Origin of the sequence: Kocuria tytonis, from assembly GCF_003226895.2 — a bacterium.
In the GTDB taxonomy this organism is placed as follows: domain Bacteria; phylum Actinomycetota; class Actinomycetes; order Actinomycetales; family Micrococcaceae; genus Kocuria; species Kocuria tytonis.
Genome location: NZ_PNJG02000001.1, coordinates 1,207,166 through 1,263,648 on the forward strand (window position 1 = coordinate 1,207,166; position 56,483 = coordinate 1,263,648).

The window sequence follows — 56,483 nt, forward strand, 5'->3', positions numbered from 1 at the left end:
CACACGTCCCTGCGTGAAGCTCGCGCGGGTCTCCTCCCGGGCGAGCGGGCCGGCCACGAGCTCGGCGGTCTCCCGGTCCAGAGGCGCGGCCGCGCGGATCACGGCGCCCGTTCCCGCGGCCGCCCTGCCCGCGGCGCGGCTGAGCTCCGCCACCGCCAGCCACTCGTGGTGCCGCAGCGGGCTCCCCGCCTCCAGCCCGGCCCGGGTGCCGGACGCGAGCAGCCACTGGTCGCCGCGCTCGTCCGTGCGCCGGGCGATCCACTCCGGGCGCGCCAGGCCCACGACGGCGCCCTCCCGGACGTCCGCGGGCACGGCCCCGCCCTGCCCGGAGGTGCCGTGCGGGCGAGATGCCCCGTGCTCGACGCCCGGAGACGCGGCCTCCGGAGCGATCCGACTCCGGCGCGCGGGGGCCGGCGACTCCGGATCCCCGTCCCCCGGGTGCGCCACCATCCGCTCCAGCCGCTGCACCTCGCGACGCCACCGGGTGGACTCGCCACCGCGGGAGGAACGCAGTCCGCGCACCAGCGCGGGGACGTCCGCGGCGGGCACGCGGGCGCCGTCGGAGACCGCTGCGATGACCTCCGCCGCCGTTCTGGCACCCACGAGATCTGCACCGTCCAGCAGGGCGCGGCCCCAGCGCGGTTCCACGGGGAGGGAGACCAGCAGGCGCCCGAGATCCGTGGCACGGCCGTCCTGGGCCACCGCCCCGAGGCGCGTCAGCTCGGCCTCCGCGTCCGCGCGGGCACGGGGCGGCAGCGGGTCCGGCAGGGCCATGCCCTCACCGCCCGGGGAGCCCCACACGGCGAGCGCGAGGCACGCGGCGGTGAGGTCCGCGGTGCGCACCTCGGGAACGGTGTGGGCGGGCATGGCGCCCCAGGCGGCGTCGTCGTAGCAGCGCACCACCGTTCCCGGCCCCTGGCGTGCGGCGCGGCCCGCGCGCTGCTGCGCCGAGGCCTTGGACGCGGAGACCGTGACCAGCCCGGAGATGCCTCGTCCGGCGTCGCGCCGGGGCTGGCGGGCCAGGCCGGAGTCCACCACGAGCCGCACGCCGTTGACGGTCAGCGAGGACTCCGCGAGGGACGTGGTGACCACGATGCGGGGGCGCTCTCCGGGCGCACGGCCCGCCACGGCGCGGTCCTGCTCGCGCGGGGCGAGCTGGCCGTGCAGCTCGAGGACCTCGGCGTCGGTGAGGTCGCGCAGCTCGGCCGCCACGCGGGAGACCTCCCGGGCGCCGGGGAGGAAGACGAGCGCGTCCACGGACGGGTCCGCCGCGACGGCGCGAGAGTGGGCGGCCGCCGCGGTGCGGGCCACGTGGCCGAGGAACGCGGGTGCGACTCCCCGTTCGTCGAGGCGCTGCGGGCCCGGCGCCCACTCGACGGTGAGCGGGTGCAGGGCGGAGGGGCAGTCCACCACGGGCGCAGGCTCCTCCCCGCCCAGCAGGGCCGCGAACCGCTCCGCCTCCACGGTGGCGGACATGGCCACGAGCACGAGGTCATCCCGCAGCTGCCGCAGCTCCGCGAGCATGCCCACCAGCAGGTCCGACTCGATGCCGCGCTCGTGCACCTCGTCCAGCACCACGGCGACCGTTCCCGGCAGCTCGGGGACCTGCAGCAGCCGGCGCACCAGGATCCCGGGGGTCACGAACTCCACGCGGGTTTCCCGCGAGGTCTCCCGCTCCCCGCGCACGGTCCAGCCGACGACGCCGCCCGGTTCCGTTCCCGTGAGCGCCGCCAGCCTGCGCGCGGCCGCCCGTGCCGCGACCCGGCGGGGCTGGACGACGACGACGCGGCCCTTTCTTTCCCGGCGCCCACCGAGGAGGTTCGCGACGACGGGCGGAACCACCGTGGTCTTGCCCGTGCCGGGCGGGGCCTGCACCACGGCCACCCCGCCAGTGAGCGCCTGCTCCAGCTGCGGGCGGGACTGCGAGAACGGCAGGTCCCGGCCGATGCGGTTCAGGTCGAAGGATGGGGAAGCCATGACCTCACCCTAGGTGTGCCCAGCCCACATGGGCTGGTCCTGCCGTGCGTTGACCGGTTGAATCCGCCGAAGGCGAGTTCAACCGGTCAACGCACCAACACCATCTCCGCGCTGCTTCGACTCATCGAGAGGGGGCCACCGCGCCGGTGGCGGTGCGGTGACGATGAAGCGCGAATCGTCGCGAAATCTGACAGCATCGAGACCATGCAGAAAGAACGCGCGGGAAGTTATCAACCGTGGCTTTGCGTGCTGGCAGGACGCTCAGGCATGGGTAAGACGATGCTCGCCAAGCAGCTGGCGCAGGCAACGGGTGCTTGCTACCTACGCGTCGATGCCGTCGAAACAGCCCTCTGCAGAGTCCAGGAACACGTTGGCACAGCTGGCTACGTGGTCGTCCACGAGGTTGCCGCTTCCAACCTGCTGCTCGGATTGAACGTCATCGTGGACGCTGTCAACGCCGTTCCCGAGGCTCGCGCCGCCTGGCATAAAACCGCGCACCGGTGCGGCGCCCAATTGACGTTGCTCGAGACCGTTCTGCCAGATGGGGATGAGCATCGCCGCCGTGTCGAGTCCCGCGAGGCCGACATTCCCGGGCACCAGGTTCCGACGTGGAACGAGGTCCAGGCCGATGGCTGGGTGCCGTGGAGCGAGGATCGCGACGGCGCACACATTGTGGTCGACACCACTGACGGCGAAAGTGCCATGCGAGACGCTCGGGGAGCATTGCCAGCACCCTGACGCGTGCTCGCGCCGCGTTCCAGGGATTGTGACGGTGGGTGTAGATCAGACGGTCGTTTTTTCTCGACCGCCGGTAGAGCCGGACAGGAACCGCACCACTTCATGAGTGCAATAGGTCAGCGCGTCACAGGAACACTGGAGTCCCATGACCACTCCTCCAGTCGGGGATGCTCATCCAGGGGCGCTCGGCCACAGCAGTAAAGAAAGACAGCGGTGGGGTCACCGTCGGGCGAGCAGGGGAAAAGCCGACTCAGTAGCGGTGCGCACAGGGTTGCGGGCGGCCTCCACTCCAGACCCAGGCCACGGGCGATGTCATAGGTGTGGACCAGGACCTCGACCGCGCCCATCGCAGCAAACCCGGGGCCGTTTGAGACACCGTAAGGGTGCCAGCCCCTCACATCGAGGTGGGCGTTCTCAACGGCCTGCTCAAGCATTCGGCAACACATGGCGATTGCTTCAAGAACCTGGCAGTTGGTCGCGTTCTGATCCACCACGACGTCGATGGGGGAGATAGTTGTCCTGGGGTTGAGCGATCACCTGAGACGCGTAGGAAAACAGGTCGTCTGCCACGTGCACCGCCGTGTCTCGGCAAGACCACTCCAGGTCGCCGGCGGGGGCCGCCCAAGACATACCTGCGGCGGCACCCAGCAATGACCGCATCTGCACAACCGAGTCGTTGAGCACCTGAGACATCGAGTCCACGGCTGAATCCTAGTGCCGCCACATCAGACCAGCAGGTAGAGCGCCCCCAGCACCGTCACCACGATCACAGCGGTGTCGAACACCCGCTGCCGGATCCGGGAGATCGCCCACCGACCGGCGAAGGCGCCGAGCACCACGCCGGGGACCAGAAGGGCGTCCAGCACCAGGGTCTGCGTGGTGATGAGCCCCAGCCCCACCGAGACCGGGACCTTGAGCAGGTTCATCACCGCGAAGAACCACGCCGCCGTGCCCAGGAACGCGTGCTTGGGGAAGCGGGCGGCCAGGAAGTACATGGACATCACCGGGCCCCCGGCATTCGCGACCATGGTGGTGAACCCGCCCAGCGAGCCGTACCCCGCTGCCACGGCGCGAGAGGCAGGGGCGGGCGGAGCGGCGTCGTCGTCCCGGGGCGCGGCGTCTCGGTGCCGCTGCCAGAGCGTGAGGGCCATGAGCAGGAGCAGCATGACGCCGATGACGCGCCGGACCAGCGAGTCCCCCGCGAAGGCCAGGAAGACTCCACCGAGGGCGAGCCCCACGAGAACCGCTGGCAGCATGCGGATCAAGGTGGGCCAGTGCGCGTGCTTGCGGTAGGTCCACAGCGCGAACATGTCCCCCACGATCAGCAGGAGGAGCAGAGCGCCGGTGGAGGGTCTGGCCGGGAGCACGGCGGCGAAGATGGCAACCGCCAGGGTGTTGATGCCGGGCAGCGCCGTCTTGGAGAAGCCCACGAGCACCGCGCTCACCGCCAGGGCCGCCCATGCGAGGGTGCTCAGGTCGGGGAGCAGGGTCATCAGAGGTCCTTTCCGCGTGCGGGGCGGCGGATCTCCCCGTCGCCTCGGACAATCTAGTGGATCAGATGCATCGGGGATTCCAGGGCGGGCGGGCGCGTGTGCGGCCCACTGCCGGCCCCGTCCTACAGTGGTACCCATGACCAACGCACAGCTCCCCGACCGGGTGTCCGAGATCTTCGACCCTCAGCAGTGGCGTCCCGTGGCGGGCTTCACGGACCTGCAGGACATCACCTACCACCGCGGGGTGCGGCGGGACGCGGACGGCACCGTGGTCAAGGATCTGCCGTGGGTGCGCATCGCGTTCGACCGCCCCGAGGTGCGCAACGCCTTCCGCCCGGGCACCGTGGACGAGCTCTACCGCACCCTGGACCACGCCCGGATGTCCTCGGACGTGGGTGCCGTCATCCTCACGGGCAACGGACCCTCCGCCAAGGACGGCGGCTGGGCGTTCTGCTCGGGCGGGGACCAGCGCATCCGCGGCCGGGACGGCTACCACTACGCCGAGGGTGAGACCGCGGACTCCATCGACCCCGCCCGCGCCGGGCGGCTGCACATCCTGGAGGTGCAGCGCCTGATCCGCACCATGCCCAAGGTGGTCATCGCCGCGGTCTCGGGCTGGGCCGCCGGTGGCGGTCACTCCCTGCACGTGGTGTGCGACCTCACGATCGCCTCCGCCGAGCACGGGAAGTTCAAGCAGACGGACGCCACCGTGGGCTCGTTCGACGCCGGCTACGGCTCCGCGCTGCTCGCCCGCCAGGTGGGTCAGAAGTTCGCTCGCGAGATCTTCTTCCTCGCGGACGAGTACTCCGCCGAGGACATGCACCGCATGGGCGCGGTGAACCGGGTGGTCCCCCACGAGGAGCTGGAAACCACCGCCCTCGAGTGGGCCCGGAAGATCACCTCGCAGTCCCCGCAGGCCGTGCGCATGCTCAAGTACGCGTTCAACCTCCCGGACGACGGCATGGTGGGCCAGCAGGTCTTCGCCGGCGAGGCCACCCGCATGGGCTACATGACGGACGAAGCCGTGGAGGGCCGCGACGCCTTCCTGCAGAAGCGCGATCCGGACTGGTCCGCGTTCCCCTACTACTTCTGAGCCGCCGCGTGAGCCCCCACTTTCCCGCCCCGTCCGGCGACGCCGCCGTTCCGGGCTCGCAGCGCCCCGGCAGGGCCGCGGGTGACGCCACCGGGAACGCCGCCGCCGAGCCCTCTGCCACCGGAGGGACCGCGACCCCGCCGCCCGGGCCGGATCTTCCCGGGAGCGCCCTGCCGGCGCCCGATGCGGCAGGGCTGCCGAGCGACGTCGTGCTCCTGGACGGCCCCGTGGCCGGCGACCCGCTGGCCCTGCTCCCCCGGCTCGAGGCGGTGCTGGAGCGCCCGGGACCCGCGGTGGTCGTGGCCACGTCCGGGTCCACCGGGCGGCCCAAGCGGACGGTGCTCACCACCGAGGCGCTCACGGCCTCCGGGCGGGCCACCGAGCGCGCCGCGTCCGGACCCGGGCAGTGGCTGCTGTGCCTGCCTGCGCACTACGTGGCGGGCGTCCAGGTCCTGGCGCGGTCGGTGCTCGCGGGGACGCGGCCGGTGGTGATGACCGACCAGCACTTCTCCCCCGCCGACTTCACGCATGCCGCCGGGCGCATGGAGCACCCCGTGCGCTACGTCTCGGTGGTGCCCACCCAGCTGCAGCGCATCCTGGATCCCCGGGACGGTGCCCCGGATCCGCGCGCGGTGGCCGCCCTCGCCCGCTTCGACGCCGTCCTGGTGGGCGGTTCCCCCCTCTCCCCCGATCTCGCGGCCCGCGCCGAACAGGCCGGCGTGCGCGTGGTACGCACGTACGGCATGTCGGAGACGTGCGGCGGCTGCGTCTACGACGGCGTGCCCCTGGACACCGTCACGGCCCGCATCATTCCCGACGGCTGCGTCACCCGGGGTGGCACGCCGTCCGGAAACGCCCCGACGGCGCATCCCGGTGGGTTTCCCGCCGCGCGGAACCACGGCACCGCCGGGAACGACACCGAGGGTCGGATCTGGCTCGGCGGGGACGTGGTGGCGGCCGGCTACCTGGACGATCCCGCGCAGACCGCCGCCCACTTCCGCGTGGTCGACGGCACCCTCTGGTACCGCACCGACGACCTCGGCACGCTGGACGAGAGCGGTCTCCTCACGGTGCTGGGGCGCACGGACGACGTCATCAACACCGGGGGCGTGAAGGTCTCCGCGGGCCGGGTGGCTGCCGCACTGCTCGAGGACGCCCGGATCCGCCAGGCGCTGGTGGTCCCGGTGCCGCATCCCGAGTGGGGCCAGTCCGTCGCGGCGCTCCTCGTTCCGCGCGCGGCCGCGGACACCCTGACCCCCTCGGAGGTCGAGGCCCTGCACCGGGAGCTGTCCACCGCGATCCGGGAACGGCTGGGCTCCCCCGCCGTTCCCAAGCTCTGGCGCGTGGTGAACCGGCTGCCCATGCTGCCCACGGGCAAGCCGGACCGGGCCGCGGCCACCGCCCTGTTCACCATCTGACCCACCCGACCCCCTCGGTCCTCCGCGCCGGTCCTCGTGACCTGCGGGGCCCCGAGGGCCACCGCCCCGGCGCCGCCCGGTTGTCCGGGCGCACCCCTGTCCCAACCCCGGAGGTCCCGTGCCCGCCCACTCCCTGGATCTCGTCCTCACGGCCGCCGATGACGCACTGATCCGCGCCCGCTGGTCCGCGCTGCAGGACGCCGGGCTGCCGAGCCTGGCCGCGCACCGGGGCGCATCCAACGCTCCGCGCCTCACCGTGGTGACCGCCCCCGCGTTCTCCGAGGACGTCCTGGAGCGCACCCGGGCCCTGTTCACGGGGCTCCTGCCGTGCTCGCTCCCGGTCCCGGGGCTCACGCTCCTGGGCTCGGGGCCGTACGTGCTCGCGCAGTCCCTGGCCGCACCCTCCGACCTCGTCGCGGCCGTCGAGGAGCTGCAGCGCCTCACCGCGGACCCCGCCCGGCCGCCGCGCCCGTGGGCTCCCCACGTGACCCTCGCCAAGCGTCTCGACGCCGCGGCGGTGGGCCGGGCCCTGGAGGTCCTGGACGACGTCGCCGCGCCCGGCACCCTCGAGGTCACCGCCCTGCGCCGCTGGGACCCGCAACGAGGGGTGACCAGCACCGTGGTGCCCTGAGGCGCGCGCCGCCCGATTCCACACACCCGTGGCGCGGGCGCGTGCACGGTGCGTGGAACAATGGGGCGAGAACACCGTCAGTCCACGAAAGGTTGCACCGTGGCCACACCAGCTCAGTGGGTCGAGGGGGCACGTCTGCGCACACTGCCCATGGCCGCGGCCCCCGTGATCGCCGGAACGGCGGCGGCGCAGGCCATGCACGCGGCCCGTCCGGGGCACGCGGTCCTCGCCCTGCTGGTCGCGCTGCTGCTGCAGGTCGGCGTGAACTACGCCAACGACTACTCGGACGGCGTGCGCGGCACGGACGACGAGCGCGTGGGTCCCCTCCGACTGACCGCCTCCGGTGCCGCGGCCCCTCGCGAGGTGAAGACCGCCGCGTTCGTGTGCTTCGGGCTGGCGGCCCTGGCCGGCGTGGCCCTGGTGCTGGTCTCGCAGCAGTGGTGGCTGGCCGTGGTGGGGATCCTCGCCATTGCCGCGGCATGGGGGTACACCGGGGGTAAAAAGCCCTACGGCTACATGGGGCTCGGGGACGTGTTCGTCTTCGTCTTCTTCGGACTCGTGGCCACCCTGGGCACCACGATCACCCAGGCCGGGCGCCTCAACGCGGGTGCCTGGATCATGGCGGTCACCACCGGGCTGTTCGCGTGCGCCCTGCTCATGGCCAACAACGTGCGGGACATCCCCGGGGACCGCACCGTGGGGAAGAAGACCCTCGCCGTGCGACTGGGCGATCCCAGGGCCCGCCTCACCTTCGCCGCGGAACTGTTCGTGGCTTTCGTGCTGCCCCTGCTGCTCGTGCCCCACAACCCGTGGGTGCTGCTGATCTACGCCATGAGCCCGCTGGCCGTGGGTGCGGCCATGACGGTCCTGCAGACCACGGAGCGCCGCGGCCTGATCCCGGTGCTGAAGCAGTGCGGATTCATCAACCTGGGGGTCGCCGTGCTGTACGCGGTGGCCGTGTGGGTCTACCAGTTCGTCGGCTGAGCCGCCTCACACGTCCTTGCGGGCCTCGGAGTCCGTGTAGGAGTCCTCGATCTCCTGGTCCTCGAGCGCCACGCGGTTGCTGGGCTTGGGCGTGCGGGAGATGAACCGGTGGAAGTCCTGGCCCGCCGCGTAGTGCAGCCGGGGGAAGAAGATGTAGCAGATGGCGAACGCCGCCAGCACGGCCGCGATCCCGGAGAAGACGAGCCCGAGCCCCACGAGCATGAACAGCAGGAACAGCACCACCAGGATGCCCAGGCGCAACAGGGAATACTTCAAGAAGTTCACCCCCTCAGTCTAGGCGCCCGTGCTGGACGTCCCCCGGGCATGCGGACGCCGCTGCCCGCTCTGCACGGGTGGGGTCACGTCCCGGGTGGGAACCGACGCCCGGGCGCCCTCGTACCGGCGCGAACGGGCACGGGCCCCGGCGGCCTCCCCTAGGATGAATTGCATGGGCAGAGCGATCATGATCATCGGAGCGGGCGCCTTGGCCGTGGGCGTCGTCATCTACGCGCTCATCGAGTGCGCGCAGTCGGAGAAGTACAGCGTGCGCTCCATCCCCAAGGGCGCATGGCTGCTGGTCATCGTGCTGCTGCCCGTGATCGGCGCGCTGCTGTGGCTGTTCTTCGGCCGTCCCGTCAAGGACGACGCCGCTCGGGCACCCGAGCGCGGCCGCGGCCCGGACGACGATCCCCAGTTCCTGCGCAACCTCGAGGAACGCCGGAGGCAGCAGGAACGGGAACGCCGGCTGCAGGAGTGGGAGAACGAACTCAAGCGCACCGGCCGGGCACCGGGCGAGCGCCCCGGAAGCACCGATCCCCTGGACCCCTCCGACCCCCGCAACGAGGATCCCGGAACCGGGGACCCCCGCCCCGGAGAGCCCGGCCCCGGGGAGCCCGGATCACGGAGCCCCGGGCAGTAGACCTCCCGACGACACGAGCCCGCCTGCGCGATGGAACGCGGAGGCGGGCTCGTGTCGTGTGAGGGCCGGGGCGGCGTCGCACCACGCCGGGCGCTCAGCCGGTCACAGGCCGGAGTAGGAGTGCAGTCCCGGGAAGAGCGTGTTGACCACCGTGAAGTTGAAGACCACGCACATGTACCCGGCGATCGCGAGCCACGCGGAGCGGTTGCCGTTCCAGCCGCGGGTCACGCGGGCGTGCATGTAGGCGGCGTAGACGGTCCACACCACGAAGGTCCAGACCTCCTTGGTGTCCCAGCCCCAGAACCGGCCCCACGCCTGATCGGCCCAGATGGCGCCGGCCGCCAGCGTGAAGGTCCAGAACACGAAGCCCACGGAGTTGAGGCGGAACGCGAAGTTCTCGAGGGTCACGGAGGAGGGGACGGCGCGCAGGAAGCCCATCCGGGACTCCTCGCCGAGTGCCAGTCGCTTCTCGCGGCGGGACTGCAGCAGCTGCAGCACCGCCATGGCGAACGTGATGGTGAAGATCCCGGACGCCGCCACCGCGATGGACACGTGGATGATCAGCCAGTAGGACTGCAGCGCCGGCTGCAGGGGCGAGACCGGCGTGGGGAACGCGATGGTGGCCAGGCACAGCATGATGAGCACCAGGCCGGAGACCATGGGGCCCACGAAGCGCAGGTCCTTGAAGACGAGGGTCACGAGGTAGACACCGGCCACCACCAGGGCGCCGGTGCTGCAGAACTCGTACATGTTGGCCCACGGCACGCGGTCCGCGGCCACGCCGCGGGACACCACGGCGAAGGCGTGCAGGGCGAACGCGATGACCATCAGCATCACGGCCACCCGCGCCGCCGGACGCCGGGCGCTGTGGGAGTAGTTCAGGGCCTCGAACTCGCCCGCACCCCTGGTGGAACGGTCCGCCGAGGTGCGGAACTCGCCGGACACGCCGGTGTCGGTCGTGGTGCCACCGGCAGACGCGGTGCCCGAGGATGCCGCGACCGAGGAACCCGCGCCGCCGGAGGCCCCCGCGTGCGCGGCGCCCGCTCCCACGAGCTCCCGGGCGCCGTCAGCGGACGCGTCCTGCGCCGAGGCGTTGCGCCGCCTGGCCCTGGCCGCCTCCTGCATGCCGAGCGTCTTGGAGTGGCTGGCCATGTCCCACACGAACGCCACGAACACCACCATGTACGTCATGGCGGCCAGGAGCATGAACCACTCGCTCCAGTTGCCCAAGGTCACATTGATGTCGCTACCCATTGCTTCACGCCTCATCCGATGATTTCAGGTGGTAGTCCCGCACGCCGCGGTCCTCCCACAGCGACGTCCACAGAGCCGTCAGTTTTTCCGCTTCCACGCCCAAGCGGTGGTCCTCACCGCGCGCCAACAGTCCGTACTCCAGAACAGTACACCGCACCCCGTTGGCGTCCTCCGCCTCCGTGGCCCGCACCCACGCCCGGCGGCGGGCGATGAACAGGCTCATGATCAGTCCGGCGAACGCCGCCAGGAAGGAGATGAACGCGGGGATGCGCCCGGGGTCGCTGTGCACGTCCAGACCCACGTAGCGCTTCACGTCCAGGAACTCCACGCTGCCCTTGTGCTCCGGCAGCTCCACCTTCCGGTGCTGGCCGTCCAGCAGGACGGGCCCGTTGGACGAGGTCATGGAGTTGAGCTCCTTCAGGTGCTGGGTGTCCAGCACGTACACGTTCTGGGGCTGACCGCTGTCCAGTCCCAGGTCACCGGTGAAGGAGGAGAGGATCAGCGCCGGGTTGTTCAGCCCCGGGTCCACCGACTTGGGGATCTCCCCGTCCTTGGACACCGCCGTGGGCAGCAGCAGGCCCACGAACCCCAGCTGGTCCGGGCCGGCGTCCGGGACCTTGAGGGTCATGGAGGAGGTGTACACGGAGTCCGAGGGGACCGTGACCACGGGACCCTCGTACGCCACGTGCCCGGCCCCGTCCTTCACGCGGACCACTGGGGCGTAGCCGTTGCCCACCAGGTACACCTTGGTGCCGTTGACGTTGAGCGGCTTGTTGACCGCGAGGTGCACGTCCTGGGGGGTGGCACCGGGCTTGTCCGTGAGGGTCACGTCCGCGTTGAAGTCCGTGGGCTGGCCGTAGTGCTCGGGATCGGAGGTGTCACGGCTGAACGTGGCCTCGAACGAGTTCAGCTGCACCGAGAAGGGGTTGAGCCAGTCCGCGTCGAAGTTGGTTCCCGGGGTGAAGGAGTCGTAGTCCACGAGCGTGTTCACGAAGGACTCCCCCTCCACCACCACCTTCTGGCCCTTGTAGCCGAACAGGGAGCCCACGGCCACGGAGATCAGCACGGCCAGCAGCGCCACGTGGAAGATGATGTTGCCCACTTCCTTGAGCATGCCGCGCTCGGCCGCGACCGACGGCGCCGCGGAGCCGAGGTCCTGGGGCTGCACCCGGTAGCCGCGCTTCTTCAGGGCGGCCGCCGCCCGCTCGATGGCCTCGTCCGGGGTGGGCCCCGCGGCGCCGTCGCGCCCGCCCAGCATGACCTTGCGGTACTGGGGCAGGCGGGAGATCCGCTGCGGGGTGCGCGGCGGCTTGGAGCGCCAGGCCCTGAAGTGCTGCAGGGCACGCGGGATCACGCAGCCCACGAGCGAGATGAACAGCAGCAGATAGATCGCGGAGAACCAGTAGGAGGAGTAGACGTCGAAGAGCTGCAGGCGGTCCAGCCACGGACCCATGGTGGGGTTCGCCTGGATGTAGGAGGCCACCTCGTCCGGGTCCTGCACCCGCTGGGGGAACAGGGAGCCCGGGACCGCGGCGATCGCGAGCAGCAGCAGCAGCACGAGGGCGGTGGACATCTTGGTGAGCTGCCGCCAGGCCCAGCGCAGCAGGCCCAGGGGCCCGAGGGCGGGGACCTCCACGTCGGAACGCCTCGACGCCCGCTCGCGCGCAGTTCGCGCCTTGGTCATATCGGCATCACCCAATCGGTTACGAATTCGGACTGGATCCAGGAGACCAGCGCGGACCACACACCCGTGGCCATGGCCAGGCCGATGAGCACGAGCACCGCCCCGCCCACGCGCTGCAGCGTGAGGCGGTGGCGGCGGAAGAAGGACATGGCCCCCATGCCCCGGCGCAGTGCCAGGGCGATGAGGACGAACGGGACGCCCAGACCCAGGCAGTAGGCGGTGGTGAGCACCACGGCCTTGCCCGTGGAGGCGCCGTCCACGTAGGCGAGGGCCTGCACGGCCGCGAACGTGGGCCCGATGCACGGCGCCCAGCCAAGCCCGAAGGTCATCCCCAGCACCGGGGCGCCCCACAGTCCGGGGGGCGGGCGGCGCTCGATCTTGCGGTCACGCTGGAACCACGAGAAACCGCCCAGGAAGACCACGCCCATGAGCATCACCAGCAGGCCGAGGACCACCATGATCCAGCGCTGCCCCAGGAACCACGCGAACGCCCCCAGCTGGGCGAGCACCACGGACATCACCACGAAGACCACGGAGAACCCCAGGACGAACAGCAGCACGCCCCAGAAGATCCGCCCGCGCTTCTGCTCGCGCAGGTCCACACCGGTGAGCCCGGTGATGTATCCCAGGTACCCGGGGACAAGGGGCAGCACGCACGGGGAGGCGAAGGAGACGAAACCCGCGAGCAGGGCCACGGGCAGCGCGGCAATCAGGGAGCCGTCGAGGATGACCTCGGCGAAGGGATTGCCGTTCATGCGGACTCGGCCACCGTGTCCTTGATGAGCGCGTCCAGGGTGGACTTGTCCGCCTTGCCCAGGACGCGGGCCGCCACCCGACCCCGGGAGTCCAGCACGAGGGTGGTGGGCACGGCCTGCGGGGGCACGTAGTCGCTCAGGGCGAGAAGCACCGAGCCGTTGAGGTCGGACGCGGAGGAGTAGTCCACGTGGAAGTTGCGCTCGAAGGCCTCCGCGGTGGCCTTCTGGTCCCGCAGGTTCACGCCCATGAACCGGGCCCTGTCCCCGTACTCCTCGTGCAGCGCCACGAGGTCCGGCGCCTCGGCGCGGCACGGTGCGCACCCGGCGTACCAGAAGTTCAGCACCACGGGCTTGCCGCGCATGCTCTCGGCGGTGACCGTGCTGCCGTCGTACATGGCGGCGTCGAACTGCACGGGATCCTTGCGCTGGTCCGGGGCGTACTCGCTCACGGATCCGTCACCGGCCACGTACCCCTTGTCCCCGCCGGCGTTCGCCTGCTGGGCCAGGTTGTCGTTCGACGACGAGCAGCCCGTGAGCGCCAGGCCCACCGCCGCCACCACGGCAACCAGACCCGTGCGCACACGGGTGCGCGCGGCGGGACGCGCGGAGGACGAATGCTGTGGATTCACGAGGGCAACACCTGGGAAGAGGTCGGTGGGGTGGGACATCGATTATGAGCCGGGAAGCTGGTTGACACCTGGGTAGAGGTGGGCCGCCGGTTCCCGGTAGCTCACCCGCGGGACCTCGGGCGCGTCCACGTCCCGGAAGGTGAGGGACGTCAGTGAGGCCAGGTTGCACTCGCGCCGTCGCGGGTCGTGCGGCAGCGGCCGGCCCTCCGCGGAACGCCGGGTGAGCCAGATGGGCAGCTGGTGGGACACGGCCACGGCCTGTGCGCCGTCGCCGCCCTTGCGGACCGCTTCACGGGCGATCTCCCGGACCGCCGCGGCCATCCGGGCCACCTGCTGCGCGTAGGGCTCACCCCAGGACGGGCGCAGCGGGTTCAGCAGGTACGGCCAGTGCCTGGGCCTGGCCAGTTCGTGGCCGTCCACGTGCAGCCCCTCGAAGTGGTTGGCCGGCTCGATCAGCCGCTCGTCGGTGTGCACCTGGAGACCCAGCTCACGGGCCACGGGAGCAGCCGTCTCCCGGGTGCGGGTCAGGGGCGAGGCCGCGAGGTGCACGATGCGATCGCCCTCCTGCACCCGCCGGGCCAGGTCCGTCGCGGCGGCCTCCGCCATGCGGGCGCCCTTCTCGGACAGGTGGTAGTCCGGAAGCCGCCCGTACACCACGTGCTCGGGATTGTGGACCTCGCCGTGGCGCAGCAGGTGAACGGTTGCAGAAGGCATGCCCCCAGTGTCTCAAACCCCGCGGGCGGCCCCCAATTCCGCGGGGGAGCCTCCCCGCGGGCGGCGGGCCGGTGGCGTCGCCCGCCCCGGGGCGGGGGTCAGCCGAGCACGTTACGGAGCCGCGCGGCATCGATCCGCCAGCGGTCCCACGGGGCACCGTCCACGAAGACCACCGGGACGAACTCGGCGTAGTCCCGCAGCAGCGCGGGATCCTCCGTGATGTCCTGCTCCCGGAACGAGCTGCCCGTCTCCTCGCACACCCGGGTCACGACGTCCCGGGCGTCCGCGCACAGGTGGCACCCCGGCCTGGTCAGCAGGGTGACCGCGTGCCGCGGCAGCGGGTGCGCCCAGTCCGCGGCGGCGAGGAGGGGGCCGGAGCGGCCCGGGCGAGCGGCTGGGGACTGATCGGTCATGCGGTTCATGCTACGCACATGGCGAAGGCCCCGTTCCCGGCGGGGAACGGGGCCTGGCACGAGCGCGCCTACTTCTTGTTGCGGCGCTGGTGACGAGTCTTGCGAAGCAGCTTGCGGTGCTTCTTCTTGGACATGCGCTTGCGGCGCTTCTTGATGACCGAACCCATAGGATCCCTCACAGTTCTCTGGACGGTGTGTTTGCTGGGGGCCGCGCGAGCGCTGCCCCGCCCCTTGCTAACTCAGGGGCAACATCCGATTAACGGCAAACTACTGCCATACCTTACCGCCTGACCCCGCTCCGCCCGAAAACGGGCGCAGCCTCACGCACTCGCGCGGCGTGCCGGCTCGAGTCCGTCCGCGGGGATCTCCCCGTCCGCCTCCCGCGACGACGCCGCGGCGGCACCCTCCGCGCGGGGGTCCCCCGTGGTGCTGTGGGCGGCGTCGGGATCCACACCGGCTTCCTCGTACTGGTACTCGATGTGCTCCCGCACGAGCCGCGCCGCGAGCGAGCGGTCCCCCGCCTCGAGGGCCCCCACGATGGCCCGGTGCTCCGCCCGGATCCGGCTGGACGTGGTGGTCCACAGCGGGACGTGGCCCACCAGCGCCATGGTGTACTCGTAGATCGAGTCCCGCAGTGCGGTGAACAGTGCGGTGTTCACCGCGTTGCCGCCGGACTTCACCAGGGCGATGTGGAAGCTCACGTAGAGGTCGTGGAACTGCTTCAGCCCCAGGTCCTCGCGGTCCATCTCCGTCAAGACGGACCTGAGCTCCGGAACGGGGACGTGCTGCGGCTCGGCACTCTGCAGGGCCGTGCTCTCCAGCAGCACGCGCGTCCGGACGATGTCCCGCAGCGGGTGCTCGGACGTGGCCATGTGCAGCTGCAGTGCGGGCCCCGCGGAGGCGGCCGGTTCCCGTACCAGGATCGGGAGGATGCTGCGGTGGTGGCCCTCGAAGAGCTTCACGATGCCCTGGGCCTCCAGGATCTTCAGGGCCTCACGCATGGAGTTGCGGGACACCCGGAAGATCGCGGCCAGATCCTTGTCGGTGGGCAGCCGCTGCCCCAGCACCAGGCGTCCGTCGAACAGCTCGTTCTCGAGCCACTGCAGAACCTCTCGATGCGTCGCCATGCTTCCACCCTAGACTCGAGGGGTGGCCAACCGCTGGATACCGCGGTCCGACCACCCCTTGAGCCGCGTCATGATCGCGAGGTCCTCAGATGATCCCCTGGGCCACCATGGCGCGTGCCACCTTGATGAACCCGGAGATGTTCGCACCCGCCACGTAGTTGCCGGGCATGCCGTACTCCTCCGCCGTCCGGGCACAGGTCTCGTGGATGCCGCGCATGATCTCCTGCAGCCGCTCCTGCGTGTACTCGAAGCTCCACGAGTCCCGGGAGGCGTTCTGCTGCATCTCCAGCGCGGAGGTGGCCACACCGCCGGCGTTGGCCGCCTTGCCCGGCGCGAACAGCACGTCCGACTCCTGGAACATGTGCACCGCGTCCGTGGTGCAGGGCATGTTGGCGCCCTCCGCCACGGCCACCACGCCGTTCTCCAGCAGGGTTTTGGCCTGCCGCCCGTTGAGCTCGTTCTGGGTGGCGCACGGCAGGGCCACGGTCCCGGGGACGTCCCACACGGAGCCGTCCGCCACGTACCGGGCGCTCGCGCCGCGGCGCTCGGCATAGTCGCTGATGCGCCCGCGCTCCACCTCCTTGACCTGCTTGAGCAGCTCGAGGTCGATGCCGTCCTCGTCCACCACGTAGCCGCTGGAGTCCGAGGCCGTGAGCGCCTTCGCACCCAGGGACTGGGCGCGCTCGATCGCGTAGATGGCCACGTTGCCGGAGCCGGAGACGATCACGTCCCGACCGTCGAAGTCCAGGCCCTTGGTCTTGAGCATCTCCTCGGCGAACATCACCGCGCCGTAGCCGGTGGCCTCGGTGCGGACCAGGGAACCGCCCCAGGACAGGCCCTTGCCCGTGAGCACACCGGACTCGTAGCGGTTGGTGATGCGCTTGTACTGGCCGAAGAGGTAGCCGATCTCGCGGCCGCCCACACCGATGTCACCGGCGGGGACGTCCGTGTACTCACCGATGTGCCGGTAGAGCTCGGTCATGAAGGACTGGCAGAACCGCATGATCTCCGCGTCGCTGCGCCCGGAGGGGTCGAAGTCCGATCCGCCCTTGCCGCCGCCGATGGGCATGCCGGTCAGAGCATTCTTGAAGATCTGCTCGAAGCCCAGGAACTTGACGATGCCCAGGTACACGGAGGGGTGGAAGCGCAGACCGCCCTTGTACGGACCCAGCGCGGAGTTGAACTCCACCCGGAAGCCGCGGTTGATGTGCACCTCGCCCTTGTCGTCCGTCCACGGCACGCGGAAGATGATCTGGCGCTCGGGCTCGCAGATGCGCTCGACGATCGCGGAGTCCAGCACCTCCGGGTGGCGGGCCACCACGGGACCCAGCGACTCGAAGACCTCGTCCACGGCCTGGTGGAACTCGGACTCTCCCGGGTTGCGCGCCGTGATGATCTGTCGGATGGGAATCAGTTTCTCGTGCATGTCTCTCCTGCCGTCTTGAAGTGTCTGTGGATGGCCCCTCAGTCGCGGCGAGAACCGCGGCTGCGGCGCCGGAAACCCGTCAAAGTGGACAGCAGACCGCTTTGCCGGCGATGCGCACCACCCCGGGAGCGCATCGGCTCCGCGGCATCGGTCGCGCCGATCTCCTCGGCGACGTCGCGGGGCTCGATGTCGAGGGGCTCCTCCTCGTGCGCAGTACCCGGCTGCACGTGCGATTCGGCGGAGACATCGGTCTCCAGGGTATCCCGTGCGTCCGCGGACTCCGATTCCTCGGAATTCTCCCCCGTGCCGGCGGCCCCGTCCGAGGGCTGGTCGTCGGTGCCGCGCTCGCCGGCGACGACGTCGCCCGCGGGTTCTCCGACGCCCTCGGCAGCGGTGCCGTACGCACCCTCGGCGCCGGCGTCGGGCACACCCTCGGCATCCTCGGGACTGGTGTCGGGCACCCCTCCGGCGCCCTCCGCATCGGCATCGGCATCGGCATCGGCATCGGCATCGGGCGCATCCTCGACGACGCCGCTCGCAGGCTCCTCGGCGCCCGTTCCGGGGGTGTCGGTCGCTCCGGGGGTATCGGCCGCTTCGGGGGTCTCGGCCGCGCCAGCGGTCGCGTGCTCTGTCGTGACCTCCGTCCCCGTGACCTCGGTGACCTCGGCGGTGAACCAGGGCACCGGACGCACGTCGGGGTCCTGAACGGGCGCCGGGGTCTCGATGGGTCCGGCTTCGGTGGGCACGGTCTCGGTGGATGCGGTCTCGGTGGGTGCAGCTTTGGTGGGTGCGGCCTCGGTGGCCGCAGGGGCCGCGGTCCCCTCGGGGGATTCCGCGGACTCTTGGGCGGCGGGTGCGTGTGCTTCCGGGCCGGATCCGGAGACGAGCTCGTCCAGCCACTGCACCACGGCCACGAAGGGTTCCGGGGCGATGCTGTAGAACCGTTTCTGTCCCTGCGCCCGGGTGGACACCATCCCGGCGTCGCGCAGCACCTTCAGGTGCTTGGACACCGTGGGCTGCGAGACCTCCAGCTCCGTGACCAGCTCACCCACGGGCCTCGCACCGCCCTGCAGGGCCGCGAGGATGCGGCGTCGAGTGGGGTCTGACAGGGCTGAATATGCATCGTGGGACATGGGAAACACCTTAGACGCAGCGCCCGCGCCCGCCCCAATCCACTCCCGTGCCCGCGGTCCGGGCACCACGGGTCCTCAGCCCCGCACCCGCACGACTCCGGCTGTGCCCGGCGGCCTCCGAGGCCCGCCCGCCGTCAGTCGTACCAGGGATCCAGTCCCCAGTGCGGGAAGACCTCCTTGCGGGTGGCCATGATGCTGCGGTCGGTCTCGTCGTTGGGGTCGTAGCCGATCTCCCACGAGCGCCACCACAGATCGACGTCGTCCCCCATGAACTCCGGGGGACGCCCGCCGTACTTCTCGCTCATGTACGTGCGCCACTCCTGCGGAACGGGGGTGGTCACCGGCACCGGGCGGCCCGAGGCCACCCCCACGAGGTGCGTCCACGAACGCGGAACGGCGTCGTGGCAGTCGTAGCCGCCGCCGCCCGTGGCGAGCCACCGGCCCTCGCACAGCTGCGCCGCCAGCTCCGACATGGACAGGGCGATCTGACGCTGCCCGTCGACGCTCACCCGCAGGTGGGTCAGCTCGTCCTGGAAGTGCGAGTCGCAGCCGTGCTGGGACACGATCACCTCGGGACGGAACTCCCGGGCGATCGGCGGGACCACGGCGTCGAACGCGCGCAGCCACTGGGCGTCGTCGGCGCGGGTGGGCATGGCCACGTTGACGGCGGTGCCCGCGGCCTCCCCCTCGCCGATCTCGTTCGCGAAACCGGAACCGGGGAACAGGGAGAGTCCCGTCTCGTGCAGCGAGACGGTCATGACGCGGGGGTCGTCGTAGAAGATGGACTGCGTGCCGTCCCCGTGGTGACCGTCCACGTCCACGTACAGCACGCGCTGGACGCCGTTGTCCAGCAGGTGCTGGATGGCCACCGCGCAGTCGTTGTACACGCAGAACCCCGAGGCCTTCCCCGCCGCGGCGTGGTGCATGCCCCCGCCGAAGTTCACGGCGTGGACCACCTTCCCGCTGAGCAGGTCCATGGCGCCCTGGTAGCTGCCGCCCACCAGGCGGGCGCTGGACTCGTGGATCCCCTCGTAGCCGGGGGTGTCCTCCGTGCCCAGACCGCACTCCGGGATCTCCCGCGTGGGGTCCTCGGAGACCGCGTGGACGGACTGCACGTACTCCCTGGTGTGCACGAGCTCCAGGACGCCGTCGTCCGGGACCTCCGGCACCGTGACCCGGACGTTCTCCGCGGTGTCCAGACCCAGGTTCTGCACCAGGCGCATGGTGGCGTCCAGGCGCGTGGGGCTCATGGGGTGGTAGTCCCCGAAGTTGTACTTGAGCAGCTCGGGGTCCCAGTAGACGCTGGTCGGGTACAGGGCATCCTCGCCCTCTGTTGCAGAGGTCACAACTCCATTAGACCACTCGGGCGCCCGGGCTGTCGCTGCAGCGCGACCTGACAGGGGATACTGGAGGGCACTGCGTTGGACGGCCCGCTGGTGCGCGGCGCCCGAGCAGTTCCGAACACACCGTGGAACCCGTGGAGGAGGTGGCGTGAGCGAGCTCGAGCAGCCGGATGCCGTGGCGGAGGAGCCCACCTCCCAGACGGCCCCCGGGGAACCGCTGACCACCGGCGCGGCGCGCCGCATCCGCGACTTCGTCGACCGGATCGCCAACTCCTCACCGGCGCGCCTCGCGGTCATCGTCTTCGTGATCGTGGACCTGGGGTTCGCCCTGCTGCTGTGGTTGCCCGTCTCCGCCCAGCACGGGCAGGTCACGCACTTCGTGGACGCCGTGTTCACCGCGACCTCCGCGGTCACCGTGACCGGGCTGACCACGGTCTCCACCGCCGCCCAGTGGTCCCTGTTCGGTCAGGTGGTCATCCTCGTGGCCATCCAGGTGGGCGGTCTGGGAACCCTGACGCTGACGTCCATCCTGGCCCTGGCCATCGGCCGCAAGCTCGGGCTCAAGTCCAAGCTCATCACGCAGGAGGCGCTGAACATCGGGCGCCTGGGCGAGGTGGGCTCGCTGCTGCAGATCATCGTGATCACCTCCATCTCCATCGAGGCCGCCCTGGCCGTGGTGCTCTCGGTGGGCTTCCTGGCCGAGGGCGAGCCCCTCGGCACCGCCCTGTGGCACGGGGTCTTCTACGCGATCTCCAGCTTCAACAACGCCGGGTTCACCCCGCACAGCGACGGGCTGGTCCCGTACGACCACGCGGGCGCCACGGCGTGGCTCATCCTGCTGCCCGTGTGCATCGGCGTGATCCTGGGCTCCCTGGGCTTCCCCGTGGTGCTGGTGCTGCGGCAGGTGGGGTTCCACTTCAACCGGTGGAACCTCAACGCCAAGCTCACCGTGGTCACCACCGGGATCCTGCTGCTGCTCGCCTGGATCCTGTTCCTGGCCGTGGAGTGGGGCAACCCGCAGACCCTGGGCACCAAGTCCGTGCCCGAGCGGATCTTCCAGGGCTTCTTCGCGTCCGTGATGATGCGCTCGGGCGGCTTCAACCTGGTGGACATGCCGGACACCTCGCAGGTCACCCTGCTGCTCACGGACGCCATGATGTTCGCCGGGGGCGGCTCGGCGTCCACGGCCGGCGGGATCAAGGTGACGACGCTCGCCGTCGTCTTCCTGGCGATCCTCGCGGAGGCGCGCGGCGACCAGTCCGTGATCGCCTTCTTCCGCACCATCCCGGACTCGGTGCTGCGCATCGCGATCTCCGTGATCATGATGGGCGCGTCCATGGTGCTGGTGGGCTCGGCCGTGATGGTGGCCGTGACCCACCTGCCACTGGACCACGTGCTGTTCGAGGTCATCTCCGCCTACGCCACGTGCGGACTGAGCACGGGCGTGTCCGCGGCGTCCCCGGACGCCGGGAAGTACGCACTGTCCCTCATCATGCTCGTGGGCCGCATCGGGACCAACACCGTGGCCACCGCCCTGGCGCTGCGCTCGCGGCGCCGGCTGTACTCCTACCCGGAAGAGAGGCCGATCATTGGCTAAGAACTCCTCCCACTCCGCACCCGTCCTGGTCGTGGGACTCGGCCGGTTCGGCGCCGCCACGGCCCTGCAGCTCATCCAGCAGGGCCGGGAGGTGCTGGGCGTGGAACGGGACGCCGGGCTGGTGCAGAAGATGTCCGGGCAGCTCACCCACGTGGTGGAGGCCGAGGCCACGGACATGGACGCCCTGCGGCAGATCGGCGCCGCGGAGTTCTCCTCCGCGGTGGTGGGTGTGGGCACGTCCATCGAGTCCTCGGTGCTGATCACCGCCAACCTGGTGGACCTGGGCATCGACCGGATCTGGGCCAAGGCCATCTCCCCCGCGCACGGCAAGATCCTCTCGCGCATCGGCGCGCACCACGTGATCTTCCCGGAGGCGGACGCCGGGCGCCGCACCGCACACCTGGTCTCCGGGCGCCTGCTGGACTACATCGAGTTCGACGACGACTTCGCGATCGTGAAGATGTACCCGCCGCGGGAGACCCAGGGCTTCACACTCGGGGAGTCGGACATCCGCTCCAAGTACGGCGTGACAGTGGTGGGCGTGAAGTCCCCCGGCGAGGACTTCACCTACGCCCGCCCGGACACCAGCGTGAGTTCCCGGGACCTGCTGATCGTCTCCGGCCACGTGGATCTGATCGAGCGCTTCGCGGCCCGGCCGTAGCCCGGGGGACGACGCCGCGGGGTGACCATGCGGCGTCGTCCGCGGGGGCGGCGCGGACCGCGGAGGACGGGTTCAGCGGCGGGGGTCCGCCGTCATCGCCCCGGTGGCCATGCCCACGACCCCGGCAATGCCCGCGCGGGCGAACGCACGGCGCTGCCGCAGGGCGCCGTTGCCACGCTCCACGATCCGGCGCACCCCGGCCTCCGCGAACTCGCGGTCGGCCACCGAGGGGTAGTGCCCGCACACGCGTTCGAGGATCGTCCCCACGAGCCACTCGCCGGGGACCAGTTCAGCGGTCACGGGGTCCAGGACGCGCCCGCTGAGCCCCCAGCGCGCGGCCTGCCACAGCGCGATGTCCAGGTACTCCTGCGTGAACTTCACGGGGGGCGCGGTCTCCACCGCGTAGGACGCCAGCGCCCGGACGAGCAGCGCGATGGCCACGGAGTCCTGGGCCTCCAGCTGCACGTCGCACGCCCGGATCTCCAGGGTGCCGTGCTTGTGGGACAGCCGGGCCAGCCAGCTGAGGGTGGAGGCGCTCTCCATGATGTCGAACGCGCTGAGCACGGCCACGCGCTGGTCGTGGTCCGCGAGGTCCTCGAAGTGCGGGGGAATGTCGTTGGCGATCCAGCGCCGGTAGTGGATGGAGCGCCAGCTCTCGTAGCCGGACTCCGCGCCCCGCCACAGGGGCGAGTTGGCGCCGAGCGCCACGAGTGCCGGCAGCCAGCCCCGCAGTCCGTTCAGGGCGCGGACGGCGTCCTCCATGTCGGGGAACCCCAGGTGCACGTGCATCCCGCTGATGTACTGGTCCGCGGCCACCGCCGGGGTGTAGCCCGCGAGCCGCTGGTACCGCTCGTTCACGGTGATGTCCGCGGGCTCGGGCCGGATGTCCGGTGCCGCGGCGAGCCCCGCCACGTCCATGCCCATGGCGTCCGTGGCGTCGTGCAGCGCGGTGCGGAACGTGACGAGCGAGTCCACGGCCCCGGCGGCGTCGTGGAAGATCGGTGAGGTCTCCTCCACCTGGCACGCGAGCCACTCCGGTGTGGCGGCACCGCCGCCCGCCTCGAGGGAGACCAGCTGCGCGGACTGCTCCGGGGTGGGGCGCGCGGGCAGCTTGTCCCCGCGGTCGATCAGGAGGAACTCCTCCTCGATGCCGAACGTGGTCATGGTGCTACCGCCTTGCGTGGTCTCGTGTGGTGGGCGTGGTCGGACGGCGTCACTCGCCGCCGTACTCCTGCTCCATCTCGTCCCCCTTGGCCGCGGAGGCCGCGGCACCCGCGGCGATGATGTCCCGCAGGCCCTTCTCGTCGAACGTGGTGATGGCCTGCTCCGTGGTGCCGCCCGGGCTGGTCACGGCCCGGCGCAGGGCCGCGGGGTCGGCGTCCTCCGGGCTGAGCAGCACGCCCGCCCCGGAGACCGTCTCCTTGGCGAGCACGCGCGCGGTGTCCGTGTCCAGGCCCAGCTGCTCGCCCGCGCGCTGCATGGCCTCCGCGAGGTAGAAGACGTACGCGGGGCCCGAGCCGGAGACGCCCGTGACGGCACGGATCAGGTGCTCCGGGACCTCCACCACGGTGCCCACGGAGGACAGCACGGTCTTCACGACCCCCAGCTGCTCGGCCGTGGTGTGCTCACCCGGGGTCACGGACAGCACACCGCGTCCCACGCTCGACGGCGTGTTGGGCATGCACCGCACCACGGGCTGGCCCTCCGGGAGCGCTTTCCGCAGGGCGTCCAGGGCGACGCCAGCGGCCACGGACACCACCACCGTGTCCGGCTCGAGTGCGGGCGCGATCTCCCGGGCGAGGTCCAGGACGGCGTAGGGCTTCACACCCAGCAGCACGACGTCGGCACCGGCCACGGCCTTGCGGTTCGCCTCGGTGTCCTCCTCGCCGGCGAGGACCGTCACACCGGTCTCCCGCCGCAGCTCCGCCGCCGACGACGCCGAACGGGTCGTCGCGCGCACGTCCGCCGGGTCCGCGCCGCCGGCCAGCACACCCCGCAGGATGGAGCCGTTCATGGAACCGGCTCCCAGGAACGTCAGGGTGGTCTCGCTCATCGGATCAGTCCTCTCGACCCCGTGGTGGCCCGCATCCGGGGACGGCAGGACGCACGGGTGGTGTGACGGTGGGGAATTCTGCTCTCGACCGTACAGCGCACGGGGGCGTTCCCGCGACCGGCCCCGGGCGGTCGTGGACGGCGCACCCGGGGCTCAGGCGGTGCCGACCCGGGGTCCCGGGCAGGCACGGGCAGGCACGGGCAGGCACGGGCAGGCACGGGCAGGCACGGGACACGGTCTCACGGCGGGGCGGGCGGCGTCGTCGGCCGTGGCGTTTCTCCTGCGGGGTGCGGGAGGGGTCAGGGGGTGACCGTCATGTGGCGTCGGGCGAAGGCCAGGGACTCGGCCAGCCACTCGTCGCGCTGGTCCGCGTCCTCGGCCTTGCGGGTGGATACCTCCACCCCCACGACGCCCTGCCAGCGCTGATCGCGGAGGTGCTCGAGGGTGGCCGCGACGGGCTGCACGCCGTGGCCCGGCAGGAGGTGCTCGTCCGCGAGGGTCTCCCCGGAACCGTCCGTGAGGTGCACGTGGCCCAGACGGGAGCCGAGCTCCTTCACGGCCGCCAGGGAGTCCATCTTCGCCGTGGCCGCGTGGGAGAAGTCCCACGTGACCCACTCGTAGTCCTGGCCCAGCGGGCTGTAGTGCGGCGAGTAGACCACGGCCTCATGCCCCGCCACACGCCACGGGTACATGTTCTCCACCGAGATCTTGGTGTCCGTCATCCGGGAGATCTCCCGCACGCCGGCCACGAAGTTCCTGGCGTACTTGCGCTGCCACCGGAACGGCGGGTGCGCCACCACCACCTCGGCGCCCACCTGGTGGGTGAGCTTGGCGGCCATCTGGATCTTGGTCCAGGCCTTGCCCCACACCTGCTGCGTGAACAGCAGCGTGGGGGCGTGGATCGCGGAGATGGGGATCTGGTGCTTCTGCACGTTGTCCAGCAGCTGGTGGGTCAGCTGGCTCATGCGCTCGTGTGTCACGAGCACCTCCACGCTGTCGTAGCCCAGCCGCTGCGCGGCCTCGAACGTCTCCGGCACACCCTGCGGGTACAGGGAGCTCGTGGACAGCGCCACGTGCGGGCGGTAGTCGGCAGGGGTCTCGCTCATGAGCTGGTCACCAGGTCCTTGGGGTTGACGGTCGAGCTGGTGGCGTCCCGCACCAGGCGGTCCATGCGCCGCAGGATCAGTCCCTCGCGCAGCGCCCAGGGGGAGATCTGCACGGTGTCCACCTTCAGCATGTCCATGGCGGTCTCCGCGACGATCGCCCCGGCCACCACCTGCGCGGCACGGTGCTCGGAGACCCCCGGCAGGTCCGCGCGCTCCGCCACGGACATGGCCTCCATCCGCCGCGTCCACAGCCGCAGGTCCGCCAGGTGCATGAGCCGCTCCACGTACGGACCCTGGGCCGACGGCGCCGCCCCGCAGATCCGCGCGAGCGAGCGGAACGTCTTGGACGTGCCCGCCACCAGGTTGGGGTGCCCGCCGCCGGCGATCCGGTCCGCGGCGGGGCGCAGCGTGGTGCGCACGTGCTTGCGCAGGGCCTTGAACTGGGCGGGGGACGCGACGTCGGACCCCGCCAGGTACCCGCGGTACAGCCGGCCCGCGCCCAGGGGGACGGAGGTGGCCACCGTGGGCAGGGCATTGGTGCCGATGGCCATCTCGAAGGAGCCACCGCCGATGTCGAGGTCCAGGATCCGTCCCGCGCTCCACCCGAACCAGCGGCGCACCGCGGAGAACGTGATGGCCGCCTCCTGGTCCCCGGACAGCTCCGTGAGGGTGACCCCGGAGGCGGACTGCACGTGCTCCAGGACCTCCGCACCGTTGGCGGCCTCCCGGATCGCGGAGGTCGCGAACGCCAGCAGGTCCTCCGCGCGGTGGTCCACCGCGAAGTTCCGGGCATCCACCACGAAGGAGGTCAGCAGATCCCGGCCCTCGTCCGTGATGCGGCCGTCGTCGTCCTGGTAGTCCACCAGCCGCAGCGCCATCTTGTGGGACGCGTACGGTTCCGGGCGGGAACCGGGGTAGACGTCCAGCAGCAGCAGGTGCACCGTGTTCGAGCCGACGTCCAGGACGGAGAGGCGCATGTGTGTTCCTTCGTTCGCGGGCGGGGCGGGCTCGTGTCCCACCCCGCGGATTCGCCGGTCGACGACGCCGCTCGCGGCGTCCCCGGGTTCAGCTCGACTTCTTCGCGGGGGCCTTGCGGGTGGCGCGCGCGGTGCCCGTGGTGCTCTTGGCCTTCGCCGCGGAGGTGCGCTTCGCCGTCGTCGTCCCGGTCTTGGCCTTCGTCGTGGTGCCCTTGGCCGCCGAGCCCTTCGACGCGGAACTCTTCGACGCGGTGCGGGCCTTGCCGCGCGCCGGGGACTTGGCCGGGGCGGGGCCCTTGGCGCGCTTCTCCGCGAGCAGCTGGGAGGCCCGCGCCGCGGTGATCTGCTCGATCGCCTCGGCCCGGGGCACGGTCACGTTGGTCTCACCGTCCGTGATGTACGCGCCGAAGCGGCCCTCCTTGATGACCATGCGCTTCTCCGTGAGGGGATCCGCGCCCAGGTCCGCCAGGGGTGGCTTGGCGGCCTGGCGACCGCGCTGCTTGGGCTGGGCGTAGATGGTCTTCGCCTCCTCCAGGGTGATCGTGAAGATCTGGTCCTCGGAGGAGATGGAGCGGGAGTCCGAGCCCTTCTTGAGGTACGGGCCGTAGCGGCCGTTCTGTACCGTGATGGTCTCCCCGTCCGTGTCCTGGCCCAGTTCACGCGGCAGGGACAGCAGCTTCAGGGCGTCCTCCAGGGTGATGTCCTGCAGGTTCATGGAGGAGAACAGCGAGGCCGTGTTGGGCTTGGGCTTCTCGATCTTCTTGGGCTTGGGGTTGCCGTTCTTGTAGTACTCGGTGGGGATCGCGTCCAGCTCCTCCTGGGTGGGCTCCGGCACGATCTCGGTGACGTACGGTCCGTAGCGGCCGTCCTTGGCCACGATCATCTGGCCGGTCTGCGGGTTCACGCCCAGCTCCCGGCCGTCCGCCCTGCCGATCTCCATGAGCTCCCGTGCCTTCTCGGGCGTGAGCTCGTCCGGGGCGAGGTCCAGGGGCACGTTGGCGCGCACGGGATCCGTGATCTCCCCGGTCTCCGGGTCCACGGTGCCGCCGGCCTCCAGGTAGGGGCCGTACTTGCCCACGCGCAGGGTGATCCCGTCCGTGACGGGGATCGAGTTCACGGCGCGGGCGTCGATCTCCCCGAGGTCGTCCACGATCGGCTTGAGCCCGGGCTCGGACGGGTTCTCCCCGAAGTAGAAGCCCGTGAGCCACTTGACGCGCTCGGCCTCGCCACGGGCGATCCGGTCCAGGTCCTCCTCGAGCTCGGCGGTGAAGTCGTAGTCCACGTAGTCCGAGAAGTGCTCCTCCAGCAGGCGCACCACGGAGAACGCGAGCCAGGACGGGATGAGCGCGGAGCCGCGCACCTGCACGTAGCCGCGGTCCATGATCGTGGAGATCGTGGCGGCGTACGTGGAGGGACGCCCGATGCCCAGTTCGTCCAGGGTCTTCACCAGGGAGGCCTCGGTGTAGCGCGCCGGCGGTGTGGTGGTGTGTCCGTCCGCGGTGACCTCGGAGGCGTCCAGCGCGTCGCCCTCGGCCATCACGGGCAGGCGCTTGTCCTCGTCCTTCTGCGACTTCCTGCCGGAGTCCGCCGCGAGGTCCGGGTTCACGTCCCGGCCCTCCTCGTACGCGGCCAGGAACCCCCGGAAGGTGATGACGGTCCCGGAGGCCGAGAACTCGGCGTCGGCCCCGGCGTGCTCACCTGCGGCGGAGGTGGCCGTGGCGCCCAGGCGCACCGTGGCGGTGTCCCCCTTGGCGTCCTGCATCTGGGAGGCCACGGTGCGCTTCCAGATCAGCTCGTAGAGCTTGTACTCGTCCACGGAGAGCTGCGAGCGCACCTGGGAGGGCGTGCGGAACGTGTCCCCGGCGGGGCGCACGGCCTCGTGGGCCTCCTGCGCGTTCTTGGACTTGGAGGCGTACACGCGCTTGGACGCGGGCACGAACTCGGCGCCGTAGAGCTCCTTGGCCTGCGCGCGGGCGGCGTTGACCGCCTGGTCCGACAGCGCCACGGAGTCCGTGCGCATGTACGTGATGTAGCCGTTCTCGTACAGCCGCTGCGCCACGCGCATGGTGGTGCGGGAGGTGAAGCGCAGCTTGCGGGCGGCCTCCTGCTGCAGCGTGGACGTGGTGAAGGGTGCCGCGGGCCGGCGCGTGTAGGGCTTGGTCTCCAGGGAACGCACCGAGAACTCGGCGTCCTGCAGCCCGGCCGCGAGCGCCGTGGCCACCGCCTCGTCCAGGGCGGCGGGACCGTCCTGGGAGGAGGACTTGAGCTCGCCGCGGTCCGTGAAGTCCTTGCCCGTGGCCACGCGGCGGCCGTTCACCGAGCTCAGGCGCGCGGCGAAGGCACGCCCGGCGTCCTGGCCCTCGGGGCGGGAGAACTGGCCCGTGAGGTCCCAGTAGTCGGCGGGGACGAAGGCGATCCGCTCGCGCTCGCGCTGCACCACCAGGCGTGTGGCCACGGACTGCACGCGGCCCGCGGACAGCCCCGAGGAGACCTTGCGCCACAGCACCGGGGAGATCTCGTAGCCGTAGAGCCGGTCCAGGATCCGGCGGGTCTCCTGGGCGTCCACGAGGTCCTGGTCGATGTCCCGCAGCTGCCCGAAGCCACGCTCGATCGCTTCTTTGGTGATCTCGGGGAACGTGAGGCGGTAGACGGGCACCTTGGGCTTGAGCACCTGCAGCAGGTGCCACGCGATGGCCTCGCCCTCGCGGTCCCCATCAGTGGCGAGGTAGAGGGCGTCGGCGTCCTTCAGCTTGCGCTTGAGCTCCGTGACCTTCTTCTTCTTGTCCGGGTTGACCACGTAGTACGGGTCGAACTCGTGCTCCACGTCCACCGCGAACTTGCCGTACGGGCCCTTCTTCATGTCCGTGGGCAGCTCGGAGGGCTGCGGCAGGTCACGGATGTGGCCCATGGAGGACTCCACCTCGTAGGCGTCCCCCAGGTAGCCCGCGATCGTCTTCACCTTGGACGGTGACTCCACGATCAGCAGGCTCTTGCCCGTGCCTTCGTTCTTGGTGGCCTTCGGTACCAAAGGTGCTCCTCGTCATGACCCGTGGTTGCGGGGCGGGTCCGTGTCTGGTGGTCGCCGCTGCGCGTGGCTCACGGCGCCCGGTGTCGTGCTGGTCCACGTACGAGACGTCAGCGTACGGCACACGGCTCGGTGCGGATCAACGGCCGGGTGCCCGGTGCCGGCGGATCCCACCCCCGGCGGCGCCCTGCGCACCGGAGGGGATCAGCGGTCTCGTTCCTGGGCCCAGTCTTACACCACGAGCAGGAAGCCGTGGGTGATGAGCCCCTCGATCTCGCCCAGCAGCTGCTGCCCGGGACCGCCCTCCCACCCCAGCAGCGCGCCGAGCGCGGCGAGGATCTGCCGGGCGCCGAGCTCGCCGTCGCACACGCCCACGAAGCCCGCCGCCTCGCTCGAGAGGATCACGGTGCGGCGCAGCCCCGCCCCCTGCCGCAGCAGGATGAGCGCGGGGTCCTCCGCGCCGGGGGCGCCGTGGCGCTCCTCGGTGACGTCCGGTGCCACCGTGTAGTGGTGGTCGAGCCACGCGGGCTCCCCGTCCGGGGACACGGCTCCGGCACCGGGGGGCGTCGTCTGCCGCGCCATCCGCAGGATCCGCTCCCACTCCGCGGCCAGGGTGGGCGCGATCGGCTGCTGGATCGGGTGCGGGACGGTCTCGAAGATCCGGGGCACGGCGGCGTCCTGCGGCAACGCCCGGTCAGCACCGGCCACCGTGGGCGACGACGCCGCTGCCGGGGCTTCCTGCCCCGGCCCGTCGTTCTCGTGGCCGGCCTCGGGCCGGTGCAGCCACACCATGCCGAAGCCGATCGCCGCCACGTCACGCGAGGCGAAGTCGTCCAGGTACGCGGCGTAGGCGCGGTCGAAGCCCTCCGGGTCGCGCTGCTGCGAGGCGTCCTGCAGCCACGTCTCGGCGTACTCGCACGGGTCCTGCAGCTCGCGCTGGATGAGCCACGCGCCGGTGTCGCGGGGAATCCAGGAGTCCGGACCGCGGGACCATGTGAGGGAGGGTTCGTCCTCCGGGTCCCGGGGGATCTCCCAGTTCGCGAGCAGGTGCGCGGTGCCACCGGGGTTCAGCACGGACGGGATGGCGCCCAGCAGGTCCCGCACGATCCGGTCCCCGGGCAGACCGCCGTCCCGGTAGGTGAACCGCTCCGCATCGGTCTCCCGCTCGCTCCGCGGGGTGATCACGAACGGCGGGTTGGACACCACCATGTCGAAGCCGCGCCCGGCCACGGGCCCCAGCATGCTGCCGATTTCGAGGCTCACGCGGGCGTCAAGGTGCTGGGGGTCGATCCCCAGTGCGGGGGCGTTGAGGAGCAGGTTGAACCGCGTGGTGGCCAGCGCCCGTTCGGAGATGTCCGTGGCGGTGACGTGCTCCGCGTGGGCGAGCAGGTGGAAGGTCTGGATCCCGCACCCGGTCCCCAGGTCCAGGGCCGTGGCCACGGGACGGCGCGGCGTGGCCTGCACCAGGGTGGTGGAGGCCCCGCCGATGCCCAGCACGTGGTCGCGGCGCAGCACCCCCGGGCGCTGGAACGCGCCGAGGTCGCTCGCCACCCAGAGCTCCTCCGAGGAATCGGTGGCGTACGGGCGCAGGTCCATGGCGGCACGCAGCAGCGGGTCCTGCGGGCCCTCCCGGTGTCCCGCGCCCACGGGCGCCCGGGCCGGGCCCGGCGAGCTCTCCGGGCCCTGCGCCCTCTCCGGATCCCGCGCGCCCGCCGGGTCGCGCGGCTCCTGCGAGCTCCCAGCATCCTCCAGGATCGGCGTGGCGTTCACGGTCACCGTCTCGACCAGCCCGAGACGGCGCAGTCCCCGGGAGCCCACGGTGGGCAGAGCGGCGTCGAGCGCGGAGGCCCGGACCGGATCGCCCAGCAGGAAGAACGCGGCCAGGGTGCTCAGCGCGGGATCCTGGCCTCCGCGCCGCTGCAGCGCGCGCCGGGCGGGTACGGCCTGGTCCCGGGACCACGCGGCCATCGCCTCCGGACCCACCAGGTCCGTGACGCGGTCCACGGTGAATCCCGCCGCCGCGAGCCCGGCGCGCAGGCGTGGGACCAGGACGGGGTCGTCGGAGCGGGGTGCGTCCGGCACGGTGCTGAACGCGGGGGCCTCCGCCACCGTCAGTGGCCCAGCCGGAACGCGCGGCCGGTGATGCGGGTGGGCGTGATCTCCACGTACTCGATCTTCTCCGTGTTCAGCCAGGGCCGCAGTCCGAGCTCCTCCACCTGCTTGATGCGGTCCGCGTCCGTGATCATGGCCGCGGTGCCGCGGACCACCACGGAGTGGGCCTCGGAACCGGAGGTGCGGTCGATCTCCAGCGCCACGTGCGGGTTCAGCTGCAGGTGCAGCACCTTGGTGCCCTTGGCGGAGCGGAAGTAGAGCTTCTCGCCGTCGGTCACGATGTTCAGGGGCGTGATGTCGATCTCGTCCCCGTCGCGTGTGGCCAGCCGGGCGAACCGTGCCTGCTTCAGCAGCTCCCAGCTCTCCTCCTCGCTCAGCTCCGTGATGGGAGAGGACTGCGGGGCGTCGTCGTGCTCGTGGGCGATGTTCATGGGGTGCGAGTGCGCGTCGTTGCTCATGCCCCCATGATTCCACGCACGTGCCCGCCGTGGGTGGCACGCGCGGTCCACCCGCGGACAGGGTGCCGTGTCTCCCGCGGACGAGGGGGTGTGCCTGCCGTGGGCAGGCGGGCCGTCCGGGCGGAGCCGCGGGGTGGGCCACAATGATGCGGTGACGACGTCGCAGGACATGGTGGACCTGCTCGGCCGCGGTCCCCGCCCCGAGCAGGTCCGCCATGTCCGGGAGATCCCGGAGCGGGAGCCCGTCCACGCCCCGTGGCCGCGGTGGCTGCACCCGGACGTGATCGGCGCCTACGAGCGGCTGGGCATCCACGAGCCCTACGCCCACCAGGTCGAGGCGCTCACGGCACCGCGGCACGCGATCGTGGCCACGGGCACCGCCTCCGGCAAGTCGCTGGTCTACCAGTCGCTCGTGCTCGACGCCGTCCACCGCGGGAAACTGGCTGTGGCACAGCGCCCCGGCATGCTGCACCACCCGGACGAGGCCACCGCGCTCTACATCTCCCCCACCAAGGCGCTCGCCGCGGACCAGCTCACGTCCCTGCGCTCCCTGGGTTTCGACGACGTCCGTGCCGCCACCTACGACGGGGACACCGATCCCGGCGAGCGCCGCTGGATCCGGGAGCACGCGGACGTGGTCCTGTGCAACCCGGACATGCTCCACCACGCGGTCCTGCCGCACCACACCGGGTGGTCCCGGTTCTTCCGGCGGCTGCGGTACGTGATCGTGGACGAGGCGCACTCCTACCGGGGCGTGTTCGGCTCCCACGTGGCCGTACTGCTGCGCCGGCTCACCCGCGTGGCGGCGCACTACGGGGCATCCCCGCGGTTCATCGGCGCGTCCGCCACGAGTGCCTCCCCGCAGGAGTCCTTCGCCAAGCTCATCGGGGCGGCCGCGGAGGACGTCACGGCCGTCACCGAGGACACCTCCCCCCACGGGTCCCGCACGGTGGTGCTGTGGGAGCCGGAACAGTCCCCGGGCGGCTCGGACAACGGCGCCCCACGACGCCGCACGGTCACGGCGGAGGCCTCGGACATGCTCACGGACCTGGTGCTGCGCCAGGTCCGCACCATTGCTTTCATCCGCTCCCGCCGCGGTGCGGAGACCATTGCGCAGGCCGCCCACAGACAACTCGAAGAGGTTGATCCCTCGCTCGGCCACCGGGTGGCGGCGTACCGCTCCGGGTTCCTGCCGGAGGAGCGCCGCGAGCTCGAGCAGCAGCTGCGGGACGGGCGGCTGCTCGGGGTGGCGAGCACGTCCGCGCTGGAGCTGGGCATCGACATCGCGGGTCTCGACGCCGTGCTGGTGGCCGGGTGGCCCGGCACCCGGGCCTCGTTCCTGCAGCAGATCGGCCGGGCGGGCCGCTCCGGTCAGCATGCGCTCGCCGCGCTGATCGCCGGGGACGACCCCCTGGACGGGTACCTGGTCAACCACCCGGAGGCGATCTTCGACGTCCCCGTGGAGACCACGGTGTTCGAGGCCTCCAACCCCTACGTGCTCGCACCGCACCTGTGCGCGGCGGCCGCCGAGCTGCCGCTGCGTCCCGAGGAGCTGGGGCTGTTCGGGCCCACCGCGCGCGACGTCGTGGACTCCCTCACCGGGGCCGGTCACCTGCGACGCCGCCCCACCGGGTGGTTCTGGACCCGGTCCGAGCAGCCCTCCCGGATGGTGTCCATCCGCTCCGGGGAGGGCGGACCGGTGCAGATCATCGATTCGGACACGGGCACGGTGCTGGGCACCATGGGGGCCTCGCAGGCGCACTACCAGGCGCATCCGGGAGCGGTGTACGTGCATCAGGGCAGGACCTATCTGGTGGATGAGCTGGACGAGGAGCTGAACGTTGCGGCCGTGCGGCGCGCGTTCCCGGACTTCTACACCGTGGCGCGGGATGTCACCGAGGTGCGCGTGGACTCCGTGGCGGACTCGATGCGGTGGGGACCGGTGACCGTCCACCGCGGGGCCGTGGACGTGACCACCCAGGTGATCAGCTACCAGCGCAAGCTCGTGGCCTCCAATGAGGTGGCCGGTGAGGAACCGCTGGAGCTGCCACCCCGGCAGCTGTCCACCGTGGCCACGTGGTTCACGGTGTCCGGCCCGCAACTGGCCTCCATGGGCATCGAGGAACCGGACATCCCGGGCGCCCTGCACGCCGCGGAGCACGCCATGATCGGGCTGCTGCCCCTGCTGGCCTCGTGCGACCGGTGGGACGTGGGCGGGCTGTCCACGGCCCTGCACGTGGACACCGAGCTGCCCACGATCTTCGTGCACGACGGCCACCCGGGCGGGGCCGGTTTCGCCGAGCGCGGCTACGACGTGTTCCGGCGCTGGCTCACCGCCACCCGGGACGCCATTGCCCAGTGCGAGTGCGAGTCCGGGTGCCCCTCGTGCGTGCAGTCCCCCAAGTGCGGCAACCGCAACAATCCCCTGGACAAGGCCGGTGCGCTGAAGCTGCTCAACGGGGTGCTGCGCTTCGCCCCCTGAGCACCGGGGATCGCGCCGGCCAGCCCGGTGGCTCACGGCTCTCCCGGAGGTGGTCCGGCGCGGGACGCTCCTCGTGCGGGACCGAGCGGGGTCAGCGGTGGCGGCAGGTCGATGGTCGCGGTGACGTCCACCGAGGTGTTCTCGGGTGCCACCACCGCGCACTCGGCGCCGTCCGCACCGTTCTCCCGCGCGACGGCCTCGGCGGTCTCGCACGGGATGCCGGCACGCAGGCCGCGAGCGACGTCGGCCGCGGCGAGCGCCGCCAGGTCCGCGGCCTTGGCGGCCCGGTGGGTGGCGATCCCCGCCTGGGCCACCAGCAGCAGGGCGAGCAGCAGGGTGCACAGCACGGCGGCCAGGGTGAGGCCGTGCACCGTGCCGGATCCTTCGTCACGGTCCTGCATGACCGGCCCCGCTCCCGGTATCGGTACCCCCTGAATCGGAACCCCCGGACCCCCCGGACCCCCCGGGCCCCCCGGGCGGACTCTCCACCGCAGCACTCGCGTCGGCGTCGAGGCGCCAGTCGCTCCACCGCCCCAGGATGCCGGGGGCGGGACCGCTCACGGCAACGGTCACCCGGCCGGCGGCCGCCCCCACGACGACGCTCGCGCCGTCACCCGCGATCTCGCGCGCGGTGCGCTCCACCACGGCCGTGTTCTCGCCCCGCGCCGCCGCACGCGCCGAGGCACGGGCCGCCTCCTCGAAGCGCACCGTGGTCATACCAGCGGCCGCAGCGGCCAGCAGCACGGCCAGCAGGAGCACCAGCGCGGGCATGATCACGGCGGTTTCCACCGTCACCGCGCCCCGGTCGCTCTCGGGCACGGCATGGCCGCGTGACTTCTCACATCTCATGACCTCTCCTTGCTGATCGGGTGTGGGCCCGGTGGTCGTGATCGGGCCCGGGTGCGGGGCCCGGGGTTCAGGTCTCGGGTCTCGGGTCGAATCGTGGGGCTCGTGCGCCTGTTCGCGGCGGACACCCGATCCGGTTGCGACCCGCCGCGAGGAACGCGGGGCCGCGGCCGATGGCGACCGCGGCCCCGCACTCCCCACGGCCCGTGGGTTTTCAGACCGCCAGGGCCTTCTGGATGATCCCGAGCAGCATTCCCGACACGGAATCGGAGGACAGCACCGCTGCCATGACACCGCCGAAGGCCGCGGCCGCCAGGACGATGACCGCGTACTCGGCCGTGGAGGCCCCGAGGTCGGGATCGTCCCGGTCCGTGGGCACCACGGGCTGCAGTGCCTCCTTGGGCGCGGGGCCGCTGTCGGGGACCTCGTGCGGGAACTCGGTGGCGGCGCGGTCCGCCGGGCGGCCCGCATCGAGCCGGGCGCATGCGGCGTCGTGGTGGTCGTCGGCGGGAGCGGGGACATGGGTGGCGGTGGGTGCCGCGGGAAGAGTGGTCGTAGACATGGTGGTCTCCTGTTCGTGAGGGTGCTTCTCGACGTAATGGGTGCGGTCGGCGACGTGACCCACCCGCGGGGTGCGGGCGGCGTCGCCGGAGGGGCCGGTGCGGCCCGGGCAGCGGCGGGGCCCGTGCGCGTGCCGCCAGGCGAGGGGCGCGGCCGTTCACGAGCCGAAGGCCCTGGGCAGCAGGCTCATGAGCACGGGGACCACGCCCCAGCACATGAACGCGGGCAGGAAGCACAGGCCCAGTGGCAGCACGAGCTTCACGGCCAGGGCCTCGGCCGCGCGTTCCGCCCGGCGGTACTGTGCGCGCCGCACGAGCTCCGCCTGACTCCGCAGGACGGCGGCGGACGCGGTGGCGGACGCGGCCGTGAACTCCAGGGCGTCGCGGTAGTCCCGCATCTGCGGGGAGAGGTCCCCATCCCCGGGCCACGCCGTGTCCCAGGGCAGTCCGAGCCTCAGGGCACCCGCCGCTCGCGCCAGTTCGGGGTGCGCGGACCCTGCGCCGCTCCCGGCCAGGACCCCCACGGCCTCCGCGAGGGGCAGCCCGGCATCCAGCTGGCACGCGGTCAGCTCCACCAGAGCCGCCGCCGGCAGCGCGGGAAGGTCTCCCGACGACGCCGCGTCACCGCCCGCGGTGCGCCCGCTTCCCCGGGTTCCCACCCCGAAGCCCGTGATCGTGCCGGGGCCTGCGCGGTCCAGGCCGGTGTGTTCCGGGCACGGGCTTCCCGGGGTCGGACGCCCGGACGGCGAGCGCCCCGCCCACGACGTGATGGCGGAGCGGTGGAGAAGAGTGGGCCTGCGGCGCAGTCCTGCGCGGCGGGGTGCCGCGTCCGCACCCGGCGAGATCCACAGCAGCAGCCCGCAGGCCAGGCACACCCCGGCCAGCACCGCGACGATCATGATCCGCTCACCGCCTCGGCGCGATGCATGAGGGTGCGCGTCCACAGCCGCCCGGCAATCGTCAGACCGGCACCGGCCACGAGCGCCACCCGGCCCCAGGCGGTGGTGAGCAGCGTGGTCACGGGGTCCGTGCCCATGAGCATGCCGAGCCCGAGGGCCAGGACCGGCAGCCAGGACAGGGTGCGCACGGTGACGCGGGGTCCGGCGAGCGCGCTCTCCCGGGCGGCCTGCGCGTCGAGCTGGGATTCCAGGGACCCCGCGACACCCGAGAGGGTCTGCGCGAGGGACGCCCCGGAGCGTTCGGAGATCTCCCAGCACGCGGAGAGCTGGGCGCACACGGACCGGGCGGTCGCCGAGAGCAGCCGGTCCCCCACCGGGGCGGGCCCGCCGGCGAACCGGGCGAGCCCCGCGGACACCGGCACCCCCACCTGGGCTGCGGCGTGGACGTCCCCGCACACCCGGGTGATCCACCGGCCCGTGGGCCCGGTTCCTCCAGAGGCCGCGGAGACCTCACCGAACACCGTGGCCGGAGCGCGTCCCGCCGTGAGCAGCGCGGCCAGTCGGCGCACCAGGGTGACCCACTGCATGGCCTCGGCGGCCCGGTCCCTGCGTCGCCACCGGGCGCGGAACCCCGAGGGCGGCCGTTCGACCCCAGGGGGTCCTCCCGCGCCCAGGGCACGAAGCCTGCCCGCGGCCCCCGCGGACCCGCTCCACACCAGCAGGGCGGCCATGATCAGCGCACCCGCGCCCCCGATGGCCATCACGGGGCATCACGCCCGCGGGCCAGCAGCGCAGCCAGCCGGGTCCATCCCGGCCCCTTCACGGGATGCCCGGCTTCCACGGTGAGTGCGGGACTCGTGGTCAGCACCCCGTCCGCCAGGTGCAGGGTGCACAGGGATTGAAGACGTCGTCCGGAGGGTGTGCGGTCCACGTGGGCCACGAGGTCCAGTGCGCTGGCGGCCTGCAGGTCCACGGCCTCCCGGCCGAGGCCCGCGAGCGAGCCGAGGGCCGCCAGTCGCGCGGGCACCGACCGGGCCGAGTTCGCGTGCACGGTGCCCGCACCGGAGTGCCCCGTGTTCAGGGCGGTGAGCAGCTCGCGGACCTCCGCGCCGCGGCACTCTCCCACCACGAGCCAGTCGGGGCGCATCCGCAGTGCCTGCCGCACGAGGTCCGCGAGGTCCACGGAGCCCGCGCCCTCCACGTTCTCCTGGCGGGACTGCATCCCCACCACGTGGGGATGCCGCGGGTCCAGCTCGGCGGCGTCCTCCACCAGGACGAGGCGCTGCTCCGGCGCGCACTGGGACAGCAGCGCGGACAGCACGGTGGTCTTGCCGGAGCCGGTGGCTCCGCTGATCATGAGGTTCGTCCGCGCCGCCACCGCATCCGTGAGGACGTCCGCGACGAACGGGTGCACGGTGCCGGAGCCCACGAGGTCCGCGAGCGAGAGCCGCTGCGGGGACCGGAAGCGGATGGACAGCAGGGTCCCTCCCGTGGACACCGGCGGGATCACGGCGTGCACGCGCAGCCCGGTGGCGGTCTGGACGTCCACGCACGGGTGCCCGTCGTCCAGCCGTCTCCCTGCCGCGGTGACCAGGCGGACCGCGAGGGCCCGCACCTGGGACTCCGCGGTGAACGGCGAGAGCACGCGCCGGATGCCTCCGGTGGTCTCCACGAACACGTTCTCGTGCCCGTTGACGTACACGTCGCTCAGGCCCTCCGCAGGCAGCAGCGGTTCCAGGGGCCCCAGCCCGGTCAGTTGCGCCTTCACGTGCTGGGCGGCCCGGACCGAGCCCACAGCACCGAGCACCCGCCCGGTCTCCCGCACGGCACGGGCGATCCGGGTGTCGGTGACGACCCCGCCCTCCGCGAGCAGCCGTTCGCGCACCTGCTCCACGAAGGCGTCGTCGAGCACCGCGGTCAGATCCTGGCCCTGCGCACCAGGGGACGCGGGGTTCACGAGGCCGTCTCCAGGGCGTCCGCGATCCGGGCCACGGCCTTCGCGTGCCGGGAGATGCGGCCCCGGCGCAGGACGGAGCCGTCGTCCAGGTGTTGCGGCACGCGGGAGTCGAACGCGAGGGTGGCCACGCACGGCGCACCGGTGGCCTCGGCGAGAACGCGGGGTTCGACGTCGGCCACGTTGAGACCCGCGAGCACCGTGACCGCGGGCACCGCACCGCACGTGAGCACGGCGTGCTCGGCGGCCAGCACCCCGCGCACCGTGCGGGGCGCGAGGACCACGACGGCGTCGCACCAGGGCGCCTGCCGGGCGAGACCCGCACGGGAGAGGTCCACAACCTGCACCGCGGCGGCCCCGCGCAGCGCGGAGACCACGGTGGCCGCGGGAACCGTGTCCGCGTGCGTGGCGTGGCGGTCCCACGAGAGGTAGCGCAGCGCGTCCACCCGGGGCATCGCGGCCCACAGCTGGTCCGCGGCCACAGCTCCGGAGAACTGGTGCAGCTCGGGCCAGCGCAGCCCGTCCTCGGTCTCCTCCCCGAGCACCAGGTCCAAGCCGGTGCCCAGGGGGTCGCCATCCACGAGCACGGTGTCCGCCCCCTGCGCGGCGAAGTGCCCCGCGAGCCAGCACGCCGCCGTCGAGGCCCCCACTCCCCCGGTGGCGCCCACGACGCCGTACACGCGCCCGAGCGAGCTCTCCGCCGTCTGCCGGGTGGACCGGGAGACCAGTTCGGCGAGCCAGGCCGCCGCGTGCGGGAGGACCACCACTGCGGAGGCCTGGAAGCGGGCGGCCGCGTCCCACGCGTCCCCGTTCCCGGCGAGCGCCACCACCACGCACCCCGGCGGCACACCGTCCCCGCGCCAGTCCGCGTCCACGAGCACCAGGTCCGACGACGCCGCTGCCACCCCGTTCTCGCGCGCCACCGTGAGCGGGGCGCCGGCCCCGATGCACACCGCGTCCACCGCTTCCGCGAGGTCCGGGGAGCTGGTGAGGAGCCGGACACCACGGCCACCCGGATGGCCGAGCTCACCCGTGGAGACGGCGTGGCCGACGTGCCGCCTCGGGGCGATGGGATCGTCCCAGGCGTGCGCGCCCGCGCCGGCAGCGGGAGGGCAGGTGGCGGGAGGCTGGTGCCCGCCGTGGTGGGCCCCGGGATGCTGAATGTCGGAGATCCCCGCTGCGACGGGCAATGGCTGATCCGCGGGAATCTCGGCGGCTCGCCGCGCGCGGCGGGGCGAGTCCGTGGGCGGTGCGCCGGGGTCCAGGGTGTGTGCGCTGGTCATACCCCCACGGTGGCCGGGCCGCACCGTGTCGCGGACCCGGGAGGCGCGGTCTGTGGAGCGCCCGGACGCCCACCGCGGGCGGCCGTGGGGTGTGCAGGGGGGACGCCGTGCGGGGTCTCGGCGGTCCCCCTGACCGCCGGCGCTGAGCGAGGCCCGTCACGATCCGGTGACGATGCCGAGGTCTGGCCGGAGGGCCGTTGTCCCCGCGGGGTGCGCCTGCCAGCGTGGACGGATGGACATCAAGCCAGTCACTCGCAAGTCAGTCACCGTGGCCCTGCTGTGGTGGTTGCTCTACTCTGCGGTCATCGTTCTCATTGTCCGCTGGAGCAACGGAGGGTTTTCGCCCGTGTTCTTGTGGGGTGCTGGGATCATTCTGGGCTTCGGCCTCCTCGTCGACCTTCTGGCCTACCGAGCGCGTATCCACCGCGCACCAGGCCTGGAGATCATCACCTACGGTGCCCGCAGCCAGGGCTCTCTCACCCTCGATGTCCCCGTTGCAGAGGTCCCGCCGCTCGTCGAAGCCGCCTGCCGGGACAGCATGGAACTGGGGCTGAGGCAACTGGGACCGGATGGCGGCATGATCGACACCGGCCCGTCATTCAGTGCGTGGGGTGAGCGCATCCGCTTCGCGGTGCAGAGCGATCACGAGAACGGATCCCGGCTCCTCGCCACGTGCCGCCCCCGGTTCTCCGTTGCCGTCGTCAACTGGGGACGTACTGACCGACTCATGCGCGAATTCCTCAGCGGAGTCCAGCAGGCAGCCGCGAGTCAGTCCGTGACCCTCCCGCAGCCGATGTCCTGACCCGCTCACCCCCACCACGCCCGCGTCGTCTCCGTGGGGCCGTCCAGCTCGGTCAGCCCGGCATCCGTGACGGTCACGGGCCGCTCCACCGCAATCCACTCCGGCGCCGTGGGGAACACCACCCGCACGCGGTAGTCGTCCGCCCGCCAGCGCTCCCGCACATCACGGGGCATGGCCTCCCACGCGAGCTGCGCGGCGTGCCCGCACTGCGCCGCGAGCTTCCCGCTGGAGATGCCCAGCCCGGGTGCCACCTCCACGGTCACCACGGCGTCCTCGTTGCGGGATCCACCGCCCTCCGGGAACTGCGTTCCGGACACCTGCAGCTTGTGCAGTTCCTTCGGCAGCGGGCGCACCGGGGCCGGGACGAACGCGCGCACGGCGGCAGCGGCGTCGTCGTCCGTACTGGCACGCACCACCGTGACGCCGGGCAGGGACTGGACGTCGTCCCAGCGCTTCCCGTCCGCGCGGCGCACGAGCTTGCGGATCTGCACGTTCCGCCACGTCCGGACGGCCTCGTGCCACGGCCCGCCCGGCGCGCTGCGCTCGTCCGCCAGGAGCTTCACGACGGCGCTCGCCGCCGCCTCCGCCACGTCCACCTCCCGCGCGGGGTTCGCCCGGTCCCGGTGCACCACCAGCTGCATGGCCCACGGCACGTCCCGGTCTTCGCTCGGCTCGCTCGTCATGCCGCCCAGTCTCCCACCGGCGCCACGGACCACGACGTCGCCCGCTCCCCCCGGCCCGTTCGGCCCGGTTCGGGGGCGGCCACCGTCGCTTATGCGTGTCCTGGCCGTCCGGTAGACCTGGAACCATCAGCGGGACGGGATTTCCTGACTCCGAGAACACGTGGGCGGTTCCCCGGCCACGGCGCAGGATTCACCGCTCCCGACCGGCATGGAGGAGGAGCCATGAGCACTCTCACGGACCGCGCCAGGGACATCGCCACCCGGGCGCACCAGGGGCAGACGGACAAGACCGGCGCGGACTACATCGACCACCCCCGCCGCGTCGCGGAGCGGGTGTGCCGGTACGCGCCCGTCGAGCAGGAAGAGACCGCGCAGGTGGTCGCTTGGTTGCACGACGTCGTGGAGGACACTCCCGTCACTCTCGAGGACCTCCGCTCGGACTTCCCGGACACGGTCGTGGAGGCGGTCGACGCCATGACCAAGCGCTCGGACGAGGACCGGGACACCTACTACCGGCGCGTGGCGTCGAACCAGGTGGCGTGCCGTGAAGCAGGCGGACCTGGACGACAACACGGACCCCGCCCGTACGGCCCTGCTGGACGCGGACACCCGTGTCCGGCTGGCGCGGAAGTACACCCACGCTCGGGAGGTGCTCGCCGCCGGATGAGTCCGGCGGCGCGTGGTCGTGCGCCGGCAGGGCCTGCTGCCGACCCACGCCACGGGCCGACCTGCCACCGGGCCGGTCGACGAGCCGGGAACCGGGTCGGTCGGCAGGCCGGGGCCGAGCCTGATGAGGTACCGGGGTTCGGCGTGGCGGGACCCCGGAAGCATCGAGGCCGCCGCTGTCGGAACCGCCCCGCATAATGAGCCCATGCACATCGTGGTGGCCGCCGCCGAGCCCGGGACCTGGGTCCTGCAGGTGGTCTCCGCCAACGGCGAGCGCGCGGGGCAGGAACTGACCGTCCCGGACGCGGAGCTGCCCGGCGTGGTCGCCCAGCGGGAGGACGCTGCCGCACAGGCCGGGGTGCAGCCGCCCGTGTGGACCTGGCAGGACACCTCCGTGCCCGCCGCGCTGCTGTGCGCCGCGAACGTGTGGGTCACACGGTGCCGGGACCTGGGACTGTGCGCCACCATCCTGGCCACGGCGTCCACCGCACCGGGATCGGGCGCGCCCGACGACGCCGGGCAACCGCGTCCCCTCGACTACCGTCCTGTCCTCGAACCGGCGGACCCGAGGCACGTCCCCGGGCCCCGATCGTCGTCCACCGCGAGCAACCAGGGCTCGCTGTTCGCCGTGGCGGAGGAGCGCGGGCCGGGCGTCGCGGAGCTGATCGATGAGCTCGCGGCCCAGACCAGCGCGTGCGCCACGGCCCGGAACCCGCAGCGCCTCGAACGGTTGCTGAGCCTCGAGTCCCAGGGTGCGCTCGTGGCCGCGGACATGCGCCACCGGGGCATCCCGTGGAACCCCGTGGTGCACGAGCAGATCCTGGAGGACGTGCTCGGCCCGCGCCCGGCCGGTGAGGACCGCCCGGCCCGGATGCAGGAGCTGGCCCAGGAGGTCCGGACCGCCCTGGCCGCTCCCACCCTGAACCCGGACTCGCCTGTGGAGCTGCTCAAGGCCCTGCGCAACGCCGGGGTGGACGTGGACACCACCCGCGCGTTCAAGCTCCAGGACTGGACGCTCGTCAACGGTCAGCCGCAGGAGCAGCGCGTGGCCACGGTGGCCCCGGTGCTCGAGTACAAGAAGCTCTCCCGCGTCTTCTCCGCCACCGGCTGGCACTGGCTGGACACCTGGGTCCACGAGGGCCGCTTCCACCCCGAGTACGTGGTGGGCGGCGTCGTCACCGGCCGGTGGGCGGCGCGCGGCGGTGGTGCCCTGCAGATCCCCAAGTACATCCGGGACGCGGTGCGCGCGGACCCCGGCCACGCGCTCGTCGTCGCGGACGCCGCCCAGCTCGAACCCCGCGTGCTCGCCATCCTCGCGCGCGACGACGCCCTGGCCGAGGCTTCCCGCGGCCGGGACCTCTACACCGCCATCGCGGAGCAGGGCCAGGCCCGCGGTTCCGAGCTCACGGAGCGCTCCCACGCGAAACTGGCGCTGCTCGGGGCCATGTACGGCGCGACGTCCGGGGCGGGCGGGCGGTTCATGCCGCAGCTGACCCGCATGTTCCCGCGGGCCGTGGGCTACGTGGAGCACGCCGCACGCGTGGGTGAGCTCGGCCAGCAGGTGTGCACCTACCTGGGCCGCTGGTCCCCCGCGCCGGGCCCGGAGTGGTTCGAGGTGCAGCGCGCCACGGACACGCAGGCCGGCGAGCGCCGCGCCGCGCAGGCGTCCCGCAGCCACGGCCGGTTCTCCCGCAACTTCGTGGTCCAGGGCTCGGCGGCGGAGTGGGCGCTCGCGTGGCTCGGCCACATCCGGCAGGGTCTCCACAGCGCGGACGTGGACGCGGAGCTCGTGTTCTTCCTCCACGACGAGGTCATGGTGCACTGCGCCGAGCAGCACGCGGACCGGGTGCGGCAGATCGTGGAGCAGGCCGCGGAGCAGGCGGTGCACACGGTGTTCGGCACGGTGCCGGTGGAGGTCCCGGTGGCCACGACCGTGGTGACGTCCTACGCGGACGCGAAGTAGACGCGCACCCGCCCCCCCCTATGCTGGGGTCTTCCGTTCCGGCACGTCGAAAGGCCATGACCGCCCCATGGTCAATCCCAGGAACCCGTTCCGCCACCCGTCCTACCGGAAGTGGTTTGGCGCCACCACGTTCCTGACCATCACGTCCAGCACCAATCTGGCGGTCTCGCTGGCAGTCATCGACGCCACCGGGAACGTCGCCGTTGCCGGCGTGGTGGCGGGCTGTCTCACGGCACTCGAGCTCGTCGCGGGGATCGTGGGCGGTGGGCTCGCGGACCTGAGATCGCGTCGTACGCTCCTGAACCGGGCCGTCCTGGTGCTGTGCGCCGCCGACGTCGCTCTGGCCGCCCTGCTCGTGGCCGTCACGCTGGCGGGTGCGGGCCCTTCATGGGGGTTAGCGGCAACGCTCGTTGCCCTCACCGCGGTGGCCTCGGCCGCGTCGGGGCTGTCGGATCCGGCCCTGGACGGATCCCTGAAGACGTTGATCACACCCGCCGAGTACCCGCGCGCCATGAGCGCAGGACACGCACGAAGCGCCACGCTGTCCATTGTCGGGTCCCCCGCCTCGGGAGCCCTCTACGGCGTTCTCCCGGCGTTGCCGTTCGTTCTGCGCTGCGTGTGCGATGCCGGATTTCTGCTGTGCCTGCGTGGCATCACTGTGGACCTGGGCCCTCCGCCCACCCCCGGTGCGGACGCCCGGAGACGCATGCTGCCCCGCCAGATCATCGGCGGATACCGCGAGAGCCTGCGCTACCTCGCCAGTGAAGCCGCGCTGCTCCGGGTGCTGATCAGCGCGCCGCTGGTGAATCTCATGGTCTTCTCCGCCACCACATGGGCTGTGTTCTCCCTGCGCGCCGAAGGGATGCCCGCGTTCCAGATCGGGCTGGTCATGGCCGGATTCGCGGTGGGAGGCATCCTCGGCAGCGCCATCACCCCGGCCATCACCGACCGTGCGCCCGCCGGGTGGACCGCCATCCTGGGGCTGGGGTTCATGGTGCTGGCCTTCGGGGCGTTCTTCGCGCTGCCGCACCGCCCCGTGCTCATGTTCGTGATCGCGGTGGCATGCATGCTGCCCTCTCCTGCGCTCAACGGTGGACTGTTCGGCTACGTCTTCGCCCGCACCGCATCCGGCATGCAGGGACGCGTGCTCGCCACCTTCGGACTGGTGGGCGGGCTGGCCTCCGTGGTGGCCCCGATGCTCTCCGGCGCCGCCGTGTCCGCCGGGCTGAGCGCCGCCCTGGGGGTGGGCGTGTGCGTCGTGGGACTCGTGGGTGTCCTGCTGCTGGTGACGTCACGGGCCGTCCGCAGCATGCGCCTCGACGAGGACTGAGGGGAGGAAGTCTCTGGCAGAGGTCTGCGACCGGGTGCGGAAACGCCCCACACCGCCCTGCACCATCGGAGGGCACACGTGGTCAGCCAAGTCCTCCGAGGCCAGCACGTGAGGCCTCCATGCAGCGGTTTCAGGTCAGCGGCGTTCCCTGGTGGTAGATCTGTTGCCAGTCGCCGCCGCTGCGCCGCCACAAGGATGTCCGGCGAGCACGTTGTTCCCCTCGCCGAGATTCCCAGAACACCTGAACGACGTCGAGACTCAAGGTGCGTGCCGACAAACCGGAAATCTCGATCTCCGCGCTGTCAGGTGCGCTCGATTCCCTGCTCAGGAGACCAAGGATCGTCTCCAGGTCCCATTGGCCACCGGAAGCACCAATTTCGACGAAATCCGGTGCGAGTAGTTCACGGAGACGCGCAACATCACCTCGAGTGGAACGTGACTGCAGGTCGCACTCCAGTTCCAGGACCCGGTCGATCTCCGACTGCTTCACCGTCATGCGATTGAGTCTTCCACGCGGTCCAGGATGACTCCGGGGAAGCCCCGCTGGGCGTCGGCGTGTGCCTCGCGGGGTCGTGAAGGGGCCCTGGTCCTGGTGACGTCCCGGGTTGTCTGTGGTGACGCGGCTCTGATCGGTCCGGTGGACGGGCACCGAGTCAGTCGGTGAAGCGCGCACGGGCGGTCAGGCGCGCCGTGCCGGTCACTGTGCCGATCGCCAGGGCTATGACGCTTCCCATCGCGGCGACCCCCACGACCGCCCAGGGCACGGTGACGGCCGCGGGTTGGGGGAACATCGCCCACACTGCGGCTGTGGCGGCCACCCCGGCGAGGATGCCGCCGGCCACGGGAAGCCCGATAAGGATCACCATTTGCGTGAGCACCACCCGTCGCAGCATCGACGGTTTCACTCCCACGGCGTAGAGACCACCGAGGTAGGGGTGCAGTGCCCGGGCCTGGGCCCGGGCCAGGAGTGCTGCGAGCAGGACCACGAGGACGACCATGACCCAGGAGGTGATAACCCAGGCGGGAGGGGTCTCGAACATCACCGGTGGTTCCTGGGTGCGCACCCAGGACGGGTCGAAGCCCAGTTCCACGGGTGCGGCCCGGGCATGTTCGACCTGCTCGGGCGTCAACCCCGTGTAGACGTAGTACGTCGCTTCCATCGGCAGCTTCTTCACCATGTTGGAGGCGATGAATCCGGCGGTGTCCTCCCGGTATTCCGGTGGCACCTGGCTCAGGGGGAGCACCTCGAAGGACGCTGAGGTTCCCTCTATCGTGCTGAGCTCCACATGATCCGCGGCCACTGGTTTGGTGGTGAGAACCTTTCCCGTCTCGAGTCCTTGTCGTTCCGCGGTGGTGAGCGGGCGTTCCAGGATGCGTTCCAGAGCCGCCGATGTTGCCACTGCGGTGGGTTGCCCACTGATGATGGGGTCCATCCCGTCCCCGGAGTCCCCGGAGGCGAGCACCGTGCGCAGTTCCACCGGGTCGGTGAGCCCGGTGTGCTGCTCGAACTGGTGGCGCACCGCGGCCGGCACCCCGCCCCTGGAGGCGGTGGAGTACCCGAGGTTGACCTGGTCAGCGGGCACGGCCGAGACCACGGTGCTGTTCATCACCTGTGCTTCGGTGGCCGTGGTGGTGGCAAGAGCCACCGGCACCGCGACCACCAACGCCAGGGTTGCCGCGGTGACCATGGTGGTGGTTGCGGTGCGACGCAGACGCCGCAGCGCCAGCGCGGGCACGGGCCTTCGAGCGGGCAGCATCACCGCCCCGCGGGCCAGCAGTCCCACGGCCAGAGCCAGAGCGATGCACAGCACAATGGTGGTGCGTGTGGCGGCAGCGGTGGAGGCAAGACCTTGTGTGGCAGCAGTCCACGCACCCCACGTCAGCCCGGCGCGATGCCCACGACCAGCACGGCGTCCACCATCGTCTTCCGGGATGGCTGGCCCTCGGCCGGGTTCCCCTGCCGGGCGGTTCCTGCTGGTCGAGGACCCAGCCCGCCCATGAGAAGGGCGCCCGTTGCCCCAGCGGCTGCGGAGACGACCACGAGCAGCACGGCAGGGGCCGGGTCCGTAAAAGGACTCAGGGCGTGATCGCAGAGGCGATCCACGGCCGGGCGCAGCACCCATGCCGCCCCAGCCCCGTGAAGACCACCGGCCAAACCGGCCCCGCCCACGGCGAGGAGCACGGCCAACCACCCGGCGACGGCGCTGGTGCGCGAATCCACGCCGATCCGCCACATGCTCAGCCCTGAGCGCCGGATGAGACGCGTGAGCAGCAGTGCCCCCAGCCCACCGACCGTCAGCGGAACCACGATCAGTGGCACCACCCCGATCAGCGCAGGCACCGTCGCCAGTCCCGGTGCGGGGGCAGCGAAAAAGTCTTCCCGGGAGTAGAAGGAGAAAGACATCAGCTCCCCCGGAGCCGCCTCTCCACCCCCGTGCGCGGCCGATATCGCAGACTGCACAGCGGTGGCATCGCCGCCGTTCCAGCGCATCATGGTCCGTGCCTCGTCGGCGTCATAGCGGGCAGGTCCCGTGCTCGCGTACTGGACAACGCGGTCCCATCCGTCGGGGGCGGCCAGCACGAGAGACCCATTTCTCTGCAAGTCGTCGTGGACGATTCCGACGACGGTGAACTTCACCCCGCCGGAGAAAAGCGAGACCTGGTCTCCCACCGGATACGAGGCGGCCAGAGTGTCCTGCACCACCACGTCCCTGTCGGAGTCCGGCCACCGCCCCTCGGTCAGCGAGAAACGCTCGGGATAAGGTTCCTCAGACCAGTCTCCTTCCCACATCGTCACCTGCTCAGATGATTCATCCAGGTCCAGGAACGACACCACCTGGCCCATGCTGGCCACAGTGTCCCCAGCGCCAGTCACGGCAGCCCCGAGACGGTCCTCTTCATCATGGAGGGCCCGGATACTGCCTGACGCAGTCGGAACCTCCGCGGCGTACTGCGCATCCCCGAGATACTGTGCCGCCCGCTGGGGCCCATCCAGGCGCAGAGCTGCCGCCGTCTGGAAAGCTCCCACAACCGCGAAGGAAGCGATGAAGCACATCACCACGATGCTGCGGACAACGCGTGAACGCAGGTAGAAACCCACCAGGTGCACGACCGGGTGGCTCACCGCCCACTCACCGGCGCTCCATGTGCGGGCCGGTCCTCGACGAGCCGGCCGTCGCGGAGCACAAGGATTCGGTCGGCGTATTCCTCGATCAGGCTGTCGTGGGTGGCCACCACCACCGTCACCCCGGTACTGGCCAACTCGGCGAAGAGGCCGAAGATCGCCCGGGAGTTCTGCGTGTCCAACGCCCCGGTCGGTTCATCAGCCAGAAGCACTCGACGGCCACCCACCAGGGCCCGGGCGATGCCCACCCGCTGCTGCTGACCACCGGAGAGCTGCCGCGGAGCCCTGCCCCCGAGACCTTCAAGCCCCAGGACATCGAGCATGTCATCGGCCTCGGCATGGGCGTCCCTGCGCCGGACTCCGCCCATGATCAGTGGAAGGGCGACGTTCTCCCGGGCTGTGAACTCCTGGACGAGGTTGTTGTCCTGGAACACGACACCAATGTCTTCCCTGCGCAACCGAGCCCGCTCCGCAGCGCCCAGGGCACGCAGATCGTGCCCTGCCACGGTGACCGCCCCCGCCGTAGCGTTTTCCAACCCGGCCAGCACATTGACGAAGGTGGTCTTGCCCGAGCCACTGGCGCCCAGGAGCCCCACGAACTCCCCCTCCGCGAAGGAGACGTCGAGCTCGTTCACAGCGTGGACGGTCTCCATGGGAGTGGCAAACTCCACCTGCAGACCGTCCACACTGATAATCCGTTGTGATCGCACGACCGCTCTTCCCGCATGAGGACACCGCTGTGGATAGCTCGGAGATTAGCAGTCGAGTGGTCTACATCACAGGTATTGCTTTCCAGGCTGGAGCAGGGCGCGCCTCAACCTGGCCCTACGCCTTCGGCCCCATCCCCGGCGCCGGCCGCTTCACGGAGCGGTCCCACTCCACCGACCACCCGAGCCGATCGAGCACGCGGTCCAGCACCACGCCGGTGAAGCCCCACACGGTCACGGTCTCGGGCACCCCGGCCACGGAGACGTCGAACGCCGGGGACTTGTAGGTCTGGCTCCCCCGGCTCACGGTGGCGTAGTAGCGGTGGGCGGGGTTGATGAGGTCCAGCACGGGCACGCGGAACACCAGGGAGGACTCGGCGTGGTCCACCACGTCCACGGGTGACTGGCTGCGCCACCACCCGATCACGGGGGTCACCAGGTGGTTGCTCACGGGCAGCGGCACCTCGTGCAGCGCGCCGAGCACCTCCACCCCGTCCGGGTCCACGCCGGTCTCCTCGCGGGCCTCGCGCAGGGCCGCGCGCACGTGCGGGGCGCTCACGGTCCCGCCGGGGGTCTCCAGGGTGGTGCCGGGCTCGCCGTCCGGCGGGTCGAGGCGCCCGCCCGGGAACGCCACCTGCCCGGGGTGCGCCCGCAGATTGGCTGCGCGCTGCACGAGCAGCACGTCCAGGTCCCGCCCGGGGCCCTCCGCGTGCTCGGCGTACGCGGAGGGCACGCTGTCCAGCGCGCCGAAGAGAATCAGCACCGCCGAGTGCCGGAAGTTCTCGTCCAGCTGCCCGATCCGCCAGGGCTCGCGGTCCTGCATCAGCACGGAGTCGCCGTGGCGCGCGAGCTCCACGAGTTGCTCGCGCGGGCTGCCCGGCTGAGCCTGGGAAGTGGTCATCGTCCGTCCTCTCACGCGCTGAGCGTGTGTCCCTCGGCGCGCAGCTGCCGCCGGGTGCGTCCCGCCAGGAAGCCGGCGAGCAGCTCCTCGCGGCCGGGTTTCAGTTCGTAGCCCAGCAGCGCCCGGGCGGCCTCCGGGTCTGTGGGGCCCGCGCCGTACGAAGGGCACAGGTCCGCCACGGGGCACACCCCGCACGCGGGTTTCCGCGAGTGGCAGATCCGCCGCCCGTGGTAGATCAGCTCGTGGGACAGCTCCGTCCACAGTGCGGGCGGGAACAGCGCGGCCACGTCCTTCTCGACCTTCACCGGGTCCTCGTTCCCGGTCCACCCCAGGCGGCGAGCGAGCCGTCCGAAGTGGGTGTCCACCGTGATCCCGGGCACCCCGAACGCGTTGCCGAGCACCACGTTCGCCGTCTTGCGCCCCACGCCGGGCAGGGTCACGAGCTGCTCGAGCGTGCCGGGCACGGCGCCGTCGTGCTCGTCCACGATGCGCGCGGCCAGGGCCTGGATCGAGCGCGCCTTGGAACGGTAGAAGCCGAGCGGGCGCACCATCTCCTGGACGTCCTCGGCGGGCGCCTCGGCCAGCTCGCGCGGGCCGGGGTACGCGGCGAACAGCCCCGGCGTGACCGCGTTGACGCGGATGTCGGTGGTCTGCGCGGACAGGACGGTGGCCACGAGCAGCTGCCAGGCGTCGTCGAAGTCCAGCTCCGCCACGGCGTAGGGGTACGTCTGCGCGAGGATCCGCTGGATGCGCCGCGCACGCCGCGTCCTGGACAGGGCCGTCTCGCTCCCGGCACGACGACGCCGCGCGGCCGCCTGCTCCGCCTGCCGCGCCGGGACGAAGCGCACGTGCTCGGCTGCGGCGGGGGTCTCCATGCCCTCGATCATGCTGTGCGCCATGACAAGGGTCAAACCCGGCCGGGCGCCGCAGAACCGGGCCGACATGCGCCCGCGCACGATGGAGCGCGCCCGCGCGGTTCCACTAGGCTGAGCGGAAGAATGTGAACTGCACCACGCGCCCGCGCAAGCGGCGCGCACCGGCCCCAGTGAAGGAGCACCATGACCCCGGATCCCGCAGCCCAGCCGAAGACCTTCGCCGCGAGCGAGGAGTTCGCCGCCCAGGCCAACGCCACCGCGGAGCTGTACACGCGGGCCGAGGAGCAGGGCGAGGAGTTCTGGGCGGACCAGGCCCGTGAGCTGCTCACGTGGTCCACCCCGTTCACCGAGGTGCTGGACTGGTCCAACCCGCCGTTCGCCAAGTGGTTCCAGGACGGCACCCTGAACGCCGCGTACAACGCCGTGGACCGCCACGTGGCGGCCGGCAACGGGGACCGGGTGGCCCTGTACTTCGAGGGCGAGCCCGGGGACAGCGCGTCCTACACGTACGCGCAGCTCAAGGACGAGGTCTCCAAGGCCGCGAACGCGTTCGAGGCCCTCGGCGTGGGCAAGGGCGACCGCGTGGCCGTCTACATGCCCATGATCGCGGAGGCCGTGATCACCATGCTCGCGTGCGCGCGCATCGGCGCGATCCACTCCGTGGTCTTCGGCGGCTTCTCCGCGGACGCCCTGCGCTCGCGCATCGAGGACGGCGAGGCCAAGCTCGTGGTCACCGCGGACGGCTCCTACCGCCGCGGCAAGCCCACCACGCTGAAGCCCGCCGTGGACGCGGCGCTCGAGAAGGGCGGGGACTCCGTCCAGCACGTGGTGGTGGTCAAGCGCAACGGCGAGGACGTAGCGTTCCAGGACGGTCGGGACGTGTGGTGGCACGAGGTCACCGAGAACGCCTCCACCGAGCACACGCCCTCGGAGCAGAACGCCGAGGATCCGCTGTTCATCCTCTACACCTCCGGCACCACGGGAAAGCCCAAGGGCATCCTGCACACCACCGGCGGCTACCTCACCCAGGCCGCGTTCACCCACAAGAACGTGTTCGACCTCAAGCCGGAGACGGACGTCTACTGGTGCACCGCGGACGTCGGATGGGTCACGGGCCACACCTACATCGCCTACGCGCCGCTCGTGAACGGCGCCACCCAGGTGATCTACGAGGGCACCCCGGACTCCCCGCACCGCGGCCGCTTCTGGGAGATCGTGCAGAAGTACGGCGTGAGCATCCTCTACACCTCCCCCACCGCCATCCGCACCATGATGAAGTGGGGCGAGGAGATCCCCGGCGAGTGGGACCTGAGCTCCCTGCGTCTGCTCGGCACCGTGGGCGAGGCCATCAACCCCGAGGCGTGGACCTGGTTCCACCGCGTGATCGGCGGCGGGCGCTGCCCCATCGTGGACACTTGGTGGCAGACCGAGACCGGCGCCATGATGATCTCCCCGCTGCCCGGGGTCACCGCCGCCAAGCCGGGTTCCGCGCAGGTGCCGCTGCCGGGCATCGCCGTGGACGTCGTGGACGACGCCGGCACCTCCCTTCCCAACGAGACCGACGGCTTCCTGGTGGTCCGCAAGCCGTGGCCCTCCATGCTGCGCACCATCTGGGGCGACGACGAGCGCTTCGTGAACACCTACTGGGGACAGTTCGGGGACAAGTACTTCGCCGGTGACGGCGCCAAGCGGGACGCGGACGGGGACGTGTGGATCCTGGGCCGCGTGGACGACGTCATGAACGTCTCCGGCCACCGGCTCTCCACGCCCGAGATCGAGTCCGCGCTGGTCTCCCACCCCTCGGTGGCCGAGGCCGCCGTGGTGGGCGCCAAGGACGAGACCACGGGCCAGGCGGTCTTCGCGTTCGTGATCCTCTCGGACCAGGCCACCGCCGAGAACCGGGACGCCGCCGAGCTCGCCGAGGAGATCCGCGCGCACGTGGGCCGGGAGATCTCCCCGATCGCCAAGCCCAAGAAGGTGCTGATCGTCCCCGAGCTGCCCAAGACCCGCTCCGGCAAGATCATGCGCCGCCTGCTCAAGGACGTGGCCGAGGACCGCCCCGTGGGGGACGTCTCCACGCTCGCGGACCAGACGGTCATGCAGCAGATCGTGGACTCGCTGGGCGCCAAGTAGTCCACCACCGTGCCCGCCCGGGCCACACCCGCCGGCAGGCACACCCCACGACGACGCCGCCGCGGCGCCTTCCCCACGGGAGGCACCGCGGCGGCGTCGTCCGTGCCGGGGCCGCGCAAGGCCCTCCCCGCCGAGGGCGGCGTGGCGGCGTCCGTGCCGGCAGCTGCGCGCGTGGCCCTCCCCGCCGGAGGCACCACGGCGGCGTCGTCCGTCCCGAGGACCGCGCGCGGGGCCGATGCGCTTGAATGGGGGCATGAGCGAGCTGCCGATCCACGTCCTCAACGGCCCCAACTTGAACACGCTGGGCACGCGCAAACCCGAGATCTACGGGCACACCACCCTGGCGGACCTCGAGGCGAACGTGCGCGCCCGGGCGCTCACGTACGGGTTGGACGTCGTGTTCGAGCAGTCCAACTGGGAAGGCCAGCTCGTGGACTGGATCCAGCGGGCCCGCACCGAGGCGTGCGGGATCGTGATCAACCCGGCGGCGCTGACCCACTACTCCGTGGCCATCCACGACGCCCTGGAGATGTGCGAGCTGCCGGTCGTGGAGGTCCACATCTCCAACGTGCACCGCCGGGAGGCCTTCCGGCACACCTCGTTCGTGTCCCCGCAGGCCACGGCCGTGATCGCCGGTGCGGGCGTGCTCGGGTACGAGCTCGCGGTGGACGTGGTGGCGCGGAACCTCGGACTGGGCTGAGCCCGGCTCAGCCCGCCACGCACTCCCCCGTGGTCACGGTCTGGGCGGAGTCCCCGGTGGCGGCGAGGACCTCCGCCACCCGGTCCGCAGGGATCACGTACCCCGTCTCCCCCTGCACGGCCTTGGCGAAGACCACGCCCACCACCTGACCGGACGCGTTGAGCAGCGGGCCCCCGGAGTTGCCCTGCTCCACGTTGCCCGCAATCTGGATGATGCTGCGGGTCTGGGTCTTCCCCGTGGTCACGTTCTGCACCGGGGCCACGGCCTGGCCCTGGACCGTGGCGGGACGCACCGTGTACGGGCCGCCCAGCGGATAGCCCGCGAAGGACACCGCCTGGCCCTGCGACACGGCGCCCTCCAGCGGCAGCGCGGTCTCCGGCAGATCGGGGACGCGCAGCACGGCGAGGTCCGAGGCGGCGTCGTACTGCACCGTCTGCGCCGGGTAGACCCGGCCGTCGCGGGTCTCGACCACGGGCTGCTCCACCCCGGCGACCACGTGCGCATTGGTGACCACCGTGCCGGGCTGCGCCACGAACCCGGAGCCGGTCTGGTTCTGCGCGCACTGGGCGGCGGTGCCGTAGACCTGCACCACGGACTGCCCGGCATCCGCCACGGTCTGCGACTCGGGGGTCTGCCTCGGATCGGGTGCGGCCTGGGACGGGAACAGCAGCTCGTCCAGCTGCCGGATGCCCTGCGCGCCGCTCACCGCGTTGCGGGTCTGCGTCATGGCGTGGCGCACGGGATCCGGGGTGAGCCGCTCGATGCCCCGCAGCACCTGGGACGAGGCCACCTGCTTGGACAGCGCCGGCAAACCCATCTGACCCACCAGCGAGCCCAGCAGGGACATGATCAGGGCGGCCACCGCCGCGTTGAGCACCGCGCCGCCCAGCCGGTCCAGGACCCCCACGCCCGACCTCTCCAGGGCGCGTGCCAGGGCGCCGCCGAGAACGGACCCCAGCAGCTCACCCAGCGCGAGCGACAGCAGGACCGTGAGCAGCACGGCGGGGACCTGCCACTGCCCCGTCACGTAGGCGGCCACCACCGGCCCTGCCCAGAAGGCCAGCACGGCGCCGAGCACCAGGCCAAGCAGAGCGGCGAAGGAGCGGAAGAAACCACGCCGGAATCCTGCGATCCCGTAGGCCACCAGCACCACCACGAGCAGTGCGTCCAGCAGGTTCAGGGCCAGGGTCATGACGGTCCTCACGGGTGGGGGGACACGCGGGGATCGGTCGCGCGCCCGTCGAGCATACGGCGGCGGCCTGGGGAAACCGTGGACGGCGTTCCCGGCGCTGCGTCCTGCCCGCCGGGTCCGTACCGCCGGCCTCGCGGGGCGTTCACACGTAGCACAATCCGAGGGGTGGCCATCAACCATGTGAAACTCGTTACGATAGGACAGAATCATGCACTCGGCCCGGTCTCGGGCCCGCCCCCTTTTTGTGAGGAGTTTTACCTTGGATACAGACGTCCTACGCCGCGCTCCGCTTTTCGCTTCCTTGGACGACGAGGCGTTCGCCGCTCTGACCGAGGAGATCACCGAGGTGGACCTCTCCCGCGGCGCCACCCTGTTCTACGAGGGGGACCCGGGCGACCAGCTCTATTTCATCGTCTCCGGCAAGATGAAGCTCGGCCGAACCGCGAGCGACGGACGCGAGAACCTGGTGGCCGTCATGGGCCCGGGCGAGATCTTCGGCGAGATGGCACTGTTCGACCCCAGCCCCCGCTCCACCTCCGCCACCGCGGTGTCCGAGACCCGCCTGGCGGGGCTCAAGCACGAGAACCTGCGCAAGGTCATCCAGCGCTCCCCCGAGGTCTCCGCGCAGCTGCTCCAGGCGCTCGCACGCCGCCTGCGGCGCACCAACGAGAACCTCGCGGACCTCGTGTTCTCGGACGTCCCCGGCCGCGTGGCCAAGGCCCTGCTGGACCTCGCGGACCGCTTCGGTCGCCCCGCCACGGACGGCATCCTGGTGGCGCACGAGCTCACCCAGGAGGAGCTCGCCCAGCTGGTGGGGGCCTCCCGCGAGACCGTGAACAAGGCGCTCGCCGAGTTCGTGCAGCGCGGCTGGATCCGGCTCGAAGCACGCGCCGTGGTCATCCTCGACCTGCAGCGCCTCAAGCAGCGCTCGCGCTGACCCGTTCCACCCCGCACGACGGCGCCCCCGGTACGCACCGGGGGCGCCGTCGGCATTCGGAATGGTGACCCCGCTCCTCCCGCGCATGCGCACGCGCTCGCGGCGGTTCAGCGTGATCACGCCCACGCGGCTGCTCCCGCCCGCGCGTGGGCACGCGAACGGTGCCGCGCGCAGCCGCAAGCGGTGCCGCGCAACCATGGGCGAGGTGCCGGGGGGTGCTCTGTGGTCTCAGGCGTCGAGGACCAGGATGGGCTCGCCGTCGCGCAGGTCCAGACGCGGGCTGCGCAGCCGCATGTCACGACGGGCCGCGAGGAACGCCACCGCCGATCCGGCCTCCGCCACGGCCTCCACCGCGCACTGCACGCCGGGCGTGGTCAGTTCCGGGAGTTCGAAGTGCCAGGGGTCGTCCGTTTCGGCGGACTCCTCCGCCTGCCGCCGGAACAGCTCCGGGACGGGCGTGGACCAGGGGTCCTCCAACAGGGCGCGCGCGTCCACCCACCCGAGCCACGCGCGGCCGCGCTGCGTGGCAAGGGGACAGTGGCGCTGTCCCACGGGCACGGCCGCCGCGAAGAACTGCAGGTCCACGCGCTGGTGCACGAAGTCCGAGGTCACCCAGTGGGACAGGGGCCGCAGGCACTCGCTGTGGAACGCCATGCTGCGCTTGGCCAGCAGGTCCGCGAAGGAGATGTCCTCCGTGGCGAGCTGCTCCCGGGAGCGCATCCAGTC

At 71.7% G+C, this 56,483-nt stretch carries 53 protein-coding genes and 1 pseudogene (2 of these 54 running past the window's edge); 17 read left to right on the forward strand and 37 right to left on the reverse strand.

Annotated elements, in window-relative coordinates; genetic code table 11:
* Window positions 1-1,977, reverse strand: partial view of an ATP-dependent helicase HrpB gene (hrpB, locus tag C1C97_RS05380; protein ID WP_121030348.1) — the 5' portion only. The gene continues 705 nt to the left of window position 1, outside the view; the window shows 1,977 of its 2,682 coding nt (coding positions 1-1,977); it begins with the start codon at window positions 1,975-1,977; its stop codon lies off the left edge, out of view.
* 204 nt (window positions 1,978-2,181) lie between these two features.
* Here hrpB and C1C97_RS05385 point away from each other — a divergent pair, with 204 nt between their 5' ends.
* Entirely contained in the window at window positions 2,182-2,715 is a 534-nt protein-coding gene (locus tag C1C97_RS05385; RefSeq protein WP_121030350.1) for an AAA family ATPase, read from the forward strand.
* 725 nt (window positions 2,716-3,440) lie between these two features.
* Here C1C97_RS05385 and C1C97_RS05395 read toward each other — a convergent pair.
* Window positions 3,441-4,208, reverse strand: coding sequence for a sulfite exporter TauE/SafE family protein (locus C1C97_RS05395; RefSeq protein ID WP_121030352.1), 768 nt, complete (start codon window positions 4,206-4,208; stop codon window positions 3,441-3,443).
* 136 nt (window positions 4,209-4,344) lie between these two features.
* Between C1C97_RS05395 and C1C97_RS05400 the strand changes: the two genes are divergently transcribed.
* From C1C97_RS05400 to C1C97_RS05415, 4 genes are all read left to right on the forward strand, one after another.
* Complete coding sequence (locus tag C1C97_RS05400) at window positions 4,345-5,301, forward strand: 1,4-dihydroxy-2-naphthoyl-CoA synthase (protein WP_110920579.1); 957 nt, start codon at window positions 4,345-4,347, stop codon at window positions 5,299-5,301.
* Window positions 5,302-5,309: 8 nt separating this feature from the next.
* On the forward strand, window positions 5,310-6,719 hold the full coding sequence (locus C1C97_RS05405; protein ID WP_121030354.1) for an AMP-binding protein: 1,410 nt from the start codon (window positions 5,310-5,312) through the stop codon (window positions 6,717-6,719).
* Between the two features lie 118 nt (window positions 6,720-6,837).
* Window positions 6,838-7,350, forward strand: a complete 513-nt coding sequence (locus tag C1C97_RS05410; RefSeq protein ID WP_121030356.1) for a 2'-5' RNA ligase family protein — start codon at window positions 6,838-6,840, stop codon at window positions 7,348-7,350.
* A 99-nt stretch (window positions 7,351-7,449) separates the two neighbouring features.
* Complete coding sequence (locus tag C1C97_RS05415; protein WP_110920971.1) at window positions 7,450-8,334, forward strand: 1,4-dihydroxy-2-naphthoate polyprenyltransferase; 885 nt, start codon at window positions 7,450-7,452, stop codon at window positions 8,332-8,334.
* Window positions 8,335-8,340: 6 nt separating this feature from the next.
* Here C1C97_RS05415 and C1C97_RS05420 read toward each other — a convergent pair whose 3' ends face one another.
* The gene (locus tag C1C97_RS05420) at window positions 8,341-8,619 is read right to left on the reverse strand and encodes a DUF4229 domain-containing protein (protein WP_110920972.1); all 279 of its coding nucleotides are present in this window, start codon (window positions 8,617-8,619) and stop codon (window positions 8,341-8,343) included.
* A 163-nt stretch (window positions 8,620-8,782) separates the two neighbouring features.
* Between C1C97_RS05420 and C1C97_RS05425 the strand changes: the two genes are divergently transcribed.
* Complete coding sequence (locus C1C97_RS05425) at window positions 8,783-9,253, forward strand: PLD nuclease N-terminal domain-containing protein (protein ID WP_121030358.1); 471 nt, start codon at window positions 8,783-8,785, stop codon at window positions 9,251-9,253.
* A 102-nt stretch (window positions 9,254-9,355) separates the two neighbouring features.
* Here the strand turns inward: C1C97_RS05425 and ccsB are convergent, their stop codons facing one another.
* The 11 genes from ccsB to C1C97_RS05480 all read right to left on the reverse strand — a co-directional run bounded on the left by ccsB (window position 9,356) and on the right by C1C97_RS05480 (window position 19,734).
* Window positions 9,356-10,507, reverse strand: coding sequence for a c-type cytochrome biogenesis protein CcsB (gene ccsB / locus C1C97_RS05430; RefSeq protein ID WP_233542744.1), 1,152 nt, complete (start codon window positions 10,505-10,507; stop codon window positions 9,356-9,358).
* A gap of 4 nt (window positions 10,508-10,511) precedes the next feature.
* A complete protein-coding gene (gene resB / locus C1C97_RS05435; protein WP_110920335.1) occupies window positions 10,512-12,191 on the reverse strand; it encodes a cytochrome c biogenesis protein ResB in 1,680 nt (559 codons plus the stop codon).
* Window positions 12,188-12,946 carry a cytochrome c biogenesis CcdA family protein gene (locus tag C1C97_RS05440; protein ID WP_110920334.1) on the reverse strand — a complete coding sequence of 253 codons (759 nt, stop codon included), beginning with the start codon at window positions 12,944-12,946 and terminating at the stop codon, window positions 12,188-12,190. The genes resB and C1C97_RS05440 overlap by 4 nt, the downstream gene beginning before the upstream one ends.
* Window positions 12,943-13,575 (reverse strand): TlpA family protein disulfide reductase, encoded by a 633-nt coding sequence (locus C1C97_RS05445; RefSeq protein WP_233542745.1) that lies wholly within the window; start codon window positions 13,573-13,575, stop codon window positions 12,943-12,945. The genes C1C97_RS05440 and C1C97_RS05445 overlap by 4 nt, the downstream gene beginning before the upstream one ends.
* Window positions 13,576-13,617: 42 nt before the next feature.
* Window positions 13,618-14,289: a histidine phosphatase family protein gene (locus C1C97_RS05450; RefSeq protein ID WP_121030360.1), complete on the reverse strand. Its 672-nt coding sequence runs from the start codon at window positions 14,287-14,289 to the stop codon at window positions 13,618-13,620.
* 98 nt (window positions 14,290-14,387) lie between these two features.
* Entirely contained in the window at window positions 14,388-14,702 is a 315-nt protein-coding gene (locus C1C97_RS05455; protein ID WP_110920331.1) for a glutaredoxin family protein, read from the reverse strand.
* A gap of 68 nt (window positions 14,703-14,770) precedes the next feature.
* Complete coding sequence (locus C1C97_RS05460; RefSeq protein WP_005504750.1) at window positions 14,771-14,869, reverse strand: 30S ribosomal protein bS22; 99 nt, start codon at window positions 14,867-14,869, stop codon at window positions 14,771-14,773.
* 153 nt (window positions 14,870-15,022) lie between these two features.
* Window positions 15,023-15,829, reverse strand: coding sequence for a FadR/GntR family transcriptional regulator (locus tag C1C97_RS05465; RefSeq protein WP_121030362.1), 807 nt, complete (start codon window positions 15,827-15,829; stop codon window positions 15,023-15,025).
* Window positions 15,830-15,914: 85 nt separating this feature from the next.
* Window positions 15,915-17,255, reverse strand: a complete 1,341-nt coding sequence (gdhA, locus tag C1C97_RS05470; RefSeq protein WP_110920329.1) for an NADP-specific glutamate dehydrogenase — start codon at window positions 17,253-17,255, stop codon at window positions 15,915-15,917.
* Between the two features lie 38 nt (window positions 17,256-17,293).
* The gene (locus C1C97_RS05475; protein WP_121030364.1) at window positions 17,294-18,388 is read right to left on the reverse strand and encodes an ArsR/SmtB family transcription factor; all 1,095 of its coding nucleotides are present in this window, start codon (window positions 18,386-18,388) and stop codon (window positions 17,294-17,296) included.
* Window positions 18,389-18,522: 134 nt separating this feature from the next.
* Window positions 18,523-19,734 (reverse strand): acetoin utilization protein AcuC, encoded by a 1,212-nt coding sequence (locus tag C1C97_RS05480; protein WP_110920327.1) that lies wholly within the window; start codon window positions 19,732-19,734, stop codon window positions 18,523-18,525.
* Window positions 19,735-19,879: 145 nt separating this feature from the next.
* On the opposite strand from C1C97_RS05480, the gene C1C97_RS05485 reads away from it, so the two are divergent.
* Complete coding sequence (locus C1C97_RS05485; RefSeq protein ID WP_110920326.1) at window positions 19,880-21,328, forward strand: TrkH family potassium uptake protein; 1,449 nt, start codon at window positions 19,880-19,882, stop codon at window positions 21,326-21,328.
* On the forward strand, window positions 21,321-21,989 hold the full coding sequence (locus tag C1C97_RS05490) for a potassium channel family protein (RefSeq protein WP_110920325.1): 669 nt from the start codon (window positions 21,321-21,323) through the stop codon (window positions 21,987-21,989). Before C1C97_RS05485 ends, C1C97_RS05490 begins: the two co-directional genes overlap by 8 nt.
* Window positions 21,990-22,061: 72 nt before the next feature.
* Here the strand turns inward: C1C97_RS05490 and C1C97_RS05495 are convergent, their stop codons facing one another.
* From C1C97_RS05495 to C1C97_RS05530, 7 genes are all read right to left on the reverse strand, one after another.
* On the reverse strand, window positions 22,062-23,153 hold the full coding sequence (locus C1C97_RS05495) for a carboxylate-amine ligase (RefSeq protein WP_110920324.1): 1,092 nt from the start codon (window positions 23,151-23,153) through the stop codon (window positions 22,062-22,064).
* A 49-nt stretch (window positions 23,154-23,202) separates the two neighbouring features.
* A complete protein-coding gene (proC, locus tag C1C97_RS05500; protein WP_110920323.1) occupies window positions 23,203-24,042 on the reverse strand; it encodes a pyrroline-5-carboxylate reductase in 840 nt (279 codons plus the stop codon).
* 299 nt (window positions 24,043-24,341) lie between these two features.
* Window positions 24,342-25,148 carry a sugar phosphate isomerase/epimerase family protein gene (locus C1C97_RS05505; protein WP_121030366.1) on the reverse strand — a complete coding sequence of 269 codons (807 nt, stop codon included), beginning with the start codon at window positions 25,146-25,148 and terminating at the stop codon, window positions 24,342-24,344.
* Entirely contained in the window at window positions 25,145-26,125 is a 981-nt protein-coding gene (locus C1C97_RS05510) for a Ppx/GppA phosphatase family protein (protein ID WP_121030368.1), read from the reverse strand. The genes C1C97_RS05505 and C1C97_RS05510 overlap by 4 nt, the downstream gene beginning before the upstream one ends.
* An 88-nt stretch (window positions 26,126-26,213) precedes the next feature.
* Window positions 26,214-29,153, reverse strand: a complete 2,940-nt coding sequence (gene topA / locus C1C97_RS05515; RefSeq protein ID WP_121030370.1) for a type I DNA topoisomerase — start codon at window positions 29,151-29,153, stop codon at window positions 26,214-26,216.
* 228 nt (window positions 29,154-29,381) lie between these two features.
* Window positions 29,382-31,259: a DUF7059 domain-containing protein gene (locus tag C1C97_RS05520; protein WP_233542746.1), complete on the reverse strand. Its 1,878-nt coding sequence runs from the start codon at window positions 31,257-31,259 to the stop codon at window positions 29,382-29,384.
* Between the two features lie 2 nt (window positions 31,260-31,261).
* Window positions 31,262-31,720 (reverse strand): pyridoxamine 5'-phosphate oxidase family protein, encoded by a 459-nt coding sequence (locus tag C1C97_RS05530; RefSeq protein WP_121030608.1) that lies wholly within the window; start codon window positions 31,718-31,720, stop codon window positions 31,262-31,264.
* Window positions 31,721-31,871: 151 nt separating this feature from the next.
* Between C1C97_RS05530 and C1C97_RS05535 the strand changes: the two genes are divergently transcribed.
* Window positions 31,872-34,202, forward strand: coding sequence for a DEAD/DEAH box helicase (locus C1C97_RS05535; protein ID WP_110920594.1), 2,331 nt, complete (start codon window positions 31,872-31,874; stop codon window positions 34,200-34,202).
* A gap of 32 nt (window positions 34,203-34,234) precedes the next feature.
* Here the strand turns inward: C1C97_RS05535 and C1C97_RS05540 are convergent, their stop codons facing one another.
* The 7 genes from C1C97_RS05540 to ssd all read right to left on the reverse strand — a co-directional run bounded on the left by C1C97_RS05540 (window position 34,235) and on the right by ssd (window position 39,744).
* Window positions 34,235-34,603 carry an Rv3654c family TadE-like protein gene (locus tag C1C97_RS05540; RefSeq protein ID WP_110920593.1) on the reverse strand — a complete coding sequence of 123 codons (369 nt, stop codon included), beginning with the start codon at window positions 34,601-34,603 and terminating at the stop codon, window positions 34,235-34,237.
* Window positions 34,590-35,051 (reverse strand): TadE family type IV pilus minor pilin, encoded by a 462-nt coding sequence (locus C1C97_RS05545; RefSeq protein WP_121030372.1) that lies wholly within the window; start codon window positions 35,049-35,051, stop codon window positions 34,590-34,592. Before C1C97_RS05545 ends, C1C97_RS05540 begins: the two co-directional genes overlap by 14 nt.
* Window positions 35,052-35,262: 211 nt before the next feature.
* Window positions 35,263-35,610 carry a DUF4244 domain-containing protein gene (locus tag C1C97_RS05550; RefSeq protein ID WP_110920640.1) on the reverse strand — a complete coding sequence of 116 codons (348 nt, stop codon included), beginning with the start codon at window positions 35,608-35,610 and terminating at the stop codon, window positions 35,263-35,265.
* Window positions 35,611-35,766: 156 nt separating this feature from the next.
* A complete protein-coding gene (locus C1C97_RS05555; protein WP_233542747.1) occupies window positions 35,767-36,507 on the reverse strand; it encodes a type II secretion system F family protein in 741 nt (246 codons plus the stop codon).
* Complete coding sequence (locus tag C1C97_RS05560) at window positions 36,504-37,268, reverse strand: type II secretion system F family protein (protein ID WP_199712174.1); 765 nt, start codon at window positions 37,266-37,268, stop codon at window positions 36,504-36,506. The genes C1C97_RS05555 and C1C97_RS05560 overlap by 4 nt, the downstream gene beginning before the upstream one ends.
* On the reverse strand, window positions 37,268-38,464 hold the full coding sequence (locus tag C1C97_RS05565) for a TadA family conjugal transfer-associated ATPase (protein ID WP_233542748.1): 1,197 nt from the start codon (window positions 38,462-38,464) through the stop codon (window positions 37,268-37,270). The genes C1C97_RS05560 and C1C97_RS05565 overlap by 1 nt, the downstream gene beginning before the upstream one ends.
* Window positions 38,461-39,744 carry a septum site-determining protein Ssd gene (ssd, locus tag C1C97_RS05570; RefSeq protein ID WP_199712175.1) on the reverse strand — a complete coding sequence of 428 codons (1,284 nt, stop codon included), beginning with the start codon at window positions 39,742-39,744 and terminating at the stop codon, window positions 38,461-38,463. The genes C1C97_RS05565 and ssd overlap by 4 nt, the downstream gene beginning before the upstream one ends.
* Window positions 39,745-39,976: 232 nt before the next feature.
* On the opposite strand from ssd, the gene C1C97_RS05575 reads away from it, so the two are divergent.
* The gene (locus tag C1C97_RS05575; protein WP_110920639.1) at window positions 39,977-40,546 is read left to right on the forward strand and encodes a hypothetical protein; all 570 of its coding nucleotides are present in this window, start codon (window positions 39,977-39,979) and stop codon (window positions 40,544-40,546) included.
* Window positions 40,547-40,551: 5 nt separating this feature from the next.
* Here the strand turns inward: C1C97_RS05575 and C1C97_RS05580 are convergent, their stop codons facing one another.
* Window positions 40,552-41,229 (reverse strand): aminoacyl-tRNA hydrolase, encoded by a 678-nt coding sequence (locus tag C1C97_RS05580; protein ID WP_121030374.1) that lies wholly within the window; start codon window positions 41,227-41,229, stop codon window positions 40,552-40,554.
* A 222-nt stretch (window positions 41,230-41,451) separates the two neighbouring features.
* On the opposite strand from C1C97_RS05580, the pseudogene C1C97_RS12480 reads away from it, so the two are divergent.
* The 4 genes and pseudogenes from C1C97_RS12480 to C1C97_RS05595 form a co-directional block, all read left to right on the forward strand.
* Window positions 41,452-41,667, forward strand: a pseudogene (locus tag C1C97_RS12480) (HD domain-containing protein); the annotation flags it as partial.
* Window positions 41,668-41,773: 106 nt separating this feature from the next.
* Window positions 41,774-41,896: a hypothetical protein gene (locus tag C1C97_RS12680; RefSeq protein WP_267897592.1), complete on the forward strand. Its 123-nt coding sequence runs from the start codon at window positions 41,774-41,776 to the stop codon at window positions 41,894-41,896.
* 204 nt (window positions 41,897-42,100) lie between these two features.
* Entirely contained in the window at window positions 42,101-43,858 is a 1,758-nt protein-coding gene (locus C1C97_RS05590; protein WP_121030376.1) for a bifunctional 3'-5' exonuclease/DNA polymerase, read from the forward strand.
* Window positions 43,859-43,925: 67 nt separating this feature from the next.
* Window positions 43,926-45,188 (forward strand): MFS transporter, encoded by a 1,263-nt coding sequence (locus C1C97_RS05595; protein ID WP_121030378.1) that lies wholly within the window; start codon window positions 43,926-43,928, stop codon window positions 45,186-45,188.
* Window positions 45,189-45,318: 130 nt separating this feature from the next.
* On the opposite strand, the gene C1C97_RS05600 is transcribed toward C1C97_RS05595, so the two are convergent.
* The 6 genes from C1C97_RS05600 to nth all read right to left on the reverse strand — a co-directional run bounded on the left by C1C97_RS05600 (window position 45,319) and on the right by nth (window position 50,795).
* Entirely contained in the window at window positions 45,319-45,684 is a 366-nt protein-coding gene (locus C1C97_RS05600) for a nuclear transport factor 2 family protein (protein ID WP_121030380.1), read from the reverse strand.
* Window positions 45,685-45,841: 157 nt separating this feature from the next.
* Window positions 45,842-46,999 carry a hypothetical protein gene (locus tag C1C97_RS05605; RefSeq protein WP_110920306.1) on the reverse strand — a complete coding sequence of 386 codons (1,158 nt, stop codon included), beginning with the start codon at window positions 46,997-46,999 and terminating at the stop codon, window positions 45,842-45,844.
* Window positions 47,000-47,067: 68 nt separating this feature from the next.
* Window positions 47,068-48,312: an ABC transporter permease gene (locus C1C97_RS05610; RefSeq protein ID WP_121030385.1), complete on the reverse strand. Its 1,245-nt coding sequence runs from the start codon at window positions 48,310-48,312 to the stop codon at window positions 47,068-47,070.
* Window positions 48,309-48,947, reverse strand: coding sequence for an ABC transporter ATP-binding protein (locus C1C97_RS05615; protein WP_199712176.1), 639 nt, complete (start codon window positions 48,945-48,947; stop codon window positions 48,309-48,311). Before C1C97_RS05615 ends, C1C97_RS05610 begins: the two co-directional genes overlap by 4 nt.
* Window positions 48,948-49,137: 190 nt before the next feature.
* Entirely contained in the window at window positions 49,138-49,920 is a 783-nt protein-coding gene (locus C1C97_RS05620) for an NUDIX hydrolase (RefSeq protein WP_121030387.1), read from the reverse strand.
* An 11-nt stretch (window positions 49,921-49,931) separates the two neighbouring features.
* Window positions 49,932-50,795 (reverse strand): endonuclease III, encoded by an 864-nt coding sequence (gene nth / locus C1C97_RS05625; RefSeq protein ID WP_199712199.1) that lies wholly within the window; start codon window positions 50,793-50,795, stop codon window positions 49,932-49,934.
* Between the two features lie 183 nt (window positions 50,796-50,978).
* Between nth and acs the strand changes: the two genes are divergently transcribed.
* Both acs and aroQ read left to right on the forward strand, forming a co-directional pair.
* The gene (gene acs / locus C1C97_RS05630; RefSeq protein WP_110920303.1) at window positions 50,979-52,928 is read left to right on the forward strand and encodes an acetate--CoA ligase; all 1,950 of its coding nucleotides are present in this window, start codon (window positions 50,979-50,981) and stop codon (window positions 52,926-52,928) included.
* A 253-nt stretch (window positions 52,929-53,181) separates the two neighbouring features.
* Window positions 53,182-53,628 (forward strand): type II 3-dehydroquinate dehydratase, encoded by a 447-nt coding sequence (gene aroQ, locus C1C97_RS05635; RefSeq protein WP_233542749.1) that lies wholly within the window; start codon window positions 53,182-53,184, stop codon window positions 53,626-53,628.
* A 7-nt stretch (window positions 53,629-53,635) separates the two neighbouring features.
* Here the strand turns inward: aroQ and C1C97_RS05640 are convergent, their stop codons facing one another.
* Entirely contained in the window at window positions 53,636-54,820 is a 1,185-nt protein-coding gene (locus tag C1C97_RS05640) for a MarP family serine protease (RefSeq protein ID WP_110920301.1), read from the reverse strand.
* Window positions 54,821-55,079: 259 nt separating this feature from the next.
* Here C1C97_RS05640 and C1C97_RS05645 point away from each other — a divergent pair, with 259 nt between their 5' ends.
* A complete protein-coding gene (locus C1C97_RS05645) occupies window positions 55,080-55,757 on the forward strand; it encodes a Crp/Fnr family transcriptional regulator (RefSeq protein WP_055082317.1) in 678 nt (225 codons plus the stop codon).
* Window positions 55,758-55,985: 228 nt separating this feature from the next.
* Here C1C97_RS05645 and C1C97_RS05650 read toward each other — a convergent pair whose 3' ends face one another.
* A protein-coding gene (locus C1C97_RS05650; protein WP_121030389.1) for an NUDIX hydrolase crosses the window boundary here: on the reverse strand, window positions 55,986-56,483 show its 3' portion. It continues 417 nt past the right edge of the window; only the last 498 of its 915 coding nucleotides appear in the window; the start codon falls outside the window, past its right edge; it ends in the stop codon at window positions 55,986-55,988.

Excerpts from the sequence above, each read along its gene's own strand:
- C1C97_RS05385 (WP_121030350.1), top strand. The coding sequence starts at position 2,182 with ATGCAGAAAGAACGCGCGGGAAGTTATCAACCGTGGCTTTGCGTGCTG.
- C1C97_RS05395 (WP_121030352.1), bottom strand. The coding sequence starts at position 4,208 with ATGACCCTGCTCCCCGACCTGAGCACCCTCGCATGGGCGGCCCTGGCG.
- C1C97_RS05400 (WP_110920579.1), top strand. The coding sequence starts at position 4,345 with ATGACCAACGCACAGCTCCCCGACCGGGTGTCCGAGATCTTCGACCCT.
- C1C97_RS05425 (WP_121030358.1), top strand. The coding sequence starts at position 8,783 with ATGGGCAGAGCGATCATGATCATCGGAGCGGGCGCCTTGGCCGTGGGC.
- ccsB (WP_233542744.1), bottom strand. The coding sequence starts at position 10,507 with ATGGGTAGCGACATCAATGTGACCTTGGGCAACTGGAGCGAGTGGTTC.
- resB (WP_110920335.1), bottom strand. The coding sequence starts at position 12,191 with ATGACCAAGGCGCGAACTGCGCGCGAGCGGGCGTCGAGGCGTTCCGAC.
- C1C97_RS05440 (WP_110920334.1), bottom strand. The coding sequence starts at position 12,946 with ATGAACGGCAATCCCTTCGCCGAGGTCATCCTCGACGGCTCCCTGATT.
- C1C97_RS05450 (WP_121030360.1), bottom strand. The coding sequence starts at position 14,289 with ATGCCTTCTGCAACCGTTCACCTGCTGCGCCACGGCGAGGTCCACAAT.
- C1C97_RS05455 (WP_110920331.1), bottom strand. The coding sequence starts at position 14,702 with ATGACCGATCAGTCCCCAGCCGCTCGCCCGGGCCGCTCCGGCCCCCTC.
- C1C97_RS05460 (WP_005504750.1), bottom strand. The coding sequence starts at position 14,869 with ATGGGTTCGGTCATCAAGAAGCGCCGCAAGCGCATGTCCAAGAAGAAG.
- C1C97_RS05465 (WP_121030362.1), bottom strand. The coding sequence starts at position 15,829 with ATGGCGACGCATCGAGAGGTTCTGCAGTGGCTCGAGAACGAGCTGTTC.
- gdhA (WP_110920329.1), bottom strand. The coding sequence starts at position 17,255 with ATGCACGAGAAACTGATTCCCATCCGACAGATCATCACGGCGCGCAAC.
- C1C97_RS05475 (WP_121030364.1), bottom strand. The coding sequence starts at position 18,388 with ATGTCCCACGATGCATATTCAGCCCTGTCAGACCCCACTCGACGCCGC.
- C1C97_RS05495 (WP_110920324.1), bottom strand. The coding sequence starts at position 23,153 with ATGACCACGTTCGGCATCGAGGAGGAGTTCCTCCTGATCGACCGCGGG.
- proC (WP_110920323.1), bottom strand. The coding sequence starts at position 24,042 with ATGAGCGAGACCACCCTGACGTTCCTGGGAGCCGGTTCCATGAACGGC.
- C1C97_RS05505 (WP_121030366.1), bottom strand. The coding sequence starts at position 25,148 with ATGAGCGAGACCCCTGCCGACTACCGCCCGCACGTGGCGCTGTCCACG.
- C1C97_RS05510 (WP_121030368.1), bottom strand. The coding sequence starts at position 26,125 with ATGCGCCTCTCCGTCCTGGACGTCGGCTCGAACACGGTGCACCTGCTG.
- C1C97_RS05530 (WP_121030608.1), bottom strand. The coding sequence starts at position 31,720 with ATGAGCAACGACGCGCACTCGCACCCCATGAACATCGCCCACGAGCAC.
- C1C97_RS05540 (WP_110920593.1), bottom strand. The coding sequence starts at position 34,603 with ATGCAGGACCGTGACGAAGGATCCGGCACGGTGCACGGCCTCACCCTG.
- C1C97_RS05545 (WP_121030372.1), bottom strand. The coding sequence starts at position 35,051 with ATGAGATGTGAGAAGTCACGCGGCCATGCCGTGCCCGAGAGCGACCGG.
- C1C97_RS05550 (WP_110920640.1), bottom strand. The coding sequence starts at position 35,610 with ATGTCTACGACCACTCTTCCCGCGGCACCCACCGCCACCCATGTCCCC.
- C1C97_RS05555 (WP_233542747.1), bottom strand. The coding sequence starts at position 36,507 with ATGATCGTCGCGGTGCTGGCCGGGGTGTGCCTGGCCTGCGGGCTGCTG.
- C1C97_RS05560 (WP_199712174.1), bottom strand. The coding sequence starts at position 37,268 with ATGGCCATCGGGGGCGCGGGTGCGCTGATCATGGCCGCCCTGCTGGTG.
- ssd (WP_199712175.1), bottom strand. The coding sequence starts at position 39,744 with ATGACCAGCGCACACACCCTGGACCCCGGCGCACCGCCCACGGACTCG.
- C1C97_RS05575 (WP_110920639.1), top strand. The coding sequence starts at position 39,977 with ATGGACATCAAGCCAGTCACTCGCAAGTCAGTCACCGTGGCCCTGCTG.
- C1C97_RS05580 (WP_121030374.1), bottom strand. The coding sequence starts at position 41,229 with ATGACGAGCGAGCCGAGCGAAGACCGGGACGTGCCGTGGGCCATGCAG.
- C1C97_RS05590 (WP_121030376.1), top strand. The coding sequence starts at position 42,101 with ATGCACATCGTGGTGGCCGCCGCCGAGCCCGGGACCTGGGTCCTGCAG.
- C1C97_RS05595 (WP_121030378.1), top strand. The coding sequence starts at position 43,926 with ATGGTCAATCCCAGGAACCCGTTCCGCCACCCGTCCTACCGGAAGTGG.
- C1C97_RS05600 (WP_121030380.1), bottom strand. The coding sequence starts at position 45,684 with ATGACGGTGAAGCAGTCGGAGATCGACCGGGTCCTGGAACTGGAGTGC.
- C1C97_RS05620 (WP_121030387.1), bottom strand. The coding sequence starts at position 49,920 with ATGACCACTTCCCAGGCTCAGCCGGGCAGCCCGCGCGAGCAACTCGTG.
- nth (WP_199712199.1), bottom strand. The coding sequence starts at position 50,795 with ATGGAGACCCCCGCCGCAGCCGAGCACGTGCGCTTCGTCCCGGCGCGG.
- acs (WP_110920303.1), top strand. The coding sequence starts at position 50,979 with ATGACCCCGGATCCCGCAGCCCAGCCGAAGACCTTCGCCGCGAGCGAG.
- aroQ (WP_233542749.1), top strand. The coding sequence starts at position 53,182 with ATGAGCGAGCTGCCGATCCACGTCCTCAACGGCCCCAACTTGAACACG.
- C1C97_RS05640 (WP_110920301.1), bottom strand. The coding sequence starts at position 54,820 with ATGACCCTGGCCCTGAACCTGCTGGACGCACTGCTCGTGGTGGTGCTG.